The following is a 57,012-nucleotide window of genomic DNA, read 5'->3' as shown; positions in this document are numbered from 1 at the left end:
GGTTATCTGCGGCCAAAACAACAACCGGAATCAGCAGTAGGACGTGCGTCTATGCTCCATACCTTTCTGATCATATTGGCGATATTGGCACTGCTCAGTATCATCTTTGAAGAAGTTACTCACCTCAATAAAGCCAAAACCACCCTGTTTTTAGGCTGTATCTCCTGGGTCGTGCTGTTTATTGCCGCCGGCACCGGCGAGCATCGGGAACTGGTTTCCCATCAGCTCAATGAAAACCTGCTGGAAATTGCGACCCTGTGGCTGTTTTTGATGTCGACCATGACCTTTGTGGCCTACCTCAACGCCAAAGGGATGATCCAGATTATGGTGCAGAAGATCTTCCCACAACGGGTCTCTGTGCGCTTACTGATGATCCAGGTTGCCCTGTTTGCCCTGCTGCTGTCGGCCTTCTGTGATAACGTGACCGCGACTCTGGTGTCCCTCGGGCTGCTGACCACCTTCAAGCTGGACAAAAACCTGCGTCGTCGCATGGCAGTATTGATCATTTTCGCGGTGAACTCCGGCGGTGTGGCCCTTATCACAGGTGACGTAACCACCCTGATGATCTTCCTCTCCGGCCATGTGCATATTTCTGAGCTGCTGCTGCTGTTTATCCCTGCGGCCTCCAGCGTGCTCTTGCTTGCCATGCTGTTCTCGATGAACGCCAAGGGTATAGTGAGCACCACCCCAATCAACCGCGCCTATCAGCCGATTGATATCGCCATTGCACTGATTTTCTTCGCTACCATCATCATGACCATGGTGCTGAACGTGATGTTCGGTATTCCGCCGGTGCTGACCTTCCTTACAGGTTTGTCGGTGATGTTCCTGGTCGGTCACACCATTCGTAACGACAAAGAAGAAATCCGTATCCTCGAGTACATACGTCAGGTGGAATACGACACCCTGCTGTTCTTCCTCGGGATCCTGCTGCTTGTTGGTATGCTTAAAGAAATCGGCACCCTGGAGCTGCTGACCCAGGTGTACGCCATGCACGACCCCAATATCTCCAACTTCTTCACCGGTATGGGCTCGGCGCTGATTGATAACGTGCCGCTGACTGCCGCGCTGCTGAAAGCAGAGCCTGTGCTGACCACCCCTGAGTGGCTCGGTCTGACCTACGCCGTGGGTGTGGGTGGTTCGCTGCTGGTGATTGGTTCTGCCGCCGGTATCGTGGCCATGAGCAAGGTAAAGGAGCTGACCTTCGTGTCTTATCTTAAGTACCTGCCATCACTGTTCCTGTCCTACGCAGTGGGCTACGGCCTGACCGTGTTTTTGGCCGGCTACTTCTATCCGGCTGCGGGCTAAGTTAGGCTACTGTAGCAGAATGAAAAAAGGCGCTTGATGCGCCTTTTTTGTTGCTGATGGGAAGCCTGACTGCGTTAACGTCGCCCCTTAAAAACTGCCGTTTAAACTTAAAAACGGCCTTTAAATGGAGGGCACCTTGAAGGTGGTGCCGTCTATGGCGAGCAGTACGTCACGGGGGCGGATTTCAACGACTTTAAGCTTGCCCTTGATGCTGTCGCCTTCCTGAAGCTCGGCGCCATCCACATTCAGCCAGCGCTGGCTTGGGTCGTTGGAATAAACGTGGGCAACGATATTAAATTCCGGCACCTGCAGCTGCAGCGCCGCCGGTAAGTCGCCATAACGCGGAAAATCGCTGGTTTTGGGAATAGTTGCCAGTGGCTCGGGCGACACTTCACGCTTGGTGGCGTTATCAAACTCCACCTCTTTGAGTGCATCTTCAAACGCCTTTACCAGCGCATCGCCAGACAGGGGCGCTGCGCTTTTCTCGCGGCTCTCTACGGGCTTTGGCTCACGGCGATGCAGCCCCACATCGGCAGCCGCCTTATCCACCTCGGCCTGCAGCGCATCGAGCCCGGCCGAAGGCTCAGGCACGCGGCTTTGGGGCGCGGTGGGGGTCAGGGTTCGAAGCGGCCGGCTTTCTTCAACCGCCATCACCTCGTTGAACACCTGTTGCTGCTCCTCGGTGATATTTGCCGCCATCACCTCGTTATACGCCTGCTGCTCTTCGCTGACGCTCGCCGCCATCAGGGCTTGCATCCGCGCAGCCTGCGCCTCGGGTGTCTCCTCAGCGCTGTCAAAACTCAGATCAGCAGCGACAGTAGCCATAACAGGTGCCGGTTCAAGGCTGGTAACAGCCGTCGGCAGCGCCGCCTTGCCGGCTAGACGCACGCCATCGGCAAGCTCGCCGCTGTGGGCAGCTTGAGCTTGAACCTGAGAATTAGAGGCCGAGCCACCTGCCGCGGCCACAGTGCTGACTGAAGCCGCACCGGTGCTTGAACTGACATTTGAACTGACGTTTGCGCTGGCAGCAGCATGTGACTCAATCGCATTGGGATTGATTGCCGCGGCCAGTGACGATGGAGCACTCAACCAGGAGTTAACGCCCCAGGCAGCCGCCACTGCAATCGACAGCGCCGCGGGTAAGAGCAGCGCCTTGGGCACGCCGCGCTTCTTTTCGTGGCGATATAAGGGGCGCGGCGCGGCAATGGGGTCAAAAACCTCATCCTGCTGCTTACTGCGGCTGACGGCATCGAGCAGAATCGACATCAGTACTGCCCTCCGCCAACCAGACGCGGCCCTTCCGCGCTGAGGTATAAATTAAGTTGCATCAATGTCTGACTGCCGGCGATGCCATCAGCCTTGAGGCCGTGCTGGCGCTGAAATTGTTTAAGGCGAATTTCAAGGTCGCTGTCAAACTGCGACACCAACCTCGGGGTCGCGTTTTCCACTTTGGCAAGGCCGTTTTCAAGCCACTGCACCTCGGGCTGCGGCGAGGTCACGCCAATCTCCCTCGGGCTGTAAGATGGTGCCTGCCACAGCAGCTCAAAAGTGCCGGTGAAATGGCGATTGAACCAGTCGCGGTTAACCCACAATTGCTGCTCGGCCAGTTGCAAAAGCAGCTCGTCACCATCGCGCTCAAGCACGGTGGCAAAAAACTCCTGGCCGCCGTCATCCATCATGTAGGCCACCGCCGGAAAGTTAAGTTTGACCAGATTGAACCAGGTGCCCTGCTGCTGAAAACAGGATAAGCCTTGCTCCCTTGCCGACTCGCATGGGCTTAAGCTCATCACAGGTGACAGCCCCCAGGCACCGAACAGCGCAGCAAAAGCGGTATCAAGCTTACGGCTTTGGGACACAGCATCCTGCAGCACCCGCTCGCGCACCTTGGCCTGGCGTGCGGCAAGCTCGGCCTGTTCATCTTTTGCGTTGGTGACCCGCTCTATTGGACGGCTTTCATTCTTGCTGGAGACAGGCTGAGCGTCGGCAGCGGGCGAGGACGCTGCCACTGCTGCGTTATCGGATTTTTCCGAAGCAACAGCAACTTGGGCAGGTGATGGCTGCTTTGCTGCTGACGTGTCAGCAGCAATGGTCGCCTTTACAGGTGCCAACGCGCCAAACTGATTAAAGCCGTACAGGGCTGCGGCAAACGTCAGCACAGTCAGCGCGGCTATCACGCTTTTGCGCTCGAACCAGGCAGGAGCGTGCTCTTCAAGACCAAGCACTTCGACAGCGGCCTGACGCACCATCTCTTTACTGATAGGCACCTGGCTGCGGGCAAACCCGGCCATCAGGGCACGTTCACACAATAAATTGATAATACGGGGGATACCGCCGCTCGCCTGATGCAGCGCCTTAATAGCCGGCGCGCTGAAAAGCGGCTCAAACCGGCCGGCGACCTGCAGGCGATGCTGCACATACAGCCCCACTTCTTCGGCAGTAAGCGGCAGCAGGTGATAGCGGGCGGTAATGCGCTGGGCAAGCTGTCTCAGCTCCTGACGCTTAAGCAGTTGCTGCAGCTCAGGCTGGCCAATCAAAATCACCTGCAGCAGCTTTTTGGTGTCGGTTTCAAGGTTGGTCAGCAGCCGTAACTGCTCCAGCACCTCGGCTTTAAGATGCTGCGCTTCATCGATAATCAGCACAGTATCGCGGCCGGCTTCATGATTTTTCAGCAAAAAGCCACTGATAAGGTCGGTTAACTGCTTCAGTGTCGGCGACTCGCTGTAGCTGATTTTCAGCTCATCACAGAGCGTTGCCAGCAATTCGTGTTCGGTCAGAGCGGGATTCAGAATAAAGGCGGTGTCGGTGGTTTCAGGCAATTGCCGGAGCAGACAACGGGATACCGTGGTTTTGCCCGTGCCCACTTCACCGGTGAGCAGCACAAAACCGCCGGTTTCGCCCAAACCATAGGTCAGGTGCGCCAGGGCTTCCCGGTGCCGGTCGCTCAAAAACAGGTAACTGGGATTGGGAGCGATGGAAAATGGGTTATCCTTGAGCCCATAAAACGCCTTGTACATGCCTGCTTGTTCCTCTTTATTCACCGCATCTCGCCATACAAAGGTCAATGGGGACACGGCGAGTGGAGCCAAGGTAATGCGAGCGACCGACAAAGTCAAAATCTCTGCCGCTGCGCAGAGGCTGTGTCACGAAATGCTGCCAAGCCATGGTAAGCTAAGCACAGTGCTGATTAGAGGGATGTGCAGTGAAAAGGTATCTGGTGGGCGGCGCGGTCCGTGACAAACTCCTGGGGCTTGAAGTCAAGGACCGTGACTATATGGTCCAGGGCGCGACGGTCGAGCAAATGCTGGCGGCAGGCTTTACCCAGGTCGGCAAGGATTTTCCGGTATTTTTGCACCCGCAAACCCAGGAAGAATACGCGCTGGCCCGCACCGAGCGTAAGTCCGGCAACGGCTACGCTGGCTTTGTGTGTTTCTCCAGTCCCGAGGTCACACTGGAAGACGACCTTGCCCGGCGCGATCTGACCATTAATGCGATTGCCGAAGATGACAACGGTACCCTCTTCGATCCATACGGCGGCGTTGCCGACATTGAGGCCAGAGTGCTCAGGCACGTTTCAGATGCCTTTGTGGAAGATCCGCTGCGGGTATTGCGGGTTGCCCGCTTCGCCGCCCGCTTTGCTCCCCTGGGCTTTAGTGTGGCGCCAGAAACCTTACGCCTGATGCAGGACATCAGCGCCAGCGGAGAGCTTTCGCATCTCACGCCGGAGCGGGTGTGGCAGGAGCTCGACAAGGCGCTTGGTACCGCGCATCCCCAGGTGTTCTTTGAGGTGCTCAGAGCCTGCAATGCCCTTGAGGTACTCTTTCCTGAAATTCACGCTCTCTTCGGGGTTCCGCAGCCCGAAAAATGGCATCCGGAAATCGATACCGGCGTTCATACCCTGATGGTGTTGCAGCAGGCCGCGCTTATCACAAGCAGTAAACCGGTGCGCTTTGCCGCGCTGGTGCACGACCTTGGCAAGGCGCTGACGCCAAAAGAGCACTGGCCCAAACATCACGGCCACGGCCAGAAAGGGCTTAAGCCTATCCGCGCCCTGTGTGAGCGCCTAAGAGTCCCCAATGAGCATCGGGATCTGGCGCTGCTGGTCAGTGATGAGCACCAGAATGTTCATAACGCAAAGGAACTCAGGCCCGAAACCTTACTCAAATTACTGGACAAGATGGACGTGTGGCGCAAACCCGACAGGCTGGTACAGCTACTCGATGCCTGTGAAGCCGATATGAAGGGGCGAACCGGGTTTGAACATCATCCATACCCGCAGCGACAATATTTAATGAATTGTTATGCTTCGGCACAAAAAGTGAGTGTGCAGGACATAATAAGTCGTGGCTTCAGCGGCGCGGAAATCCGCACCGAGTTAGGTAGACAACGTACATCGGCAATAAGTTTGATAAAAAATTTTGTTCAAACTTCTTCAAATTCTTCACCCGTGAAAAATTTTGACTGATTTTGCTAAAATTTCTGCGCAAGATTCGTGGTTTGAGGGGTTGAAACTTGCAATTCGCTGTATTTTAGATAAGGTTATCGTGCGAATTGATGGATATTCGTAGCAAAAAAAATTGGCTATGACATAATTAGCCCGCTTCGGTTGCTCTGCAGCCGAAAAGTCAAATCCAACCTATGTTAAGGGATGTTTTCCATGAAAAAAGTACTGCTGATCGCCGGTGTTGCTATGACTACTCTGCTGGGTGGCTGTGCCAACACTGCTCTGGAAGAAAGCGTTGCTAACCTGAGCAACAAAGTAGACCAGCTGTCTGCTGATGTGAGCGCCATCAAAGCCGAACAAGGCCAGATCGCTGCTGACGCCAAAGCTGCCAAGTCTGCTGCTCTGGACGCTCAAGCTGAAGCCAAGCGCGCTAACGACCGTCTGGACAACGTAGCTTCTTCTTACAAGAAGTAATGTTATGTTGGTACCGGCAATGCCCTTCCGGGTGTTGCCGGTATTTTTTTGCCTGTAATTTACCTAAATCGCTTTCAAAACCGGTCTGCTGATCGGAACAACTTCTTCGCTCAGCGCTTCTGCGTTTAGCTCTTCTGAGTTTAGCCGTTCAGCGTTTAAGACCTTTTCGCTTAGCCCTTCCTGGCGACAATGACCCGATAGTCCATTTCCAGCGCACTGAAATCCCCTCTGGCAATTGCCTTACGCTGCGCCTCTTTCACCCGCCAGCCCCAGGGCGCCATATCCAGCAGCACCAGCGCGTCTTCTGCGCTCACAGAGACAGTCCAGGCCACAGTCTCGCTTCTGACCACCTCAAAGGATTTGGGCAGCTCAAAAGAAAACGGCTTTTCGCTAAGGTCGCTGTAGACAAACTCTTTCAGTTGCCACAGGTGGCGGGGGCCTGCAGCAAGAAGCAGCGCATAACCGCCCTGTTTAAGCACCCGCTGCCACTCCAGCCCTTTAGGCAGAGTATCCAAAAGCCATACCATGTCAGCCGCCTCGGTTGCAAACGGCAAGGATTTAAGCCCGGTCAGGCACACCCCGGGTAAACCCGCCTTGGCGGCGGCAAAAGCCTCATTCTCACTCTCAAGCGGACTGACACTGGCAATGCTGTGACCACGGCATTGCAGCACATCGATAAGCGCCTTGCCAAGCCAGGCATTGCCCTGCCCCAGATTAACGCACTCGGGGCTATCCAGATTAAGCCCTTCAAGCTCAGTCGCCAGTGCTTCAATGGCGGGCGCAAAATGGCCGCCAAGCAGCATAAACTGCCTCGCGCGCAGCGCCTGACGGCTGTCGGCATTTTGCGGCTTTTTGGCGCCGAAAAAATTCCAGTACCCCTTTTCATGGCGATCGAAATGGTGTTTTGCATCGCAGTACCAGCCCTGTGATTCCTGATGCTGGTGCAGCGCAGCGCGGCAGATGGGACATTGAAATTTCATAGCAACTCCTTAAACAAAGAGGCGGCCTAAGCCGCCTCCGCAATACCCTGCCTGTGGTTTACAGGAAAATAAATCCACACAAAAACACGCCAAGCGCAACACGATAAATCACGAACGGGGTCATCCCCATGCGGCTGATGATTTTCAAAAAGTAGTAAATACAGGCGTAAGCGGCAATAAACGACAGTACAACACCAAGACCGAGTGCCTGCCAGTCTACCGCATGGCCTTCACTTACGATGTCTTTGGTCATCAGCAGCGCCGCGCCCAAAATAACCGGAATGGACATCAGGAACGAAAAACGGGCCGCCGCCTCGCGCTTAAGGCCAAGCATCAGCGCTGCTGTCATAGTAATACCACTGCGGGACGTGCCGGGAATTAGCGCCAGAGCCTGGGCAATACCAATCAGCAGCGCCTTGCGCCAGCCGGTTTGATACTCAGTCAGTTCGTCTTTGGCCATGCGGTCAGCAACCCACAGCAACAGACCAAAAATCACCGTGGTGATGGCAATCACACCGGGGCCACGCAAATGGGTTTCGACCAAATCCTTGGTGATAAAGCCCATCACCACCGCAGGAATAGTCGCAAGGATAATCCACCAGGCGAGCTTGCTGTCGTCTGAGTGGCGACCTTTGAAGATACTGGCAAGCCAGGCCGTCAGCATGGCCGCGATTTCTTTACGGAAATAAATCACCACCGCCAGCAGCGAGCCAATGTGCACCGCCACATCGAATGACAACCCCTGATCTTCCCAGCCAAACAACTGCGCCGGCAAGATAAGGTGGGCAGAGCTGGAAATTGGCAAAAACTCGGTCAGACCCTGGATAAGGGCAAGAATAATGACCTGTAACGTATCCATAGTATTCCTTTATTGGGTTTGGGACTCGCTGTCCCAGACGAAATCCACCGGCCACAGCCGCTGGGAGGGTTTGTCGAATTGGCTCCACAGTGCATTAAAACGCGTGCCGTTAAGCGGGTGGCACCTGGTTGGCGCGACATCCGCAAGCGGCCAGAGCACAAATGCATTGTGCAGGATTTCTGCCCGAGGCAATTCGATGGGAGAGGAGCAAACCACATCGTCGTAAAGCAGTAAATCCAAATCCAGGGTTCTGGCTGAAAATTTTTTCGCGCCGGGTTTACGGCCATTATCGAGCTCGATTTGCTTAAGGAGGCTCACCAGCTCCTCTATCGCCAAATCGGTGTCGGCGCCAATCACCATATTGAGAAAGTGCTCGCCTTCAAACCCGACCGCTTCCGATTGGTAAACCGGTGACAAGGTCAGCTCACCCAATGCCCGGGTAAGCGCGACGTTTGCCTGTCGCAGATAATGCGCAGGGTCGATATTGCTGCCAACACTGATGTAAATGCGGGCCATGGCGTTACACACCCGACGCGCTCTTGGCGCTGCGCTCAATTTCAACGCCGACGGCTTCTGCGGTTTTTACCGCGCCGGGCTTCATCACCCGCACCTTTACAGCGCTCACGCCAAACTCCTGCATCACGCAGTTGGCAGCCATTTCGGCAACGGTTTCAATGAGTTCAATCGGCTTTTCGGTAATAAGCGCCGTCAACCGGTTGGACACAGTCTCGTAGCACAGGGCATGGCGATAGTCGTCAGAGGCCGCTGCAGCACGGTTGTCCCACGCCATATCCAAATCAAGGAACAGCGATTGGGTAATAGTCTTTTCCCAGTCGTAGACACCAATCACGGTATCAATACGCAGGGCACGGATCAGAACTTTGTCCATGATGATTCCTGAGGTCTGACAAGCTTTGGCCGCTATTACCGGTATAATCCGTCGCCGATAGCCACAATCGAAGGATTGCGCTTTGACTACGGCAGCAAGGGCGTTAGGATAACGCTTTGAGAATCAATATTTACCGGCATGCGTGCCCAATCATTCGGTTAGCCGCCCTGAGGGCAGGCACCGCTGCACAGCAGGCGGCGATAATACCGCAAGACGCGTAAGGAAACCAATTTGAGCAGTGAATTTGCACTGACAGCCCTGATGATCGTGAGCGCCTATCTGGCAGGCTCCGTTTCCAGTGCTGTTCTGGTTTGCAAGCTTCGTGGTCTGCCAGATCCCCGCACCCAAGGCTCGGGTAACCCGGGGGCAACCAATGTGCTCAGAATCGGCGGCGCCAGTGCCGCGGCCATGGTGCTCTTGTTTGATATGCTAAAGGGCGCAATACCCGCCTATATCGCCTATAAACTCGGTATCGATGCGGTGTGGCTTGGCGTAATTGCCATTGCCGCCTGCCTTGGTCACATCTTCCCGATATTCTTTGGCTTTAAAGGCGGTAAAGGCGTAGCAACCGCTTACGGTGCGATTGCGCCTATTGATGGCTACCTCACGGCGCTGCTGATAGCCACCTGGATGACAACCATACTCGTCACCCGCTACTCATCGGTGGCGGCACTCGCAACTGCCATTCTGGCGCCGGTTTATACCTGGTGGCTGGATGACAGGTTCACCATTCCGGTGACCATGCTCTCAACCCTTATACTCATTCGCCACAAAGACAACATCAGACGACTGCTCAAAGGTGAAGAGTCCAAGGTGTCCCGCAAAAAACGGCCCAAGGAATGAGTCTCTGGTTCACTCCAGAAAGAAAAAGTGCGATAGAAAAAAGTGCTGATAGAACAAAGGCGCCTAAGGGCGCCTTTGTGTTGCTGGGCAAGCGGACTCAGACCGGCGGCAGGGTATCAAGCGGCCAGCGCGGCTGACCTTTTACCGCCAAATCTTCAATCTGACCTGCTTTAAGGCGCTGTAAACCGGCATAGGCAATCATGGCGCCGTTATCGGTACAAAACTCACCGCGGGGGTAATACACCTTGCCACCGAGCTTTTGCATCAGCTCACCCAGCCCGGCGCGCAGACGCAGGTTGGCACTCACACCACCGGCAATCACCAGGCGCTTATAGCCGGTTTGTTCCAGCGCACGGCGACACTTAATCGAGAGGGTATCCACCACCGCTTCTTCAAAGGCGCGGGCGATATTGGCACGGGTCTGCTCATCGTCAGGCTCGGCAGCGATGGTGTTGGCGACAAAAGTTTTCAAACCTGAAAAGCTGAAATCCAGACCGGGTCTGTCGGTCATGGGCCGTGGAAATTTATAGTTAGCAGGCAAACCGGAAGCGGCGAGCTTGGCAAGGCGAGGCCCACCGGGGTAATCAAGCCCCATCAGCTTGGCGGTTTTATCAAAGGCTTCACCGGCGGCATCGTCGATGGACTCACCGAGCACTTCATAGCGGCCAATGCCATCGACTTTTACCAGCATGGAGTGACCGCCCGAGACCAGCAGCGCCACAAAGGGAAACTCAGGCGCATCGTCTTCGAGCATGGGCGCAAGCAGATGCCCTTCCATATGGTGCACACCAACGGCAGGCAAGTTCCAGGCATAAGCGAGGGAGCGACCGACACAGGCACCTACCAACAGCGCGCCAATCAGCCCCGGGCCCTTGGTGTAGCAGATCCCATCCAGATCCTCCAGACGAGTATCGGCACTGGCCAGCGCTTCACGGATGAGCGGCACTATCTTGCGGACATGGTCGCGGGAGGCAAGCTCAGGCACCACACCGCCGTAATCGGCGTGCAGCTTAACCTGACTGTAGAGCGTATGGCCAAGCAGACCCTTCTCATCGTCATAGATGGCAATACCTGTCTCATCACAGGATGTTTCTATCCCCAAAACCCGCATTTTTCCAGAATTCCTCCGCTTTCAAGGGCGACTGATTCTACCTGTTAAGCTAGTATTACACCAGTAAAGCGAGGGGTCAGATCCTTTGGCGATCCTTTTTGACTTCCGCAGGGCTTTACTTTAAAGGCCGAGTCGGTTTAAAATTCCGCACCATTTTAATCCTTACTTGGAGAAGTTGTGGCCAAATGGGCATGACCAATCCAATGCAACTTACACCTAAGGGGTGATGGCGTATGCCAATCGTTAAAGTACGTGAAAATGAACCATTCGACGTAGCTCTGCGTCGTTTCAAGCGCTCTTGTGAAAAAGCAGGTATCCTGGCCGATGTGCGTGCTCGTGAATTCTACGAGAAGCCAACCACTGCCCGTAAGCGCGCTAAAGCCGCTGCGGTTAAGCGTCTGGCCAAGAAGCTTTCTCGCGAAAACGCACGTCGCGTACGTTTATACTAATCCCTTATGAACCTGACAGAGCAGCTTAAAGACGAAATGAAAAAGGCCCTTGTCGCCAAAGACAAGGTTCGCCTCGGTACTATTCGTCTGGCACTGGCCGCCATCAAGCAGATCGAAGTGGATACACGCGAGACGCTCAATGACGATCAGGTGCTTGCTGTCCTGACCAAGATGGTCAAGCAGCGCCGTGACTCCATTGCCCAATATCAGGCAGCGGGTCGCAGCGAACTGGCTGACGTAGAGGCGGCGGAGATTTCGGTTATCGAAACCTTCCTGCCCCAGCCGCTCAGCGAGGCTGAAATTGCAGCACTGATTGAGGCAAGCATTGCTGAAGTCGGTGCCTGCACCATCGCGGACATGGGTAAAGTAATGGGAGCACTGAAGCCGAAAGTTCAGGGACGTGCCGATCTGGGGGCCATAGGCCAGCAAATCCGCGCCAAACTGCAATAATCGACTCTGGTGTATGAACAAGCCGTGCATTTGCGCGGCTTGTTTGTTTAACTGGGCTTTTAGGGAATTGAAGCAAGCAACGTGGCGATACCTCGTGATTTCATCAATGATCTGATAGCTAGAACGGACATAGTCGAGCTTATCGACCGTAAAGTGCCGCTCAAAAAGGCAGGCAAAAACTATTCAGCCTGCTGTCCATTCCACAGCGAAAAATCACCCTCATTCACCGTCAGCAGAGACAAACAGTTTTATCACTGTTTCGGTTGTGGCGCCCACGGCAATGCCATTGACTTTGTCATGGAATACGACCGGCTTAACTTTGTTGATGCCATTGAGGAACTTGCCGGCCAACTGGGATTGGAAGTGCCACGGGAACAGGGCACAGGCCCCCGCCGTGATGAAGGTCTGGCTCGTGACTTGTACCAGCTGATGGAAGAAGCCGCGCGCTTTTACCAGACCCAACTTCGCCAACATGCCGACAAGCAGAAGGTGGAAGATTATCTGGCATTCCGTGGTCTCAGTAATGAGGTGATTGAAAGTTTCGGCATCGGCTTTGCGCCCGATGGTTGGGACGGCCTCCTTGGCCGCTACCGTCAAAGCCAGGATGCGCAGGATAAACTGCTCACCGCCGGAATGCTGATTGAGAACGATGGCGGCAAACGCTATGACCGTTTTCGCGACCGATTAATGTTCCCCATTCGCGACAGACGCGGGCGGGTAATAGGTTTCGGCGGCCGGGTGCTCGGTGACGGTACCCCAAAATATTTGAATTCGCCGGAAACGCCCATATTTCATAAAGGTCAGGAGCTTTACGGCCTGTATGAACTGAAGCAAAAACATCGCGATCCCGAGCGGGTCATGATAGTGGAAGGCTATATGGATGTGGTGGCGCTGGCGCAATACGGCATCGACTTTGCCGTGGCCTCGCTTGGCACCTCCACCACAGCCGAGCAGTTTCAGCTGCTGCTTCGCAGCGCCAAAGAAGTCATTTGCTGTTACGACGGTGACAGAGCCGGCTACGAAGCCGCCTGGCGGGCGATGGAAACTGCCCTGCCGCTGCTCAAGCCCGGCGACAGCGTAAAATTTATGTTCCTCCCCCAGGGAGAAGATCCGGACTCGCAAGTCCGCAAAGAAGGCAAAGAGGCCTTCCTCGAGCGCCTCAGCGAGGCGCAGCCACTGGCCGACTATCTGTTTGACACCCTGTCACTCAAATACGGCACAGACAAAGGCACCTTGGCTAAACAAGCCATTGCATTGATTGAAAAAATTAAGGATCCGGTGCTGACCAGCCTGCTGCTTGAAAGCCTTGCCCATAAACTGGGCATGAACAGCAGCGAAGATCTGAAAAAGAAGCTCGGCATTGGTCTGCAACCTGCGGCCAGCCAGGCGCTGACCCAAAAGGGACTCAAGGGGCGCGGCACGCCGCTCAGGCTTGCGATAGCCCTCTTGGTGCAGCGGCCAGAGCTGGGATTTGGATTGGCAGCACAGCCTGCCCTCGCCCATATCCGGATGCCGGGGCTTGGGCTGCTGATTGAACTTTTGCAGCTGACCCGCGAGGCCAGCCTGAGTACCGCGCAGCTTTTAGAGCATTACCGCGAAACCGAGCACTGGAGCCCCCTGACCAAACTGGCACAGTGGGAGCACCAGATAGCCGATGACAATGCGGCACAGGAATTTCGCAAAGCGCTGATATGGCTCAATAATCAATATATCGAGCAGCGCTACCAGGAGCTCAGCATCAAACCCGACTTAACCCGGGAAGAAAAGCTGCAACTCCAAAAGCTTATCGTCGTGATGAAGGGCATAAAGTAGGGCAAAAAACCGCCCGCCCCTCTGGTGCTGACATAAGCAGATGGTTATAATTGACGGTTTGTGTGGTTTTGTGGCCGGTCCACGATCACCATCGTTGTAACACTTACCCAAATTGGATGATATCTATGGATCATACTCCGCAGTCGCAACTCAAATTGTTGCTCGCCAAAGGTAAAGAGCAAGGTTACTTAACCTATGCAGAAGTGAATGACCACTTACCTGCCGATATGGTCGACTCCGACCAGATCGAAGATATTATCCAAATGATCAATGACATGGGTATCCGCGTATTCGAAGAAGCGCCGGATGCCGATGACATGATGATGTCCGAGGACAACACCGACGAAGATGCCGCCGAAGAAGCTGCTGCTGCGCTTGCCACAGTAGAAAGCGAACTTGGCCGCACAACCGACCCGGTACGCATGTACATGCGTGAAATGGGCACAGTTGAGCTGCTCACCCGCGAAGGCGAAATCGTTATCGCCAAACGGATTGAGGAAGGTATCAACACAGTTCAGAGCTCTGTGGCCGAATACCCACAGGCTATTTCGATTATTCTTGACCAATACGACCAGTATGAAGCCGACAGCATTCGTCTGTCTGACATCATTTCCGGCTTTGTCGATCCTAACCAGGAAGACGTTGGTCCAACCGCTACCCATATCGGCTCAGAGCTTTCAGAAGAAGAACTGGAAGACGAAGATGATATGGACGAAGACGAAGAAGAAGATGAAGAAGGCAGCGGCGACGATGACGACGGCTCAAAAGGCCCGGATCCTGAAGTTGCCCGCGAGCGCTTTACCGCACTTCGCACCGCCTACGCCTTTGCCCTGAAAGTTATCGAAGACAAAGGCCGTTCACACCCAGATTCCACCAAGGCCCTGTATGACCTCGGTGAAATCTTCAAAGAATTCCGTCTGGTGCCCAAGCAGTTTGACCGTCTGGTCAAGAGCATGCGCGAAATGATGGAAAAGGTTCGTGTTCAGGAGCGCCTGATCATGAAGCTGTGTGTTGAACAAGCCGGCATGCCGAAGAAAAACTTCGTTAAGCTGTTCACCGGTCATGAAACCGATCTGACCTGGTTCAACAAAGAAGTTGAAGCCGGTCGCAGCTACTCTGCACCGCTCAAGCTGGTTGAAGAAGACGTACTGCGTTGCCATGCCAAACTGGAAGCCATTGAAGTGGAAACCGGTTTGTCGATTGAGTCCATCAAGGACATCAACCGCCGCATGAGCATCGGTGAAGCCAAGGCTCGCCGCGCCAAGAAAGAAATGGTTGAGGCCAACCTGCGTCTGGTAATTTCTATCGCCAAGAAATACACCAACCGCGGTCTGCAGTTCCTTGACCTCATTCAGGAAGGCAATATCGGCCTGATGAAGGCGGTGGACAAGTTTGAATACCGCCGTGGTTACAAGTTTTCGACCTACGCCACCTGGTGGATCCGTCAGGCCATCACCCGCTCTATCGCGGATCAGGCCCGCACCATCCGTATTCCGGTGCACATGATTGAGACAATCAACAAGCTGAACCGTATCAGCCGTCAGATGCTGCAGGAAATGGGCCGCGAGCCATCCCCTGAAGAGCTGGCCGAGCGTATGGGCATGCCTGAGGACAAGATCCGTAAGGTACTGAAAATCGCCAAAGAGCCTATCTCCATGGAAACCCCAATCGGTGACGATGAAGATTCGCATCTGGGTGACTTTATCGAGGACACCACCCTCGAGCTGCCACTGGACAGCGCCACTGCAGAGAGCCTCAAGCAGGCGACTCACGAAGTGCTGGCCGGCCTCACCGCCCGCGAAGCCAAGGTACTGCGGATGCGTTTTGGTATCGACATGAACACCGACCACACCCTCGAGGAAGTGGGCAAACAGTTCGACGTAACCCGTGAGCGTATCCGTCAGATTGAAGCCAAGGCACTGCGTAAGCTGCGCCACCCAAGCCGCTCTGAAATCCTCAAGTCATTCCTTGATGATTAATCCGGATTGAGCGGCCACGGCCGATCGCCTCTGCGGCAAAGCCAGCGCCGGTTTGCTGATTGACGCCAAAGCCACCTCAGGGTGGCTTTGTTGTTTCAGCGCCTCACGCGGCATCTGCAGTTACAGCCACTCTCGCGCAGCCATACAATCGCTCCAGTACTTAACCAGCACAGCACTACTGGCACCGCCTCCGCACAGCACCAGTACACATCAGTACAGGACAGGCAAAGCACAGGCGCAGCACTTATCGAGTCCCTGCGCTTCGCACGCCTGCGTACAGGAATTTGGACACTGATTATCCATTAACCAATTGAACCACAAGCTGGAATTTTCACCCATTTGCCCCGTGACAAGCCAAGGCAAAGTTCGTATACTGCAAGCCGCTCAGGGCTTCGCCCGGCGATATATCAAGGCCCCTTAGCTCAGTTGGTTAGAGCACACGACTCATAATCGTTAGGTCCACGGTTCAAGTCCGTGAGGGGCCACCAAATTCAAACAAAAAAGCCCATGTCATCATGGGCTTTTTTGTTTTTTACCTTTTATGTTTTGGCTCAGATTACCGCTATTCGACTTATTTCGGCGCAGGCGCCGCCAGCATAAATCAAGCAGGCTCACCGGCGGTGAGCCTTGCCGTTTGTCAGGTTAGTCTCAGGGATTCATTGCCAGTTTATGGCTCTCGTGCAGTTTATGGCTCTCGTGCAGCTGATGCACTATCTCGGCCGCTGGGCGAGGCCTTGGCTTGGGCGGCTGGCTAATCCGCGCATCAATTTCATCACCGCTGATAATGCCGCACAGCCTGTCATCGGCATCCACCACCAAAAGAAGCTTATCGCCCGACTGGCTCAAAGTTCGGCGCACATCCTGCACAGTCGCATACTGCAGCTCGTTTAAGGTCACAGCCTGCAATTGCTCACGGGGCAACATCACATCGGCGAGGGTCAGGGAAAACGGCGTTACCGTCTTGCTCACCATAGACAAAATACGGTCCGCGGCCAGCTCATTGGCACCGACAAGCCCGACCCAGCGGCCAGACACACCTGTCACCAAAAAGATGATCCCGGGAGCAGAGAGCAGCCGTTTACGACCGTCGGCCACCGACATCTCGGCCGGCAAAGCACATAAATGATGATCGGCAACAGCCTGCATGGCAGCGACAGCGCTGCTTTGCTCGGTCAAAGTCTCATGGGCGGCATAGAGCGGCAGTGAGCCCAGCGAAAAAGGATGCAGAGTTTTCATAGAATTATTCCTTTGATAATGGATTGATTTGTACTTAAAAAATCAACCAAACAAAGGTGGAGATTGACCGGACGGAAAATCACGGCAAAGACTCAACGGCGCACGGGGAATGGCATCGCCAAACTGAAGCGTGGTTACCGAGTAAAGGGCTGTGAGCTTGGGCGCCTTGGGCGGCGGTAAAACATCATTATCGGGCTGCGGACGCAGCGAGTGGAGTGACGGCTCAGAGAATGGCAGCAGGCTGACGCTGTGATGGCTGTCCAGCAGCGCCGGACCATGGGCAAAGTCGGCACGCGCGCCTGCAGCGGGGATCCCGAGCAAGATGGCCAGCGCAAACAACCAAACAACACATTGCCTCATCAACATTCTGTGATCCTGATCAATTCTGAGTCACATCTGTCATGCTAGAGGAAGTGCTTCGTACCTTGCAATGCTTAGCGCAATGATGAAAGAAGTTTAATCTTTGACCGGCGGACCCGCTGCCTCAGCTTATGCTGCCGCCAGAGTAGAAGCGGCTAGTCGTCGCGTGTCAGCACTTCCAGCAGTTCAATTTCAAACAACAGATCAGAATTGGGCGGGATCATATTGCCAATCTGGCGCTCACCGTAGCCAAGATGAGCTGGCACCTGCAAGCGGCGTTTTCCGCCGACTTTCATACCGACAATGCCCTGATCCCAACCCTTGATCACCCGACCTGTGCCAATCACACATTGAAACGCGCGCCCCTTGACGTAGGACGAATCAAACTCAGTGCCATCGGCAAGCCAGCCGCGGTATTGAGTGGTAATAAGTGCGCCTTTGACCGCCTCTTTACCATCGCCGATGATAAGGTCGTCAATTTTGAGTTCAGACATAATGGATTTCCTGTTTTAAATCATTCCGCCACCAGCAGCGCCAGCGAGGTGCCACGGTTTAGCCCGTAAAGGCACTGGTTAAGCCCTTACAAGGCTCTGCTTAAGCACTCGCCTAGCTCTAGTTGCAAAGCCAAGCTGTTGCAAAGGCAAGCTGTGGCGACGCCAGGCTATAAAGACACCAAGGGTTGGTACAGCTAAAGTGTATGTAACCAATGGCGGCGGATAATAGCACAATCACACACGGTGCTCATCCAGCTGTGCTCATCCAGCTGTGTTCACTCCGGTGCGCGCATTCCGGTAAGCTCATGCAGTAATAACAGCAAGCTCAAAGCAACTAAGCGTGCTCAGCATGCTCGCAGTTAAGTGCTTCGCCGCTGAATGCCCACTTTGAATATCTACCTGCCCATCGGCTTAAAGGCCTCACCAAGGACAAGCGGACACTTTGCCAGAGCTCCGACAATTTCGTGAATAAGCCGGACAGTTTCAATGAATAAAACGGACAGTTTCGATAAATAAGCGCGGACAGTCTTGGATGGCTGAGTGTCCGGTTTTGAAACACAAAACGGTCAATTTCGCCACTTTGTGTTTCAAAAGCGGACACAAGCAAAATCACTAAAACACATTAACCAACATTTTCAATATGTTAAATCTTGGCACGCAAGCTGCAAACAAGCTTCTAATACAGTTACAAACCAGATCAGTTAAGTAAGCCAACAAAAGGAATTCATCATGAAGCTTGCCTCATCCCTGCTCTCTATCTCACTGGCCCTGTCATCAAACCTCGCCAACGCCCTGGAAAACAAGCAGGAATTGTCGCTGCCGGTAAGCGGGATCAGCAGTCTGAATGCCACTGTCGGCGCCGGTGAATTTACCTTGGTAGCAAGCGATAACCTGAGTGAAATCAAAGTTGAAGCAGAGCTTGTTAACGCTGAAAATCACAAACCTGAACTCAGCCTCGAGCGTCAGGGCGACAGCGCTGTGCTTATCGCCCGCTTTGAAGACACGGCATCAAGCTTTGGCAAATCACCGATGATCCATGTAACCCTGACAATGCCCACCACCCTGGCACTGGAGCTGGTCGATGGCTCAGGCAATATCGATATTCGCGGTCTGAAAAGCGATGTTCTGATCAAGGATGGTTCAGGAAATCTGAGCCTCGATGGCGGCATGAAGGTCAGTATCGATGATGGTTCGGGTAATCTGAGCGTTGCCAACATCGAAGGAAAACTGAATATCACCGACGGCTCGGGGGATCTGGAAGTGAGCGATGCCAAAGGCGATATGCAAATTCAGGATGGCTCCGGCAACATCCGCATTACCAACGCCGGCGGTAAAGTTGAACTGACCGACGGCTCAGGCAATATCGAAGTAAATGGTGCCGCAGAGCTCGTTATCCACGATGCAGGCTCAGGCAACGTCCGCACCAGCAATATTCTCAGCAGCACTGACCGTAAGCAAAACCTGCAGTAACCGCCTTCCCGGCGCTGAAACGGCTCGGGGCTTGCCCTGACCGTTTCAGCCCACCCACTTAACAATCAACTATCACCTATCAACAATCACCTAACAACAATGAACAGCAACGCCTGTGATGCCGGAAAAACTGAACAACAAATTACCTGATAAGCCTTAATCTCTGAGCCTGCGGATAACCAGAGTCACCTGACCAACGGTGATGCCAAACTTATTGATATCACTCTTGTTAAGCAGGGTGTTTTCATCAATCAGATAAAGCCAGTCGTCAAAGGCTACATCGACCTCGCTGCCATCGACCTTAAGACGCATATCGTAGCGCCAGCGCAGGGCAAAGCCTTCGAGCTGCCCCTCGGCGACACCTAAAATATCGTCGGCGCGGCCAAGCCAGCGGCCATTTTCTTTAGGCTCCAGCTGCCATACCCGACGTTGCTTTTCGCCGTCATCAAATACAAAGTCTTCTTCAAGAATAATGGTTTGCCCTTCAAGCCGCCCTTGCATAGTCACCACAAAGCGGCGGGTGACCTTACCGCTCATGTCCTGCACCATGCCATGGGCATCAAGCTTGCCGACAAAAAACTGCTCGAGCTTAAAGCCGCCGGCTGTAGCGCGGTAATCCTCGATATCTGTGCTGCAGCCCCAAAGCAGCGCAGCCGTAAACAGCAGCATTAACAATCGCATGATGCTTCTCCCAAAAGCTGCGCCCTCAGTGTGGGCTCGCTGGTATCACTTCTCAGCCAAATGCCCAAAAAGGCCTGCATGATGTCTGCCTGCTCAACCACACCAAGTGATTGGCCGTTATGGAAAAACTCGCCCTGATTGCTGTTAGTTGCCACCAGCAGCAGGGTGTCTCCGGTTTTTACGTTAACCCACACTGACTTAAGCAGCGCCAGATGCCGCTTGATGTCGGCCTGCGCCAGCCCCTGCTTTTGCCACTCGCCCTCGGTGGCATCAAGGAGATCCGACGCCTTGATATCCCGCGAGTAACGGATTTCGAGCGCGAGTGGAAAGCGTCCGGCCTCATAGCGGCCATCGGCGGAATACAGGCTCGCCTGATACAGCTCAAGCCAGAGCCAGTCCATCTTGCCCTTGCCAATCCGGCTCAGGCCATCAAGCGGCGCGGCAAAGGCTCGCGGCGTAATCAGGCACGCTGACAGTAAAAGCGCCAAAGCAATAGTAAGCGAAGACAAGATTGAACCTGTGCGCGCCGCAATCAGTTTTTTGGCCATGGAAGCTCCTCGTTGCCAGCGATGCGCCGGCGAAGCAAAAAGTAACCCGGAATCAGGGCCCCCCAGAGGCAAGACAGCAGCAAGAAGCTCATTAGATTGCCAAGTGGCAGGCTCACCGCGCCAAGCTCAGCGCCCGCAAGGTAACTGCCTGCGCCGCCAGATACCCCGGCAAACACCTGCGCCCACAGCGGCAATCGCCCAAGCCAGGCAAGGCTGTGCTCGAGTGCGAGCACAAAATGCAGCCACAGCAACATCAGCCACACAGGGGTAGCGGCGAAGTGCAGCACACCGGCATACATCAGCAAGGTGTCCATGGTCATGCCGACAAGCGCGAGCGGCATAAGCTGGAAATCCCTTAATCGACTCGGACTTAACACAAAGTGCGCCACCAGCAGCAGCGACAGCCACAGCAAGCTTTGTTTGCCATAGAGCACGGCAAGCCACCATGCGGCGGTATAAATCACCGCGCTGGCAAGCAAAAAGCTGGTTTTGCCCATCATGCTCTATGCCCTCCTTCAGACTTTGCTTTGCGCCCTATGATTTCAGCGCCTTACTTTTAACCCTTTACTTTTACTGCTTGCACAAGCCGTTACATTTGCCTTTGGGCAGGCTTTGAATATATGACCCAACCCTCAGCTGCGCGCCGTTTGCGAGCGCCAACCGGGGCGGGCCGCCACCAAATGCACAGCACTGGTGGCGCGCTCCCAGAAACCGCCTTCACAGTAACTGAGATAAAACTTCCACAGCCTGATAAAGCGCTCGTCGTAGCCAAGTGCGCGAATTTGCGGCAGCTCGCGGTCGACATTTTCATGCCAGTGGCGCAGGGTGCGGGCATAGTCTTCGCCTATGTCATCCAGGGAGCTGATAACTAAGTCGGTGCGCTCGCTAATCAGGTTTGCCATGCGGCTGACCGACGGCAGACAGCCACCGGGGAAGATGTATTTCTGAATAAAATCACAGCCTTTTCGGTAGCTCTCGTACCTTTGGTCGGCAATGGTGATGGCCTGAATAAGCAGCAGCCCGTCGTCTTTAAGTAAACTTTGCAGCTTACTGAAGAAGCCCGGCAGATACTCATGACCCACGGCTTCAATCATCTCGATGGACACCAGACGATCGAACTTGCCTTCAAGCAGGCGGTAATCCTTTTTAAGCAAAGTGATGCTGCCAGAAAGCCCGGCATCCTCAATGCGCTTTTTGGCATAATCGTGCTGCGCATCCGAAATAGTGGTGGTTGTCACTGTCACCCCATAATGACGCGCCGCATGGATGGCAAGCGCACCCCAACCGGTACCAATTTCCAGCAGTGTCATACCGGGCTGTAAATCGAGCCGCTGACAGATGGTATCAAGCTTATGCAGCTGCGCGGCTTCAAGGCTGGCGTTAACATCCGGATAGATGGCCGATGAGTACAGCATCGACTTATCCAGAAAACATTCGTACAGCGCGTTGCCCAAATCGTAATGGGCGAGGATATTGCGCTTTGAACCCTCAAGGCTGTTGCGGCTCAGCAAATGCTTGATACGGTTACTGATGGCCGAGGCGAAGGCAAAGCGCTTTTCGAGCCGCTCAAGCAGCGGCAGGTTGGCCGCAAAAAGCCGCACCACTTCAGTAAGATCCGGGCTGTCCCAATGGCCATCGATGTAAGATTCGCCCGCACCAATGGAGCCAGAGAGCAAGACCTCACGGAAAAATCGCGCTGATTTCACCTGGATCACAGCCTGCGGCCCCTGATGACTGCCAAACACCCGGGTTTCGCCGTCATAGATTAATCTAAGCCCGCCCACTGACAGCCCATCCAGTGCTTTCAACAGCACCTTTTGCGCCAAAGATTCCAGTGTCGATGAAGTGGCCTTGCCGGCAACTGCGGTATTGTCCATGTTATCTCTCCACCGGCCCGGGATGGGCCACAAAAGTTACACCTTTGCGATACAGGCTCAGTGCCTGTCGATAAATGCCGTACAGAATATAAAGGGTCAGCAGCGGAAATTGCTTCATCAGCCGCTTAAGCCCCGCCTTGTCAAACGCTTCGCCGCGAAGATTCAGGGAGGCCCTGAAAAGCTGCTCGGCGCCTTGCTGATTCGCAATCACCAGCTTTAAGCGCTCGTCGCTCGCCTCGACCTGCCAGCGGTATTTCATATCCAGCGTCATAAAAGGCGATACATGAAAAACCTTGTCATTGCTCACCTGCCCCTGCTCACGTACCGCTTCCAAATCAACCAGATAGCAATGACGCTCATTCCAGGGAGTATTGCTGACTTCGGCAAGCAAATAGCGCAGCTGGCCGCCTTCACCCAAAAAGAAAAAATTTACCGGGCTGAAGTAAAAGCCAAAGTGGCGGATTTGGCCGGCAAACAGCACCTTGTCAAACTCGCCCTTGGCACCGAGTGCTGCCGCTTTGTCGAGTACCCGCTGCTTAAGCGCAGCAACCGCTTCATCGCATCTTAGGTTGGCGCTATCCTGCGATTTAAGGTAATCGGCGGGATTGAAGCTGAGCGGCCTGAACGCTTTGACGCCAAACAGACGACTTACGCGACCAAGAGCCGGCAGCTGGTCCAAATCAAGCATCATCATCGCCATCGGATAACTGAAGCTGTGGCGAATATCGCCAAAGCGCTGATGACTGACGTAACCGAAAAAAATGCCGCTTTTCATAGGTTATCCAGCGATAAACCAAAACGCTGACACACATCGAGCGCGCTTCTTACCCCATCTTCATGAAAGCCGTTGTACCAATAGGCCCCGGAAAAATGGGTATGCGACTTACCGCAAATGTCGGCGCGGCGCGCCTGGGCAGCCATGGCCGCTTCGGAAAACACCGGATGGGCGTAACGGAACTGGCGCAGGATTTTGTCTTTGGCGATGGCCTCGGTTTGATTGAGGGTCACCATAAAGTCCGGCGCAGCCGGCGAGAGCCGCTGCAGGGTGTTCATATGGTAAGTGACGGCTGCGGGGCGCTGATTATCTTCATCAAGGCGGTAGTTCCAGCTCGCCCAGGCCGCACGGCGCTTTGGCAGCAAGCGGGTGTCGGTGTGCAGCACCACATCGTTCATCCGGTATGGCAGCGCGCCAAGTACCTCACGCTCGGCATCTGTTGCATCGGCAAGCAGTGAAAGCGCCTGATCTGAGTGACAGGCGAGCACCACGTCATCAAAGTCATGCCAGTCCTCGCCATTAACTTCGATGGCGACACCGTTTGCATGGCGTTTGATGGCTGTGACCGGTGTTGACAGCCTGAGGCGCGGCGCGAAAGGGGCAATCAGCGCCGGGATGTAGCTGCGCGAGCCGCCTTTAAGCACATACCACTGCGGTCTGTCGCTGACATTCAAAAGGCCGTGGTTATGGAAAAAGCGCAGGAAGAACTTAAGCTCAAATGCCGCCATGTCATTAAGGCTTGATGACCAGATAGCAGCGCCCATCGGCAGGATATAGTGCCTTGCAAAGAATGCCGAAAAGCCCTCTTTATCAAGAAATTCACCAAGGGTCTGGCAAGGGTAATTGCCTGACTCGATGCAGGCTTTGCCAAGCTTGTTAAACCGGACAATTTCACCCAAAAAACGCCAGAACGCCGGGCGCAGCAGATTGCGTCTCTGGGCGAACAACGTGGCGAGCGTGTGGCCATTGTACTCAAGGCCGCTGTCCTGATTATGTACCGAAAAACTCATCTCAGTAGGCATAGGCTTCACATTGAGCCTGGACAACAGCTTCAAAAAATTAGGATAAGTGCGGTCGTTGAACACGATAAAGCCGGTGTCTATGGCATAGCTTTTACCACCCAGCTCAACATCCACGGTGGCGGTGTGGCCGCCTATGTAGTCATTTGCCTCAAATACAGTCACCTCATGGCGACTTGACAGCAAATGCGCTGCGGTGAGGCCGGAAATCCCTGAGCCAATGACGGCGATTTTTTTCATTTTTTGTCCCGTATTCTCGGTTGACTCTCAGTGAGTAACAGCGCGGCCTCTAACGACTCACGCTGTGTTTGGCAAGTGTCGCCCACAAGGGCTTTGGCAGCAGCGCCATCAGTTTCATCGGCCACAGCAGCCGCCTGGGGAATTGAATTCGGTTTTTCCCCGCATCCAGCGCCGACGCAATGCGCCGGGCTGCATCATCAACTTCGATTCGGCCCGGCATCGGAAAATCGTTTTTATCGGTTAATGGAGTACGCACAAACCCGGGTTCAATCAAACTCACGCTTATGGCCGCCCCCACGCTTGCCAGATGTATCCGCAGGGTGTCAGCCAGGTAAGCGAGTGCCGCCTTTGACGCGCCGTAGGCTTCGGCCCGAGGCAGCGGCAACAGAGCTGCACTCGAACCCATCAATGCCACCCGGCCATCGGCTGCAAGCTTGGGCAAAAAAGCCTCCAGACAATAACCAATTGAAATCAGATTTGTTTCAATCACTCTGGCAAACAACTCGCCATCAAAGCCAAGCGGCGAGTCAAGGTATTCGCAGGTGCCAGCGTTAAAGATTGCAAGGTCAATCGGCGTACTAAGACTGCCAGCAGCCCTAAGGCACGCATCGCGGCTATTCACATCAAACCCAATGCGGCAAAGCTTTGCGCTATGCTCACTGAAATCCACCGCCAGCGAATCCAACCGACCCTCATCACGACCGCAGGCATACACCTGCCACCCGTTTGCCAAATACTGCCCAACCAGCGCACGGCCTATCCCTGAGCTTGCGCCTGTGATAAGCACAGCAGGTGGGCTGGTCATGTCCTTATCAGCGTTCATTGACTCTCTCCGGGCACATGATTAAACGGCTTCATCGCATTCTGGCTAAATACAGTCCGGCTCATTACAGACAGGCTAATGACATTCCGGCTAATGACAGTCCGGATCATCACTAACCGCCTCATTACAGTCCGGCTCTGCGTTTCACGAGGCGCACCAGCGCACCAAGACCGGGCAGGTGCTCGTACAGCATGGCGCCCGCATCGAAAAAGTCGCGGTGATACATAACCTTGTCGCCATAACGGATCTGACTCACACCATCGACGACAATGGCCTTGCCGCCCGCAAGCCGCGGATGGGTAAAGGTCATGGTCCAAACCAGCAGCGCATCCGTGCCGCTATCTGAAACCTGCTTAAACTCAAACCCTATGCTACCTATATTTTGGTACATATTGGCGAAATAGCGTTTTAAATCAGAAAGTCCTTCGATGCGATGCAAAGGGTCGATAAACACGACCTCGTTGCCGTATACCTCATCGAGCAAATCAAGGTTGTCAGCCCCGAGGTGCTGATAGAGCTGCATCAGCCGCGCAATCGGTGCCGATATGCCATCAGATAACGCCTTTACAGCCAGGTTAGAACTCATCTGTCAGCCCTTTTTCATCACTGTCATTACTTCAAGTGCTCTGAGTCTGGCACGGCTGTGCTCGACTATCGGACTTGGGTAACTGTCATTCTTAGAAAGCCCATTATCAAAAAGCCCGTTCGCAACCTGCCCTGTGCCTGAAGCCTGATGCAGAGCCTTGGTTGGCCAATGGGCTATTTCTGGCAAGTACTTACGAATAAAGCGGCCATCGGGATCAAACTTTTCCGACTGACTCATGGGGTTAAAAATCCGAAAGTAAGGCTGGGCATCGCAGCCGGTGCCTGCGGCCCACTGCCAACCGCCATTGTTGGCGGCAAGGCAGCCATCGATAAGCTGCTCGCGAAAATAACGCTCGCCCCAACGCCAATCGATTAGCAAATGTTTGGTTAAGAAGCTCGCTACGACCATTCGCAGCCGGTTATGCATCCAGCCCGTTTGCTGCAACTGGCGCATGGCCGCATCCACCAGCGGATAACCGGTACGGCCCGCCTTCCAGGCTTCAAATTCGCGTTCGTCGTTGCGCCAGACAATGGCATCGGCAAGCGGGTTAAAGTTTTTCGCCATCGACAAAGACGGAAAGGCCACCAGCAAATGGCGATAAAACTCACGCCAAACCAGTTCGTTAAGCCAGGTGCGCGCAGGAGATGATTCGCTGACAAACACCTCCGGAAAGGCTTCAAGCAAGGATGCCAGACACTGGCGCGGCGATATCACCCCAAGTGCCAGATAAGGCGAGAGACTGCTGGTGCCGTCGATGGCAGGAAAATCCCGCCGCTCGGCGTATCGGGCAAGTGACCTTTGCTGAAAGCCCCTGAGCTTTTCAAGGGCTGCGTCCTCACCCGCTGGCCACAGGGCAAGCGCGCCGTCTTCACTGGGGTTAGCACAAGCCGTATCACTCTCACTTACGGCAGCGCCAGGGCTTTTTGAAGCAGCGCCAGGGCTGTTTGCGACAGAGTCGCCCCAGAATGGGAAAGGCTCAAAGCTTAGAGCCGGCGCAACGGCCGCCGGGCTCGGGATGGGCCACAGCGGTCTTGCAGCAGCAATCTCGCGCCAGCGTCTGGCAAAGGGAGTAAATACGCGGTACATGGCGCCGCCCTGACCGGCGCGCTGCCCCTGAGTCACAACACTGCCAGGCGGCAAAATGCAATGCTCATCGGTCAAATGCAGTGGAAAGCCCTTTTCAATCAGGGATGCATCGCGGCGCCGCTCATCAATTTCCACCTGAGCGCCGGCAAATATCCGCGAAATACCGCGCGCCTTACAAAATCCCTTGAGCGCAGCCGCCGTGCCGTTAAACCAAGGCACCACCATCAGCTCAAGCGGGATCCCAAGCGCAGCAAGCCGCTCCCCGAGGGCATTGAGATTGGCGAGTAAAAAACGCTGCTGTCGTTGCCCCATATCATGGGTTTGCCACTGAGCGGGGCTTGCGATAAAAACCCCGTACAGCTTAGCGCCACGCGCCTTCGCATCTTCGCAGGCCAACGTCAGTGCCTGGTTATCCAGGGTGCGCAAATCCTGTCTGAACCAGACAAGTGTGTTCATATTTTTCTTCCAACAATCAGAATCTTGTTAATCAGTAAGCATATCTTAGACGCAGCGCCTGCGGGTGCGGTTCCAGATAAACCTGCATGGCGATGTAGGGGTTGGGATGCTCGCGCAGGTAGTGCCGGATCAGGGTGATGGGCACGAGCAGCGGAGTCAGCCCCTGACGGTAGGCAAGAATAGCGTCGGTGAGCTCAGCCTTCTGACTGCCGGAGAGGAACTTTTTAAAATAGCCCTGAATATGTTGCAGGGTACTGGTGTGGTTACGACGACTGGCCTTTTGCTCCAGTGCCGTCATAAAGCCGTCAAAATAAGCATCCGCCACCGCCTCGAGTTCGCCTTCACCGGCGAGCAGCGGCCCGAGCTTACGATAAATGGCCGGGCTGTGTGACATCAGCAAATACTTGTAGCGGGCGTGAAAATCAGTCAATCGTTTACGTGTAAGGCCTTCAAGACGCATGCAGTGCCAGTCATGGTAGGCATAAATCCGGGTGAAAAAGTTTTCCCGGATCACCATGTCATGCAACCGGCCTTCTTCCTCCACCGGCAGGTGTGGGAATCGCTCCATCAGCGCCCTGGCAAACACGCCTATACCTTCTTTGGAACCGCCGCTGCCGTCTGCTTTGTAAACAGTTACCCGCTCCATGCCACAGGAAGGCGACTTGGCGCACAAAAGATAACCGCCCAAAAAACCAAGCTCGGCGGTCTTTTTCTCGCTGAAGGCTTTGAGCGCATCGGTGACATCCACACTGCCATCGCCGCTGCGAATTCGAATTTCGCCGTCAATCCGGACCTGACGGATACTTTTTCTTGGCGCGCCAAGCCCAATGGCCATTTCAGGGCACACAGGCACAAAATCGAAATGGGGTGCCAACTCCTGCTGGCAATAGGCTGAGTTTTTGTGGCCGCCATCAAAGCGCACCTGCTGCCCGAGCAGGCAGGAACTGATACCTATTTGAATTCGCTGAGGATTGAATGAATGCATGTAAACTCTCCCGGGTGCGTTTTTAGTTAATACGCAGCGAAAGAGCAATGGATCAGCCCAGAGCACAAAATTCCGGGCCGAGTCGATAACAGCTATTGGGGTTTGCCCGCTGCGTTCAGCTGCACCACCCGATTGTCGCGGCACACCTTGCTGCGGGCATTGAGCCAGCGCATTAACTCGCCAAATGGCTTGGGACGACAGACCAGATAACCTTGCACTATCAGGTCGGGCATATTTTCAAGGAACGTAAAATCTTTTGGATCTTCAACGCCCTCGGCAACAACCGACACCCCAAGGTGCCTGCCTATGTCCAGCAGTGATTTAAGGATGGTTTGCGCCAGCGGGTCAAAATGGATACCCCGCACCAGGCTGATATCAAGCTTAAGCTCACTAATCGGCAACCGGCACAGGCTCGCCAGATTGGTGTAACCTGTGCCAAAGTCATCGATGGCTACACCGAAGCGGTGCAACCTGAGCCGGGAGATGCTCGAATGCTGCGACTGCTTATCAAGCGCCTGATTCTCGGTAATTTCCACCGTAAGCCGCTGCATATCTATATCCATCTCCTGACAGAAATCCAGCAGTCTGGTTGGCCAGTAGCTCTGGCCCAGTTGCCTTGGCGACAGGTTGATAGACATACGGGCACCGTCGCAGTCGGGGTGCGATGCGATATTGCCCCACTCACGCAGCGCCGTACCAAGGAGCTGCTCCGACACTGCATTGAGCAAATTGTTTTTTTCGGCAAGCTCAATAAAGGTGTCCGGCGTCATCAATTGCAGCTGCTCGCCCTGCTGCAAACGGCAAAGCACTTCGAATCCTTCTATTTTGCCGGTCTTCACTTCGATTTGAGGCTGGTAATAGGGGACGACCTTGCGATGCATGATTGAGTGACGCAGCGCCTGCAGACTCATGGAGGAACGACTGGCATTAAGCTCCGGCGCCATCATAAGCAGCCGCTCGATACAGATTTGCAGCTGGGTGCGACACACGGGTTTCATCAAGGCCCCTAAAAGCCGCAATCGTGCGTTAATCACCACCTGGGACGCCGCATCGATGATCCGGCTCTCCATGCCAGAGGCGATAATCACCCCGCCACGAAAGCCCTGGCGGGCCAGACGGGCCAAAAACTCAATACCGTCCATCTCCGGCATGTGTAAATCCACCACCAGGATCTGGTACAGATCGCGCTGCTCCTGCAGCTTTTTCAGCGCCTGTACCCCGTTGTGGCAATAGTCCACCTGGTCCACGTCCAGCTCGGCAAAATAGCGGGCCAACAATTGGCAATAACTGAGAGAATCGTCGATGATAAGCACATTGATAGACATGGTTACAGCTCCAGCCAGGGCTTGCCGTTACAACCCGGCAAAGGTTTCGTCCCTGAAATCCGAGTCAGTGCGCGCCGCGGCGGCGCGCACTCCACTTCAAGCCTAGCCCAGCCGCCCAGCCTGTCAAACCAGCAGGCAGCACAGACCGGCCGCAGGCATTAACAAACATAAGGCGACGCGCAAAAAATCTGCTATACTTCGCGCCCCTTTGTGAAAAGGCATATTCCGACCAAGGCAATTGCCTTCGAAAATCGCCTTGATAATCGTCTGTTTACGCCCAGGAAAGATCCATGAAATTCGAATCCTACAGTTTTGCTCCTGAAATTTTGCGCGCCATTGCCGAATGCGGTTATGAAACCATGACCCCGGTTCAGCGACTGGCCATACCTCCCGTGCGTCGCGGTCAGGATGTGCTGGCATCCGCCCAGACAGGCACAGGCAAGACTGCGGCCTTCGCTCTGCCCATGTTGCAAAAGTTGTGTGATACGCCAAAGCCACGGGAAGCCACCAAGGCCCGCGCCCTAGTTCTCGCACCCACCCGCGAACTGACCGAGCAGATTTCCAAGAATATTCAGGCCTATGGCAAATATCTGGAACTGAATGTGGTCACAGTATTCGGCGGTGGCAAAACCGACACCCAGGCCCAGAAGCTGCGTAAAGGCACCGACATCATAGTCGCCACGCCCGGCCGTTTGCTTGAGCACCTGATGGCGGGCAACCTGTCGCTGTCCGCGGTTGAGTTTTTGGTACTCGATGAAGCCGACCGTATGCTCGACATGGGCTTTATTGCCGATATTCAAAAGCTTATCCAGGCCGCCAACAAAGAACGTCAGACACTGATGTTCTCGGCGACCTTCTCCGGCGGTGTGCGTAAGCTTGCCGACGAGATCATGAAAAAGCACACAGTGCTGACCGCCGATCGCCACAACACCGCTGCCAGCACGGTGAGCCAGGTTGTGTATCCGGTCGAGCAGCGCCGCAAACGCGAGCTGCTGTCTGAGCTGATTGGCCGCAAAAACTGGCAGCGGGTTCTGGTGTTTTCAGCCACCCGTGAAGACTGCGAAAAGCTCACCGAAGAGCTGAATCTCGATGGCATTCCGTCGGCGGTGATCCACAGCGAAAAGACTCAGGGCACCCGTCGCCGCGCGCTGCAGGAATTTAAAGAAGGCAAGCTGCGGGTACTGGTGTCTACCGAAGTCGCCGCCCGGGGTCTGGATATTCCTGATCTCGAGTACGTGGTTAACTACGACCTGCCCTTCCTACCGGAAGACTACGTTCATCGTGTAGGCCGCACCGGCCGTGCCGGTAAAAGTGGCGTCGCCATCAGCTTTGTCAGCCGCGAAGAAGAGCGCACCCTGGCCGATATCGAAAAACTGATTGGCCAGCGCCTCAAGCGCATCGTGATGCCGGGCTACGAGATTTCGAGCCGCGATTTGCTGCTGAAAAAACTGCAGCAGCGCCGCAGCTTTGCCAAGAAGACCCGGGTTGAGAGCGATGCCATCGCCCAGGTTGCCGCCGAAAAGAGCATGGCCGGCCGCCGGGTGAAGGTAAAAGTGGGCTCAAAAGGCAACACCAAAAAGATTAAATAAGGGCGAATCTACACCACCGCCCTTCAGTGAAAAGACGGCCCTGCGCCGTCTTTTTTTATCGCTGTTTGCGCGCTTTTTATCGCGCTGACACATTTTTTAAAGACAAGGCTGAAAGCATATGGCCGGGTTCACGGTCTTATGGGGACACAATCGAACTCTGGAGATCCCATGAAATTCAGCCATCTAATGCTTCCTCTGCTGGCCTTGCTATTGTCCGCCAAGCTTTTTGCCAATCCCATCGCTGCCGACGCCGAGTCGGTATCACCGCTCCTTAATGGCGAGCAGATCCCTGCCGTCATGCTCAAAGACAGCAGCGGCAAAGTCGTTGACCTTAAAAACCTGATAGCCCAAAAGCCAACTGTACTGTTTTTCTACCGCGGCGGATGGTGCCCGTACTGCAACAACCAGCTGGGGCAACTGAAAGAAATCGAACCCAAGCTGATTGAACTTGGGTATCAACTGGTGGGAATAAGCCCCGATAGTCCGGAGAAACTCGCCGCTTCCGCCGGTGAGCGCAAACTTGATTACCTGCTGCTGTCAGATGCCAACATGGACGCCGCCCGCGCCTTTGGTCTGGCGTTTTTCACCAGCAAGCAAACCAGCGATGCCTACCTTGCCCGAATGAAGCTTGAAAACCCGTTGTTTACTACTCCGGAAGGCGAGCCGCGTCTGGTACTGCCGGTGCCGGCGGTTTACATCGCCGATAAGGAAGGACTGGTGCATTTTCAGTATGTGAACCCCAACTTCAAAGTCCGCCCCGCGCCTGAGCTTATCCTGACCGCCGCGAAACTCGCCGCCACCAAGGCATAAGCCGCTTTACAGCAAAGAGAGGGTGTTCCTACAATAGGCGCCCTTTCTTTGACGGATTTTTGTATGTCCACGCCTGATTACAACCACACTTTGCTTGCCATGGCCAACGATGGCATTGCGGCCCTCGCCGCCTCAAGCGCCGGCAGCAGCCACGCCACCAAAGCGCAGCAAAGCCACTTTCTGTGCAGCTGGATGGCACAGGCACTCAAAGACAGACGCTACGCCAAATGCATCGCCGACGATTTAACCCAGTGGGTACGCCTTGGCCGCAGTGTGGGTGCAGGCGCCGAGCTTAAATCCCTGCTCGAGCGTATTTCGCATCAATACAGCGCCGCAATGCAAGCCCCTACCGGCTTGGGAAAGCGCCTCAATGCCCTGCTGTCTGCGGCGCGGGAAGCAGACTTTATCATCTATACCGATACGCCCATCAAATCCAAACTGAAACTCGATGCCGATGGCCAGTCATCTGTAATCATCTGCGCCGACGAATTCACCGCCAACATTAACGGCGATGAGCTCGTTAAACCTCTGACCCTGTACGTTCGCGCTGACGAACAAACCCTGGCCAAACTTGCGTATGAGCACACACTGCTGCTGACTCTTGGCGATAAAAAGGCTTCGCTTATCAAGCATCACAAGGCATACCGCCTGTATCCGCACAATCTGTTACCATCGCTTGCCTTGCTGACAAGCAATTAACAAGATTGTAATATCTTCAAAACAGTAATGATTTGGAGAGCAAAATATGGGGCGCTTTTTACTGTTGGCAGTAGCCTTATTAAGTACGTGTGTGCTGGCAAATAACAGCAACATGCCAATCCTTAAATACAGCGTCTCAGGTTCCAGCAGCTGGTATCCCTATTACATTCCCAATAATCCCGAGTCACCGGGGCTGATTTCAGAGCTGCTGCCGCAATTGCTCTCAAGGGCAAAAATTCAGGGCCAAAACATCCCCCTGCCCCCCAACCGCACCAATCAGGCGCTGGATAAAGGCACGCTGGACTTCGACATCGTCAGCCCCAGCTGGTTTGAGCATGGTGATTTCGGGCCGCTGTTTGTCCAGTCAGAGCCCATAATGGCCATCAAGGAACACCTGATTACCCTGGTGCAAAATCAATCGCAATGGGCGGATATGAGCAGTGTCAAGGGGAAGGAAATCGGCACCGTGATGGGCTACCTCTACCACAATGATAAAGATTTCATCCGGGTAGATTTCAAATCAGAGCAGGAGCTTATCAAGGCGCTGCACCGGGGTCGCATTCAGGCCGCCATCAGTGGCGACGACACAGCCCTCTATTGGTCAAATCAGCTGAAACTGCCGATAGCCTTTGGCGCAGAGCACTCATCGGGATTTTTGGTGTTTCGCCTGCGAAAGGAGCGCGCCGACCTGTTAGCGCGGATAAATGATGCCATCGCAGAGCTTAAGGCCGATGGCACCATAGACCAGCTGATAGCCAAGTACACTCAGTCAAACAGTAACGAGTGATCCTCTGCCTGGCGCAGCACCAGCCGTTTTCCCTGATTTAGCCAGGTAGTGCAGGCGACACGCAGTAAAGAGGCAAAGTTACTCACTTTGCCATGGCGGGCAATCACTTCATGGTAAATACGGGTTAAAAACACCGCGACACTGATGCCGGCATCCTCGGCAATTTCTTCAATCAGCTGCCAGAAGATGGCCTCCAGCCGAATACTGGTGACCACGCCATCAATCCGAATAGAGCGGGTTTTAAGCTCAAACAGCTCAGGCTCTGCGCCCGAATAGATTTCACACATCACCATCCTCCCTGTGCTTTGCCCACCTTAGCACAGCTTGGCGGCTCAGTTCAGCAGCGCATTGAACTGCTTAAGCCAGGCGGGATGCGCAGGCCAGGCTGGTGCTGTCACCAGCTTGCCGTCGGTAATGGCATCGGTAACGCTGATATCGCAGTATTCACCACCCGCAAGTCGCACCTCAGGCGCACAGGCAGGATAAGCCGAAACCCGTTTATTGCGGATAACATCGGCAGCTGCAAGCAGCTGGGCGCCATGGCAGATGGCCGCGATGGGCTTTTTGCTGGCATCAAAATGGCGCACCAGCTCAATCACCTCCGCATTAAGGCGCAAATACTCGGGCGCACGGCCGCCCGGAATAAGCAGCGCATCAAATTCTGCGGTCTTTACGGCTGCAAAATCACCATTAAGGGCAAACAGGTGGCCCGGCTTTTCGGTGTAGGTCTGGTCGCCTTCAAAGTCATGAATGGCGGTCTTGATGGTTTCGCCCGGCTTTTTGCCGGGACACACGGCAATCACTTCATGTCCCATCGCCTGCAGCGCCTGAAATGGCACCATAAGTTCATAATCTTCAACAAAATCACCTGCAATAATCAGTACCTTGGCCATAGTGTGCTCCTTGATTGGTTGCATGTTTCAAGCAGGCTGCACCACTTGCCGCGCCCGCATTCAACCTTTGACTGTACGCCGCTAAAAAAGCTTGGGGTAACAGCCCACTACTACCATGGGCACTAGCCGCTAAATGGAAGCACAGCTAAATGGAAGGGCAGCTAAACGGAAGGGCTGCTAGCTGGACCGGGTAATGCAGGCAGCTTTACTCTCTGTGCCTTATCGCAAGCGGCATAAAAAAAGCGCCCGCAGGCGCTTTTTCTACTTCAACTTTCTATAAGCTAACTTTCCCTAAGCCAACTTTCTCTAAGCCGACTTTCTCCAAGCCGCCTTCCCTAATGAAAGGCTTACTGGCTAAAGAATGCGGATAATCAGGCTCAGTCGGCTGAAATACTGTGGCCATTCAGGCGCACATTGGCCTGCTCGACCACCTTCATCGCCTGTTCGGTCAGGCCGTTGTTGCCGGTGAGCAGGTCGTTAAGGCCGCCTTTGTCTTTATCCACCAGTCCAAGCTCACGCAGCATGGCATCCACCACAGGGGCATTGGCGCGGTAGTTGAGCGCGGCCTGAGTCACCTGCTCGGCAATGCCGCCGGAGCTGGCGCCATCACCGTTTGCCAGCGTCGCGCCGCCTGTGCCATAGCCCTGCAAAATCTTGATGCCTTCAATGTTTTCCAGCGGTTTAACCGCCTGAGCAACAATCTCAGGCAGCGCGCGCAGAATGGCGAGCGACTTTTGCAGCTCAATCTGCTCATCGCGCAGCACGTTTTCGGCCTCGTACAGCGCCTGCTTACCGGCCGCTTCAACCGCGTACACCTTCTCATCGGCTTCGGCCTGCAGCTTTTTGGCATCGGCATTGGCGCGAGCCTCGGTCAGAATGGCGGATGAGCGGTCTTCGGCGGCACGTTTTTCGGCCTCGGCCTGCACTGTCACGCCCACCGCTTCACGCTCGGCTTCCTTGCGGGCATCAATTACTTCGATTTCTTTACGGCGGTTAGCCTCAGCCACCTGGCGCACTGTGATAACCGCTTCTTCTTTCTCAACTTTCAGCTTTTCAGCCTCGGCGGCGCGGGCTCGGGCGGCGGACTCTTCTTCCGACTTGGCGGCTACTGCAATTTGCTTCTCCTGCTCGGAAACTTCGATATCGCGCTGCTGCTGAATGCGCGCCTGCTCGATTGTCTTGCGCTTCTCAATTTCGCGGGTCTCGATTTCGCGGGTCTTTTCGATTTCGGCGGCCTCGATGGCGCGTTCTTTGGCAATTTCGGCCTCGCGTTCTTCACGGGCTTTTTGCTCGCGCTGCTTGACGATTTCCGCCTTTTGCTCGGCACGCTTGAATTCCAGCGCCTGCTGCTGGGCAAGCTTGGCTTCTTCTTCCGATTTCTTGATTTCGAGCGACTCTTTTTCAGCCTCAAGGTTACGCATTTCTATCTTGATGCGGTTTTCCTGCTGAATGTCGTTGGTCTCTTTACGCTTTTCTTCGATGATTTTAGCCAGACGCGCCCGACCTTCGGCGTCGAACGCGTTATTTTCGTTAAAGAAATCAAGCTCAGTCTGGTCAAAGCCGGTCAGCGACACCGACTCCAGCTCCAAGCCGTTTTTCTCAAGGTCATTGGCCACGTTGTTTTGCACCCGCTGCACAAAATCGGCGCGCTGCTCGTGCATTTCGGTCATGGTCATCTCGGCGGCCACGGCGCGCAGCACGTCTACAAACTTGGATTCCATCAGCTTTTTCAGCTCTTCCACCCGGGTGGTGCGGGTGCCGAGGGTCTGCGCCGCCATGGAAATGCCCTCAGCATGGGGCGCAACCCGCAGGTAAAAGTCGGCTTTTACATCCACCCGCATCCGGTCTTTGGTGATAAGCGCATCTTTCTGTGTCTTTTCCACTTCGATACGCAGGGTATTCATGTTCACATGGATGGTTTCATGCAGCACAGGCAGCACGATGGCGCCGCCATCCTTAACGACCTTTTCGCCGCCAAAGCCGGTGCGCACAAAGGCCATTTCCTTGGTGGCGCGGCGATAAAGCTTGGCGAAAATAAGGCCGATGACCAAAAGACCCAGCACGGCCACACCGGCCATGACAAAAACGAAAGTGCCACTATCGGCGAAGATCTGTGTGTTTTCCATAAAGCTTCCTTGTCAGTTCCACAGTTTTTATTTAAAGCGGCTGGCGGCCCAAACCCGCCCCTGGCGGCGCAGCAGCACCACCTCAGTGCCTTGAGGAAATTCGCTGCCAGCGTCCTCAGGCTCTACCAGCACATAGTGTTTTTGTTGATATTGGTCGCGAAGCAGTGCTTCGGATGGATTGCCCTTGACCGCCCGGCCAAGGGTGACAGTGGCGATACAGCCGCTGAAATCATCCACCGACACGGCGCTGCTTTCATTTTTAGGCAGTAAGGTGGCAAGTGGCGCGCCAAGGTAACGACAGCCAAGCGCAGCAAACACCAGCGCCAGCAAAATCGCCAACCAGCCCGGCAGCAGGGTGCCAAGCAGCATAGCGCCGAGGTAATTCACAGCGTAACCGGCAATCACAAAGCAGGTCATGGCCAGCACCAGCCAAATCAGCAGCGGCAAACGGTTAAGGCACAGCCAACCGATAAGGCCGGTAAAACCGCCGCCGGCGACATCGGCATCAAAGTCCACATCAGCAAGATCCCAGTCTTTCAAAAGGCCCATCAGGCTTAAACCGGTCACCAGTGACAGCGCTTCGATGATCCCAAGCAGCAAGATAACGGCCAGCACCACAGTAAAGGGGAAATTGGCGTCAGAGAGTAAAAAGGCAATCATTTTCAGATCCTTGAACAGAATGCCATTCTGTGTTTTGTTGTCCCTTGTTGAAAAACCGAGCATACCAAAGCCTGAGTCTTTGCCAAGTGTTTTTACCCACACGGCGGATTTGGATTAGAATTCGGGTAACCCTTTGCTTGGAATGGCCTAATGAGCAATCACTACCTCGCACTTAAGCAGCACTTTACCCAGATTTCCCACTTTGAACATTTCAGCGCCCTAGGCGACTGGGATCAGGCAACCATGATGCCCATGGGCGGCAGCGAAGGCCGCAGCGATGCTATGGCCACCCTCGCGGGCCACATTCACGGCATGAAAACCGCCTCCTGGCTTGCCGACTTTATTGACGCCGCCGCGACCGAATCGTTAACCGCACTCGAGCAGGCCAATCTTCGGGAGATGAAACGGGCCGTAATGCAGGCAAATGCGCTGCCCACCGAGCTGGTTGAAGCCAAAACCAAGGCGGCCTACCGCTGTGAAAACGCCTGGCGTGAGCAGCGAAAACACAATGACTGGCAAGGCTTTAAGCCCAATCTGGAAGCCGTGATGGCGCTGGTGCGCGAAGAAGCGGCCCACCGCGCGGCCGCAACCGGCCTTAGTCCCTACGACACACTCTTGGATAAGTTTGAGCCCGGCATAACAAGCGCCAGACTCGATGACATCTTCAGGCCGCTTCGAGGTGAGCTGCCAGACCTCATTCGCCGGGTGCGTGACCGTCAGGCAAGCGAGCAGATGGCGCCCCTCGAAGGCCCATTTCCGATAGCGGCGCAGGAAGCCATCGGCCGAGAGCTGATGCAACTTTTGGGCTTTGACTTCAATCAGGGGCGGCTCGATGTATCGAGCCATCCGTTTTGCGGCGGCGTGCCGGGCGATGTGCGCCTCACAACCCGCTACAGCGAGCAGGAATTTGCCGGAGCGCTGCTTGGCGTTATCCATGAAACCGGCCACGCCCGCTACGAGCAGGGCTTGCCGCTTGCGCTTCGCGGTCAGCCGGCGGGCGCGGCGCGCTCCATGGGCATACACGAAAGCCAGAGCCTGTTTTTTGAAATGCAGTTGGGCGAAAGTCCTGCTTTTATTGACAAAATCACGCCCATCATCAACCGCCATCTGCATAAATCGTTCAGCGCCGCCGAGCTCACCTATCACTACAGCCGGGTCAAGCCGGGGCTCATCCGGGTGGATGCCGACGAAGTCACTTACCCTTGCCATATTCTGCTGCGTTTTGAAGCCGAAAAGGCGCTGCTCGATGGCAGTCTCAGTGTGGCCGACCTGCCGGATTTCTGGTCGTCGCAAATGAGCTCGCTGCTTGGCATCAATACCGATGGCGACTACCGCAATGGCTGTATGCAGGACATTCACTGGACGCTCGGCGAGCTTGGCTACTTCCCAAGTTATACCCTCGGCGCCATGTATGCGGCGCAGCTGCGCGCCGCCATGGAGCAGCAGCTTGGGCCGCTTGAAGAGCTTATCCGCCAAAACCGGCTTGCCGAGGTCTTTGGCTGGCTTGAGACTCATATCTGGTCGCAGGGCTCAATCAAGGGCACAGACCAGCTTATCCAGGCCGCCACCGGCGAGAGCCTCAGCGGTCAATACCTGCTGTCTCACCTTAAGCGCCGCTATCTGGGCGAATAGCATACAGTCAGGTATAATTCCGCCCTTTGTAAACAGCAGCTGCGATGCAAAGGGCGGATAATGCACCTCAGAGCAATTAAAACCGAAGACTGGCAGGCCATTCTCGAAATTCAGGCCGAATGTTATCAGGCGCTTGAGCCTGAGCCTCTGCATGTGCTGCAAAGCAAATGGCAGGTGTCGCCCGACTCCTGTTTTGTGATGGAAAAAGACGGCGCCGTGCTGGGTTACTGTTTGGCGCACCCCTGGGTGGAAGCCACACCGCCGCCGCTGTATCAGCCACTGACCGAGCTGCCCGATGCCAACACACTGTATTTGCACGATATGGCGATTTCGGCGCGGGCTCAGGGCTTGGGTGCCGGTACCAAGGCAATGAGCAAACTTAAACAGCTGGCAAGCCACTGGTCGCTGCCATCGCTGTCCTTGGTGGCGGTTCAGGGCGCTGACAGTTTCTGGCGCCGCCAGGGCTTTGAAGAAAGCAAAAGTCTGAAGTGCCTTGGCAGTTACACCGACGATGCCAGTTACATGATTTGCTCACTCTGAGGCCGCCATGCACCCCACGCTGACCACCATAGGCTTGTTGTGTTTATCGAATATTTTCATGACCTTTGCCTGGTACGGCCATCTTAAGGCATTGAATCACAAGCCGTGGATTGTGGCGGCACTGGTCAGTTGGGGCATAGCGCTGTTTGAATATCTGCTGCAGGTGCCCGCCAATCGAATCGGCTACACGGTGATGAATGTCGGTCAGCTTAAAATTCTGCAGGAAGTCATCACCCTGAGCCTCTTTGTGCCCTTCGCGGTGTTTTACCTCAAAGAGCCGCTCAAACTCGATTATCTCTGGGCCGGGCTCTGTATTCTCGGTGCCGTGTATTTTATTTTCCGCAGCGAGCTTTAACCCTTGGTGCGGATTCAGCTTTAAACAACGAAAGGACAGTAACATGGCGCGTCAGGTTGCCTACACCTACAAGGGCCAGGCCAAGGTTATCAACTTTGCCTATGACAAATTCCACGATATGTACGAAGCGGCTGCGGCGGCCGAAGGCGTGGACTTGACCCGCTTTCTGGCGATGGAACAACAGGTTGCCATGACGGCCAAAGGCAAGGGCGCGCTCAAGAGCTATCGCCTGAATGAATTTGCACGCATGGGCTTTAAAGACATCCGCATGCTGCGTGACGAAGAACAGGGTTAAACAATGATAAATCATGAACATGCCAACTTCCCCCGCGCCGGATTCTTCCGTCGGCTCGGGGCTATGGTGTACGACATTATGCTGGCCGCAGCGGTGTGGATCCTTGCCGGTATCGTCAGCTTTGTGGTGTTTGCCGTGCTGGTTAACAGCGGCATTATCGATCGCGGCGGCCATGAGCATGTGATTGATGTACTGAACAGTAACGAGCTGTACCGCAACCTTAACTTCGCCTGGATTTTATTCTGTGTGGCCAGTTTTTATGTGCTGTTCTGGAGTCGCGGCGGCCAAACCCTGGGTATGCGTGCCTGGCGCCTTAAGGTGCAGCACCCCAACGGCCAGAACCTGAGCCTGCTCGCCGCCTCGGCGCGGCTGGTATGGTCGCTGTTTGGTCTTGGCAATCTGTTTATCCTGATAAACCCCGACAAGCTGGCGCTGCAGGATAAAATGACCCGCTCCGAAGTGGTGGTGCTGTCGGTTGAAGCCAACCAGATGCGCAGCTGGCACGGCCTGAACTGATAACCGCTATCCGGCGCGCCCCATCAGGCGCGCCGCATCGCCGTGGTTTTAACGCTCTTTGCTTTGCCTTGAAGTCCCTTTTTTACCGCTTTGTTTATCGCAGTGTTTGTTGCTGTGTTTCTTGCTGTGTTCTGCCGCGTGTTTTGCCGCGTTTTGCCAGCCTCATCCTGCGTCCGCAGGGTAAAGACCGACATCAGCTGAGCCAGCCGCTCAACCTGCGCCTGCATACTCGCAGCGGCCGCCGAGGCTTCTTCCACCAGCGCCGCATTGTGCTGGGTTACCCCGTCAATCTGATCCACCGCCTTTTGAACCTGCACCATGCCCTGCCCCTGGGTCTGGGTTGCACTGGCTATCTGCTCAAGCAGCCCCGCCACCGATTGCACGCTGCCATCGATTTGCTGCATGGCGCGCCCGGCTTTGGCGGCCTGCTGATTACCGGCGCTGATCCGCACCGCGGCGGCGCCGATGACGTCGCGAATTTCCCGCGCGGCATCGGCCGAGCGGCTGGCAAGGCTTCTAACCTCGGCAGCCACAACCCCAAAGCCCCGACCCGAATCGCCGGCGCGGGCAGCTTCCACCGCCGCGTTAAGCGCCAGAATATTGGTTTGAAAGGCGATGGAATCTATCATGCCGGTGATGCTGGCGATTTGCTCCGATGTCTCTTCGATGCCGTTCATGGTTTGCTCGACATCGGCAACGATAAGGGCGCCGTGGCTCGCGTGGGCGGCTGACTCCCGCGCCAGTGCAGCCGCATCCACCGCATGCCGACTGTTTTGATTGATACTGTCGCCAAGGCTTCGAAAGTTCGCCACCGTCTCTTCCACCGAATGGGCCTGGGCTTCGGTGCGATTGGACAAGTCCATGTTGCCGCTGGCAATTTCACGGGCCGATAACTGCAGCGTGGCGGTGGCATCCTGAATTTCGGCAACCATGCTGCAAAGCCGCTCCACTGTGCCATCGAGCGCCGACAGGGTTTCGCCGAAAAGCCCGGGATAATGGCCGCTGACTTTTTGGGTCAGATCGCCGCTGGCGATAGCACCGGCTATGTGTTTTACCTGGGTCAGCCCGTCGCGGGTGACCATGGCAAGCTCATTTAGCCGTGATGCCAGAGTGAGCAAAAAGCCGCTGCGTCCGTCAGTGGGTACGGTTTGACTGAAATCTCCCTCCCTTGCAGCGGCATTGACCATGGCATCGATATCCGCAACAAACTGTGCCAGCGCGTCGGCGGTGTTGTTCACCCCCTGCTGGGTTTGACCAAAGAGCCCCGGATACTCGCCCGCCACTCTGCAGTCAAGCTCGCCCCGCGACAGCGCCCCGACCACGGCGCTGATTTCCTTAAGCCCCGACTCGGTAACCTGAGATAAATTATTGAGTGAATTTGCCAATCGCAGCCGGTAACCACTGCGCTCATCACAGGCCATGCGGGTCGCAAAGTCGCCATTGCAGGCGCCGGCCACCAAAGTTTCAACCTCCCCCAGCGTCTGGCGCAAACTGAGCACGGTTTGATTGACAGACCGCGCTGTCTCACCAAATACACCGGGATAGTAAGCATCGATTTGCTGACTCAGATCGCCGCAGGATAAAGCGAGCGTGACCCGGCGGATATCGCCAAAACCCTGCTCGCAGGTGGCGAGCAAACGGTTAAGGTCGTCTGCGGTTTCACGAAACAGATACTCAAGGCCATTAATGTCGACCCGACGGGAGAAATCGCCGTCGGCGCCACTGGATGCCATCGCCTTGATGTTATTGCTTATCCCCAGTAGTGCCTGACGCACTTCGGCAAAGGCATCGCTGATGGCGGCTTGCTCGCCGGGGAGCCTGGCCATCTCGACGCTGAAATTACCGCGCGCATATTCGCGGCTGACCGACACCAGATTGGCTGCCACCTCGATGTGGGTTTGGGCAAGGGTGTTCACCTGGGCCGCAATGTCGGCATAGGCGCCATCGAATTCATCGGGTCTGAGCATATGACTTACCATGCCCTGACGGTGGGCAGATGCCATCTCGGTTTGCCGGGCAATGATACCGGCCACCGCATCCTGCACCCGGCCAAGGGCGCTTAAAAGTCGGCCGGTTTCATCTTTGCCATCGCGGGCAATGTCGTTGTCCAGCTTGCCAACTGCCACTGCGTTGGCAAGATTGAGCGCCTTTTCAAGCGGGCGGATGACGAAGCGCAGCAAAATCCACACGGCAGCCCCGCCAAGCAGCACGCCAAGTCCAATAAGCACCAGACTGAGGTAGCGCACCTTGATATACACGGCTTCGGATGCATCAAATTCGGCACGTGCCACATCCAGTTGCAGCTCGATAAGCTCGCCGATTTTGTTACTGATGGGGTCGATGGTGCGGTACAGCTCGCCATCAAAGGCATTGAGGTTGCCGCGAAGGTCGCCATCGACTCCGGCAAGATAGGTTGAAAGCGTCGCCATGGCGGCGTTGGCATCGGCAAACAGCGCCTCAGCTTCGGTTGCCAGTTTTTGCTCGTCGCTGGTCAGTTTGGTTGAGATATAAGCGCGCCACTCGGTATCAATACGCCCGGACGCACCCGACAGCTCGGCCCTGAGCTCGGCCGGGCTCAGCAGACCGGCGTTGGCCTTATTCACCGCATCAATCACGCTCACCGCATAGGCATCAGCGATAACCTTGAGCTGTTTGAGCGGCACCACTCTGTCCTGATACACGGTGCCAAGGGACTGATGCATGCTGTCGGTACCGCGCATGCCCATCACCCCGGTAAACAGCAAAAATACGGCCATCAACAACACAATCGACAACAGCTTGTATTTGATACTCATAGCCCCACATCCTTGTCAGTATCAGCGACATCCAAACGGAAACGCACAGCAAAAGCCTAGTACAGCAGGGGATGGTTTGCGTATTTCAAACGCAAGCTTCATGCAGAAGAACGAAGGCGCCAACAGGCGCCTTCGAGAAAAGTCGTAAATCTAAAACAAATGTCAGCGGCGGATGTAATACACGGCAACAGCGGTAAAAAGGAGCGCGGGCGCGCCGGCACCTATGTAAGGCGGCAGCTGATACACCAGTGTCATGGGGCCAAAGATTTCGTTGCAGATATAAAAGCTGAACCCGGCCACCACACCAAGCAACACGCGGGCGCCCATGGTTACGGTGCGCAGTGGCCCGAACACAAATGACAATGCCACCAACATCATTACCGCCACTGTGATGGGCTGAAGTAACTTACGCCAAAGGGCCAGCTCGTAGCGGCTCGGGTCCTGACTGTTAACCTTAAGATAATCAAGGTAGCCAAGCAGCCCCTGCACCGACAGCGACTCGGGTTTGACCGACACCACGCTGAGCTTGTCCGGCGTCAGGCTCGATTGCCAAGGCAGGGTGTCGAGCTGCTCTTTGCTGATTTTATCGTCTTCGATGTGGGTTTTGCTCACCTCAATGAGCTGCCACTCTTTGCCATTGAACTCGGCGCTTTTGGCATGGAGCACATGTGTCAGGCGCTCGTTGTCATCAAACTCATACAGAGTGATGTTGCCGAGGGTGTCGAGATCTTCCACTTCACCTATGTTAACGAAATGGTCGCCGTCTTTGGCCCAAATGCCGCGGTGCGACTTAATCAGACTGCCGCCGGAAATCATGGTGGCTTTAAGCTCATTGGCGCGCTGTTCGGCAACCGGCGCAACCCACTCGCCAAGGGCCATAACCAGCAGCATCAAGGGCACTGCGGTTTTCATCGCCGACATGGCAATCTGCAGCCGCGACTGTCCCGAGGCCTGCATCACCACCAGCTCTGAGTTGGCCGCCATCATGCCAAGACCAATCAGGGCGCCAAGCAGCACCGCCATCGGGAAAAACATTTCAATATCACGGGGAATAAGAAACAGCACATACACACCGGCATCCATCATGGTGTAGCTGCCGCGGCCAACCAGACGTAGCTGATCTACCCATTTGATAATGCCGGAAAGACCGGTAAGCACCAGCAAACACAGGGAGGAAGTGCTGATAAGCACCCGGGCTATGTACCAATCCAGAATGTTCATGCTTCGACCCTCCGCTTGAAACGGCCCGAGAGTCTGGCGCCGAGCGGCCGCTCCTTGCCAAGCAGCATGATGCCAAGTACCAGCGCCGACAAATGGATCCACCACATACCGAGCGCAGCCGGGATCACTTCATCTTCCAGCGCCTTGCGCCCGGCCACCATCAGCCCGAAATAGCCAAGGTAGAGCAAAATCGCCGGCAGCATTTTGGCAAACTTGCCCTGGCGCACATTCACCCGCGACATGGGCACGGCGATGAGGGTCATCAGCGGAATCGCCAACGGAATCGCCAGGCGCCAATGCAGCTCGGCAACGGCTTCCGGTGTTTTTTGCTCAAGCAGTTTAGGCAATGGCAAGGCTGACATCTTGCGTCTGCGCTCATCCACCTGCTGCTCTTTGATTTGCATGCCGTAACCGCCAAACTCGAGGATTTGATAGTTAAGACTGCCGGGAGCGCGCTGATAACGCGCGCCGTCATTGAGCCTTAAACGCTGGGCGCCCTGCTCATCCTCAACCACTTTGCCGCCCTTGGCAGACACAAGATTGATCTGGCCTTTGTCATCATCAGGATCGGGCAGCTGCGCCACGAATACCTTTTCGAGTTGATTGTCTTTGCCGATACGCTCGACAAAAAGCACCGCCCGGCCGTCGGGACTGGTTTGAAAACGGCCCTGCACCAGGGCAGCAAGCCCCGCTTCAGACTGGGCTTTCTCCAACACCTGATTTTGGCGCTCTTCGGCCCAGGGGGTAACAAACAGGGATAAATAGCCGGTAAACAGCATATTTGCGATGGCAAGCAGCAGGGTAACGCGGGTGACATACCACTCACTCACCCCGACGCCGTGAAACACCACCATTTCGTTTTCGGCATACATGCGCCCATGGGCGAGCAATATCCCCAAAAACAAACTGAGCGGCAGCACCAGCACAGCCAGGTACGGCAAATTGAGGCCAAGCAAGGTAAGCACGAGAGATGCGGGAAACTCACCGTCAGATGCATCGGCAAGAACGCGGACAAAATGCTGGCTGATAAAGATAGTCAACAGCACCAAAAGTACCGCGATTTGCGCCTTGAAAACTTCTCGCAGCAGATATCTAAATACAATCACAGGCAGGATCCGGTATCAAAACTTCTCATTTTGCTGGTATCAGCTTAACTTTCATGTAAACTGTTTACTTTTGATAGTTTTCTGACCGATACCGTTGCAAGGCGCCATCGAAAAAAGGCGCTGATAACAGGCCTTGGCGCGGAAACTTAGGCCCGATTTTGGGCACAAGCAGGCATTATCCAATAAATATAAAAATTTGTCTTTAAGAATCTAGGAGTGCTCATGGAGTTTAGCGTAAAGAGCGGCAGCCCGGAAAAACAACGCTCGGCGTGCATCGTGGTGGGTGTTTACGAACCCCGTCGTCTGTCAGGGATTGCTGAGCAACTGGACAAGATCAGCGAAGGCTATATCAGCAACCTGCTGCGCCGTGGCGACCTCGAAGGAAAACCAGGTCAAATGCTGCTGCTGCACCATGTGCCCAACGTGCTCAGTGAGCGCGTTTTGCTCGTTGGCTGCGGCAAAGAGCGTGAACTGGACGAACGTCAGTACAAGCAAATCATCGCCAAGACCATCAACACCCTCAACGAAACAGGTTCGATGGAAGCCGTTTGCTTCCTGACTGAGCTGCACGTGAAGGGTCGCGACACTTACTGGAAAGTACGTCAGGCGGTGGAAACCACCCAAAACAGCCTCTACAGCTTCGATGCGCTCAAGAGCCGCAAAGGCGAGACCCGCCGTCCGCTGCGCAAACTGGTATTCAATGTACCGACCCGCCGCGAACTGACCGTGGGCGAGCGCGCCATTGAGCACGGCGTTGCCGTGGCTGCCGGTATGCACCTGTGCCGGGACGTGGCCAACATGCCACCGAACATCTGTAATCCGGCTTACCTCGCCTCCCAGGCCCGCCAGCTGGCTGAAGTGTATGAAAACCTGACCGTCAGCACAGTCGGTGAAGAGCAAATGGCCAAGCTTGGCATGAACTCTTACCTCGCCGTTGGCCGTGGCAGCGCCAACGAATCCATCATGACAGTGATGGAGTACAAGGGCGCGGTAGACAGCACCGCCAAGCCAATCGTGCTTATCGGTAAAGGCCTGACCTTCGACTCGGGCGGTATTTCACTCAAGCCCGGCGAAGCCATGGATGAGATGAAGTACGACATGGGCGGCGCCGCCGGTGTTATCGGCACCATGAAAGCCATCTGTGAAATGAAGCTGCCGCTGAACGTGGTGGGCATTCTGGCCGGCTGTGAAAACATGCCTGCCGGCAACGCTTATCGCCCCGGCGACATCCTCACCACCATGAGCGGCCAGACCGTTGAAGTGCTGAACACCGACGCCGAAGGCCGTCTGGTACTGTGTGACGTGCTGACCTACGTTGAGCGCTTCGAGCCTGAGCTGGTGGTCGATGCCGCCACCCTGACCGGCGCCTGTGTGATTGCCCTTGGCAAACATGCATCCGGCCTGTTCTCTTCTCACAATCCGCTGGCACATGAGCTTTTGAGTGCCGGTGAACAGAGTGGCGATCGCGCCTGGCGCATGCCGCTGTGGGATGAGTATCAGGAAATGCTCGACAGCCCGTTTGCCGACATGACCAACCTCGGTGGCCGTCCGGCCGGTTCCATTACCGCCGCCTGCTTCCTGTCGCGCTTCGCCAAGAAGTACAACTGGGCACACCTTGATGTGGCCGGTACTGCCTGGAACAGCGGCGCCAACAAGGGCTCAACCGGCCGTCCGGTTCCGCTCTTGTCTCAGTTCCTGATTAACCGCGCAGGACTCGAGCAGGGCGAATAATTCGCGCCCCGAAGCGGCAACCTTTTACCGCACCAAACCCCATAAAAGAGCGAAGCAGCAGCTTCGCTCTTTTTTATTTATTACATCCAAACCCTTGACCAATAACCACTTTCCTTAAATCCCCAGCTCACCCAGGTTACAACCACGTCATTTTTGTTTGACATTTGTTATTTATCCGATAAGTTTTGGAACGTTCCAAAACCTCGATTCAACAAGACACAGCGAAGCAGCTGTTTTGCCGGTCAGGCAGGATAGATCTGCACGCTAAACGGAACACCCAGGCTCCATCTGCGCTGCGTGTGGTAATGGGAAGGCATTTTGCCCTCTGTGCTGGCGCTTTTTTTAACACTGGAAATTGGAACGTTCCAAATCATAAGAAAACAGGGAGATAACTCATGCCAGACCACAGTCTTTTTAAACTATCGCCACTGGCACTGGCGCTGCTGCTGCCGCTTGGTGGCGCGCAGGCAAATGAAGGCACAAACAAGGCCGAGGCCGATAAACCGCTGGAGCGGATTTCAGTCACCGGTACCCGGATAAGCCGCGCCGATCTGGAAGGAGTCACCAATGTCGCCACCATTACCGCCGACGACATGGTCAAGTCAGGTTTCAATACCGTTTATGACGCGCTGTCCAACTTAAGCTCCGCCAACGGCGCCATCATAGGCGAGGTGGAAACCGGCTCCTACACCCCAGGCGCCAAAGAGCTTAATCTGCGCGGCATTGGCCCCGAATACACACTGATTCTGGTCAACGGCAAACGCCTGGCCTATTACCCCATGCCCTACGGCGGCCAAACCAACTTTGTAAACCTCGACATGATCCCGACCGCCATGGTCGAGCGCATTGATATCCAGACCGGCGGCGCCTCGGCGGTTTATGGATCAGAGGCCATGGCCGGCGTTATCAACATCATCACCAAGAAAGGCATTGAAGGACACTATATCGATGCCGAAGCCGGTATTGATACCTACAACAGCAACCCACGGCAGATGCTGAGCTTTGTCGGCGGCTTTGCAAACGAGGGCTGGACCCTGGATTACGCGCTCGAATACAAGGGCAACGAAGGCTTGTACGCCAGCGATCGCCCCTACCACGACAGCGTATGGGACAACCCGAACCCCAAGGCCAATCGCGAGCTCAACCGCTCCATCACCGTGTACTCAAGCGATACCCCCTACATCAACAACTACGCCGACAAATACTGCAACACCGCCGATAACCCGCACCCCAGAGCCGTCGCCCATTACATCAGCCGCAACAATTACGGCATGAGCTGCGGTTGGGATGAAACCGGCGATAACCATCTGATTAACCAGAATGAAAGCTTCAGCGGCTACCTCAATACCGAGTATGAGCTGAGTGAAAATGCCCAGCTGTTTGCCAACGGCTTTTTTATCACCCAGGAAAAGAAAGGTGCCCGCGGGGTGCTGCTCTTCAACGACACCCAGTTTGTCGACCCGGATCTGATTGATAAAGACGGCAACCAAGGGGCCGTGGTCAAGTACATGTGGCGTAAAGTGCTGGATTCGGAATACACCAGCGACGGCCTTGGCCGCACCTATGACGACCAGTCCTATTCGGTAAACGCCGGTTTGAAGGGCCTGGTTGGGGATTTTGACTACTCGTTAACCCTGTCCCGCTCCGAGTACGATTTCTCAGACGAATACATGCACGCCACCAAAGCGGGCTTTGCCGACTTGCTCGGGCCACAGCTTGGCACCCACGAAGGTCTGCCGGTTCATCGCCCCGATTACAAATATTGGTTCGGCGCCTTTGATGCCGCCAAAATGTCCCGGGTCGCGGATTGGGTGACCTACACAGGCAACTCCTTCAACAACACCTTCACCGCCGATATCGCAGGCGATCTGTTTGAACTGCCCGCAGGCCCGCTCTCCTTTGCCGCCTATATCGAAGTGATGGAAGAAGGCACCTCCAGCATTCCCGACGAGCGGGTGCTGAACAAGGGTTTCTCCGGCCTCACCGGCGTTATCACCGAAGGCTCGCGCAATCGCTACGCCGCCGCCACAGAGGTGCTGGTGCCAGTGCTGGATAACCTCGAAGTTCAGGGCGCGCTGCGCTACGACTTCTACGACGATGACTCCAACGTCGGCGGCGCCTTTTCATCACAACTTGGCTTTACCTATCGTCCGGTCGAATCACTGGTGCTGCGAAGCGCCGCCGGTACCACCTTCCGGGGTCCGGACATGGCCGCGATTTACAAAGGTTTCAGTGGCAACTTTGGCATGGCCAACGACCGCCTGACGGCAGACGCCTGTAAGACGCTGGCCCAAACCGGCGCCGCGCCGGGCTACGATGTGGACGCACTGACACTGAGCTGCGCCGATGCCGATCTCACTTCAGATCCATCCAAACCGTCACTGAGTGCCAATTACGAGTCCATCTCCAGCGGTGACAAGACCCTCAAAGAAGAAACCGGCACCACTTTTACCACCGGTCTGGTGTACGAATTCAGCGAAGCCCTGTCGTTTAACCTCGATTACTACGACATCACCATCAAAGACAAAATCCAGGCCCTCGACCCGGGCTACATAGTCAACACCGACTATGAATGCCGCACCGGCGTGTACGACAGCAACTCAGAGCTGTGCCAGAACATGGCGTCGCGCATCGTCCGTTACGATGCCAACGGCAAAGGCGTTGATTACCTTGGCAACAGCATCAGCGGCAATCCATATCTTATCCATACCGTGACCGGCGGCTATATCAACGCGGCCGAACGTCAGGATGCGGGCATCGACTTTGGCTTTGAAGGCTACATTCCATCGACCTTCGGCGACTGGCGCTACGATGTGAGCCTGACTCAGGTACTGAAAAAGAAAGAACGCCTGCGTGAAGGCGATGAGCTGCTGGATTTACTCGACTCGCAAAACAACTTTGACTTCAAAACCATGGCAAGCGCCCAACTGGGCTGGACCAAGGACAACACCGCCGTGTCGCTGCTCGCCTCCTATAAAGGCGAAATGTGGAACAACGCCAACTACGGCGAGCGTGAACGCCTGCCGGGCTGGACCCGTTTCAACCTGACCATAGGCCAGCGCCTTGGCGAAGACACCCGGCTGCTGTTTAGCGTAACCAACCTGTTCAACGCCATGCCGCCGCAGGATGAAACCTTCTCGTCCTTCCCCTTCTACCGTACCGGCTCGTACGACACCCTTGGCCGTCAGTTCTCACTGCGGGTAACTCACCAGTTTTGATGTGAATAATATTTAAGGAAAACAACAATGAAAACCTTAACTCTGTCACTGCTTGCCCTCACTGTTGGCGCAGCCCTGGTTGGCTGCAACGATGGCTCAGGCTTCCATTCAACCCAGGACCCATCGCCGGTTGCCGGTAATGCGCCCGGCAATGGTGCGGGCAACACTCAGGGCACCAGCCGCAACATGTCATCCGACAAGGGCGCGCAGATTTCAGCCCCCGGTGCCAACTCACCAGCCGCCGAAGACATCAGCAAACTGATAGACGGCGACACCGGCAGCAAGTTTCTGACCTTCAGCCCCGAGGCGACTATCGTATTCAAGGGCGTAAAACCCTACGTGCTGACCTCCTACAATCTGGTGTCGGCCAACGATGCGCCGCCACGGGATCCGAAAACCTGGACCCTGGAAGGCTCAAACGATGGGGACAACTGGACCGAAATCGACTCCCGCAGCGACCAGACCTTCTCAGCCCGAGGCAAACGCAACAGCTACAGCCTGGATAAAGCACCGGCTGCCTATCAATATTTCCGCTTTAACATGGTCCATGGCGGAACCGACCAGTGGGGCGGCAATATACTGCAGCTGGCAGAGCTTGAGCTGATGGTCACCGCCGAAGAGCCGATTGTGTCTTTCAAGGCCACCAACACCACGCCGGCCATCGGCGAGTTTGTGATTTTCCACGACACCTCACTGGTAAACCCCAGCAAATGGCAGTGGCAGTTTGAAGGTGGCAACCCGGCCACCAGCACAGAGCAAAACCCGCTGGTGCGTTTTGACAGCCTCGGCGCCAAAACCGTGACCCTCAAGGCCAGTAACGATAAGGGTGAAAGTGAGCTGGTTCAGGAAGGTTTTATCCGGGTGTGGGACCCGAATGAGCCCTGGGCCGGATTCCACAATCCGTCCGTCAGCTTTATCAAGCACAAGCCGGAGCATCCGGGGCAAAAAGCGCTGGAGCGGGTCATGCCGGATCTTGAAGCCGTTATCCACGAGGTATCACTCGGGGTCGCCAAGGTGCTTTACCACAATGTCACCCAGAGTAAAGTATTCAATTCGGTGACCTTTGAAACCGATGAGTATGAGTTTCCGGCCGCCAAATCCGGCACCGATAAAGACATGGTGCTGATGTTCGACCTAAACCACATTGGAAACCTCGAAAGCCAGGGCGATGAAGCACTGCGCCGGGAGATCCTCGGCGTGCTGTGGCACGAGCTGACCCACGGCTACAACCATGCGCCGCAAAATGGCCAGTATCAGCCGGGCGATGAAAAACACACCTTCCTCGAAGCGCTTGCCAACTATGTGCGCATCCAGGCCGGATACCTCGAGCAGTACCGCGGCAAGGTTGCCTACATCGAAAACTGGAATGAAGACGCCTACAACCAGACGTCCTTTTTCCTCGAGTGGGTGGCCAACACCAACCGCAGCAGTGACTTTATCCGCCGCTTTAACCAAAGCGCCAAAGACATTGAAAAGTGGAGTTTTGATGCGGCCTTTAAGTCCATCTTCGGTGAGGATCGCGGCATCGACGTGGTGTTTAAAGAGTATCAGCAGTACCTGATAAAAGACCTGGGCCTGACGCCAAACTACCCGACGCCGGTGGCGGGTTACCGCAACTTTGCCATTGATGCGGGCGTGAGTGCCTCCACCACCGCAACCCATATCGGGATTTGGGGAGAAGGTCCGGATAAACTCATTGATAACAATATTAAAAACAAGTTCAACGCCGTCATTGAAACGCCCTGGTGGCTGACCCAATACGCGCCGGAGCTGACGCCAATTAACCAGGTCAGCAGTGTCGATGTACTGATAAGCACCCCATCCCCTGTGGTGCTTAACAAATACAGCCTGACCACAGGCAATGACAATGAACTGCGTGACCCGACCAGCTGGACCGTATCGGCCTCAAACGACGGTGAGCATTGGCAGGCGCTCGGCGAGGGCTACTATCCGCCAAATCCACCACGGCTGACCACCTTTCACTTTGATGTGGCCGGCAACACCACAGCCTACAAACACTACCGGTTTGAGTTCGACAATGCCCGCAGCGATGCCGGCGTCGGTGGCGACAATGGCCGCCTGGTTCAAATTGGGGAGCTGGCGCTGCTGACCCGCAACTGAGCTCAAAGCGCAGGCCTGATTTCCATGAGTGAATAGGCTGGATTGCTTAGGCTTGATTAAGTAGCAGCAAAAAAAGAGCGAAGCCCAGGCTTCGCTCTTTTTATTCATCAGAACCCGGTTCTCTGGTTCTAAGGGGTTTCAGATCCTCGGATTCTCGGATTCTCGGATTCTCGGATTCTCGGATTCTCGGATTCTCGGATTCTCGGAGTGTCAGGATGCCTTGCCCATGTGCAGGTCAAAGCCACCGCTGGCATGACGACGACATGCCTCGCCAAACACTTTGAAAATCTTGATAGAGTCAGGGTTCTCGGCGGCTTTCCACTCAGGGTGCCACTGCACACCCAGAGTAAACTGCGGCAACCCGGGAGCATGGATAGCTTCAATCAAACCATCTTCAGCATAGGCCAGCGGCTCCAGGCCCTTGCCCAAAGTACGGATCCCCTGCCCGTGCAGTGAGTTAACGCCAATTTCATCCCCCAGCAGCGTGTGCAGCCAACTGCCTTTTACCAATGCGATTTTATGGCTTTCACCGTATTGCTCCTCCGGAGAGCCGTCGGGATCTTCGCGGTGATCGTTGAGGTTATCCTCATCGTGCACCTTTTGGTACAGATCACCGCCAAAGGCAATGTTCATCTCCTGCATACCACGGCAAATGCCAAGGATGGGCAGGCCTCGGGCCACAGCACCTTTAATCAGTGCCAAATCAACCAGATCCCTGTCTTTATCCTGCTTTTTATCGGGGGTGAGGTTTTCCTGGCCATAGAGAGCTGGGTCGATGTTTGATGCCGCACCCGACAGGTATACCCCATCGGCCATGTCGAGGTACTGCTCAATATCTGCAACACCAAAACAGGTCGGGATCAAAAGCGGCACACAGTTGGAAAACTCCACCAGCGGCTGCATATATTTGTGGGTCATCACTTGATAAGAATGACCGTTACGGTCCTGATGCCCCATGGACATCAATATGACGGGCTTACTATTTTTTCTATTTACTTGTTGTTTTAAAGACATAGATCACCTGGTAGTCAAAACGCTAAAGTTCGCGCCTTGGGCATGCCCTGGTGTCGCCACTTCCGGCCACCCAGCCACACGTTATTGCGGCTGAAACTGCGGCCAAAACGGCCAGGACATGCCCAAACCCCGTACCTGCGACGCCCTCTTTGCGACGGCAATCACAAAATCAGCATGCCCAAAGGTGTTCAATATGTCAAACGTATAACAATATATTATTTACAATAGAAGACGGTAAAGTTTGTGGAATAAGCGCGGTCAAAGTGCCGGTGGCATCCTTATTCGCAGGCGCCATGCTCTGTTCCGGAAAGTCTTTTAACATTCAGGATGTTCGGCTTTGTATTCCTCCGCCGGCCGTAGCTAATGTCCACTGACAACCATCGGCACCAGCTGCAACCATCAGCACCAGCTGCAACAAGATGTTAAACGCCGTGCGTTACTCTCGCCCGCTAAGCGCCTGCATCGGGTTCTGAACTTGCGTTGGCATAAGCCTCTCTCCGTGTGGATTTGATATCGAGGTCATCCCGGCCGCCTTGGCAGATACGGACGCGGGCACTGGCAACGCGCGGCTTTATGTCGGGCGTCTATCTAAGTTAGAATGCGGCTTTCGTTTTCTTTAGCCGGAAACTCCATGACCCAGGCACTTTTTTACGTACTTCCGCCATCCCAAATGAGGGATGCTGCCGAGCTGCTGGCCTGCCGTCTGGCGGCGTTTCATTACCGCCGCGGCGCCTGGGTCTATATTCACTGCAACGATGAATCCCAAAGTTTTGCCATCGACGAGCAACTTTGGCAGTTTGACCCCAACGATTTTGTGCCCCACAACCTCAAGGGCGAAGGGCCGCAGGGCGGCGCACCGGTGGAAATCGGTCACGATCGGCTCGGACCATCAAAAAACCGCGGTATTCTGATTAATCTTGCAGAAAAAGTACCGCCTTTTGCGGTACACTTTGGCCACTTTATCGACTTTGTCGCCGGTGACGAGGCCACCAAGGCACTGGCACGGCTGCGTTTTCGCGAGCTTCGCGGCCTTGGCATCGAGCCATCCACTCAGGATTTGGCGACACAACCCCTTAATCTAGTTTGAGAAAATCTGATCCCCATGGAAAAGACATACAATCCACAGTCCATCGAACAGGCCCTCTACCGCGTTTGGGAAGAAAAGGGTTACTTCAAGCCACACGGTGATTCCAGCCAGGGCAACTATTGCATCATGATCCCGCCGCCGAACGTCACCGGCAGCCTGCACATGGGTCACGCCTTCCAGGACACCATCATGGATACCCTCATCCGCTATCAGCGCATGAAGGGCAAAAACACCCTGTGGCAAGTGGGTACCGACCACGCCGGTATCGCCACCCAGATGCTGGTTGAGCGCAAGCTTGAAGCCGAACAGGGCAAGAGCCGCCATGACCTTGGCCGCGACGCCTTTATGGAAAAGGTGTGGGAGTGGAAAGCCCAGTCCGGCGGCACCATCACCAGCCAGCTGCGCCGCATGGGCGCCTCTGTGGATTGGGACCGTGAGCGCTTCACCATGGATGAAGGTCTGTCCAACGCGGTGCAGGAAGTGTTCGTGCGCCTGTACGACGACAAACTGATTTACCGCGGCAAGCGCCTGGTGAACTGGGATCCCAAGCTGCACACCGCCATTTCCGATCTGGAAGTGGAAAACAAAGAAAAAGCGGGCCACATGTGGCACTTCCGCTATCCGCTGGCCGGCACCGAGCTGACCGCAGATGGCAAAGACTATCTGGTAGTAGCCACTACCCGTCCTGAAACCATGCTGGGCGACAGCGCGGTAGCGGTACACCCCGAAGATGAGCGTTACGCGTCACTGATTGGCAAAGAAATCATTCTGCCTATCGTGAACCGCCGCATCCCCATCATCGCCGATGAATACGTGGATAAAGACTTCGGTACCGGCTGCGTGAAAATCACCCCGGCCCACGACTTCAACGACTACGAAGTGGGCAAGCGCCACAGCCTGCCGATGTTCAACATCCTCACCCAGGATGCCACCATCCGCGCCCTTGCCGAGGTACTCAACACCGACGGCAGCCACAACAGCGAGCTGGATGCCAGCCTGCCCGAGCGCTATGCCGGCCTCGACCGCTTCAAGGCCCGCGACGCCATCGTGGCCGAATTTGAGACTCTGGGGCTCCTCGAAAAAATCGAGCCACACGCGCTCAAAGTGCCTTACGGCGATCGCTCCGGCGTAGTGATTGAGCCGCTGCTCACTGACCAGTGGTACGTTGCGGTACAAAAGCTTGCCCAGCCTGCCATCGAAGCGGTGGAAAACGGCGACATCAAGTTTGTGCCGCAGCAGTACGAAAACATGTACTTCTCCTGGATGCGCGACATTCAGGACTGGTGTATCTCCCGCCAGCTGTGGTGGGGTCACCGCATTCCTGCCTGGTACGACGAAGCCGGTAAGGTGTACGTTGGCCGCAGCGAAGAGGAAGTACGCCAGAACCACAACCTTGGCGCCGACGTAAAACTGCGTCAGGACGACGACGTGCTGGACACCTGGTTCTCCTCTGCCCTGTGGACCTTCTCTACCCTGGGCTGGCCGGAGCAAACCCCAGAGCTCAAGACCTTCCACCCCACCGACGTGCTGGTGACAGGTTTTGACATCATCTTCTTCTGGGTTGCCCGGATGATCATGATGACCATGTACTTCATCAAAGACGAAGACGGCAAGCCGCAGGTTCCGTTCAAGACGGTATACGTAACCGGTCTTATCCGCGACGAACAGGGCAACAAGATGTCCAAGTCCAAGGGTAACGTACTGGATCCATTGGATATGATTGACGGTATCGACCTTGAATCCCTGGTTCAGAAGCGTACCGGCAACATGATGCAGCCACAGCTTGCCGCCAAGATTGAAAAGAGCACCCGCAAGGAGTTCGAAAACGGCATCGAGCCACACGGCACAGACGCGCTGCGCTTTACCCTGGCGGCCATGGCCTCTACCGGCCGCGACATCAACTGGGACATGAAGCGCCTCGACGGCTACCGCAGCTTCTGTAATAAGCTGTGGAACGCCTCCCGCTACGTGCTGATGAACACCGAAGAGCAGGATTGCGGCCCCAACTCTCCAAACGGAAAGTCCGGTGGCGAAATGAAGCTGTCGCTGGCCGACCGCTGGGTCATCGGCAAGTTCCAGGAAACCGTCAAGACCTTCGACGAGCACATCAATGCCTATCGCTTTGACTTGGCCGCCAACACCCTGTACGAGTTCACCTGGAACCAGTTCTGTGACTGGTATCTGGAGCTGACCAAACCAGTACTGCAAAACGGCTCTGAAGCCGAGCAGCGCGGCACCCGTCATACTCTGGTGGCTGTACT

At 55.1% G+C, this 57,012-nt stretch carries 52 protein-coding genes and 1 tRNA gene (1 of these 53 running past the window's edge); 24 read left to right on the top strand and 29 right to left on the bottom strand.

The window, feature by feature from the left end:
- Positions 1 to 51 precede the first annotated feature (51 nt).
- Complete coding sequence (gene nhaD, locus KJI95_RS07970) at positions 52 to 1,308, top strand: sodium:proton antiporter NhaD (RefSeq protein ID WP_214506644.1); 1,257 nt, start codon at positions 52 to 54, stop codon at positions 1,306 to 1,308.
- Between the two features lie 120 nt (positions 1,309 to 1,428).
- Here the strand turns inward: nhaD and KJI95_RS07965 are convergent, their stop codons facing one another.
- Both KJI95_RS07965 and KJI95_RS07960 read right to left on the bottom strand, forming a co-directional pair.
- Positions 1,429 to 2,574: a general secretion pathway protein GspB gene (locus KJI95_RS07965; protein WP_214506643.1), complete on the bottom strand. Its 1,146-nt coding sequence runs from the start codon at positions 2,572 to 2,574 to the stop codon at positions 1,429 to 1,431.
- Entirely contained in the window at positions 2,574 to 4,322 is a 1,749-nt protein-coding gene (locus KJI95_RS07960) for an ExeA family protein (RefSeq protein ID WP_214506825.1), read from the bottom strand. The genes KJI95_RS07965 and KJI95_RS07960 overlap by 1 nt, the downstream gene beginning before the upstream one ends.
- Before the next feature lie 185 nt (positions 4,323 to 4,507).
- Here KJI95_RS07960 and KJI95_RS07955 point away from each other — a divergent pair, with 185 nt between their 5' ends.
- Together KJI95_RS07955 and KJI95_RS07950 are read left to right on the top strand one after the other, a co-directional pair.
- The gene (locus KJI95_RS07955) at positions 4,508 to 5,770 is read left to right on the top strand and encodes a multifunctional CCA addition/repair protein (protein ID WP_214506642.1); all 1,263 of its coding nucleotides are present in this window, start codon (positions 4,508 to 4,510) and stop codon (positions 5,768 to 5,770) included.
- 192 nt (positions 5,771 to 5,962) lie between these two features.
- Positions 5,963 to 6,223 (top strand): Lpp/OprI family alanine-zipper lipoprotein, encoded by a 261-nt coding sequence (locus tag KJI95_RS07950; RefSeq protein WP_214506641.1) that lies wholly within the window; start codon positions 5,963 to 5,965, stop codon positions 6,221 to 6,223.
- 170 nt (positions 6,224 to 6,393) lie between these two features.
- On the opposite strand, the gene KJI95_RS07945 is transcribed toward KJI95_RS07950, so the two are convergent.
- From KJI95_RS07945 to folB, 4 genes are read right to left on the bottom strand one after another with little or no spacing between them, the layout of a single operon-like run.
- A complete protein-coding gene (locus tag KJI95_RS07945) occupies positions 6,394 to 7,203 on the bottom strand; it encodes a putative RNA methyltransferase (protein ID WP_214506640.1) in 810 nt (269 codons plus the stop codon).
- Between the two features lie 58 nt (positions 7,204 to 7,261).
- Complete coding sequence (locus KJI95_RS07940) at positions 7,262 to 8,062, bottom strand: undecaprenyl-diphosphate phosphatase (protein ID WP_214506639.1); 801 nt, start codon at positions 8,060 to 8,062, stop codon at positions 7,262 to 7,264.
- A 9-nt stretch (positions 8,063 to 8,071) separates the two neighbouring features.
- A complete protein-coding gene (folK, locus tag KJI95_RS07935) occupies positions 8,072 to 8,578 on the bottom strand; it encodes a 2-amino-4-hydroxy-6-hydroxymethyldihydropteridine diphosphokinase (protein WP_214506824.1) in 507 nt (168 codons plus the stop codon).
- Positions 8,579 to 8,582: 4 nt separating this feature from the next.
- Positions 8,583 to 8,951: a dihydroneopterin aldolase gene (folB, locus tag KJI95_RS07930; protein ID WP_214506638.1), complete on the bottom strand. Its 369-nt coding sequence runs from the start codon at positions 8,949 to 8,951 to the stop codon at positions 8,583 to 8,585.
- 261 nt (positions 8,952 to 9,212) lie between these two features.
- Here folB and plsY point away from each other — a divergent pair, with 261 nt between their 5' ends.
- On the top strand, positions 9,213 to 9,794 hold the full coding sequence (gene plsY / locus KJI95_RS07925; RefSeq protein WP_214506823.1) for a glycerol-3-phosphate 1-O-acyltransferase PlsY: 582 nt from the start codon (positions 9,213 to 9,215) through the stop codon (positions 9,792 to 9,794).
- Between the two features lie 97 nt (positions 9,795 to 9,891).
- On the opposite strand, the gene tsaD is transcribed toward plsY, so the two are convergent.
- Positions 9,892 to 10,905, bottom strand: coding sequence for a tRNA (adenosine(37)-N6)-threonylcarbamoyltransferase complex transferase subunit TsaD (gene tsaD, locus KJI95_RS07920; RefSeq protein WP_214506637.1), 1,014 nt, complete (start codon positions 10,903 to 10,905; stop codon positions 9,892 to 9,894).
- Positions 10,906 to 11,138: 233 nt separating this feature from the next.
- Between tsaD and rpsU the strand changes: the two genes are divergently transcribed.
- From rpsU to KJI95_RS07895, 5 genes are all read left to right on the top strand, one after another.
- Positions 11,139 to 11,354 (top strand): 30S ribosomal protein S21, encoded by a 216-nt coding sequence (gene rpsU, locus KJI95_RS07915; RefSeq protein WP_011758943.1) that lies wholly within the window; start codon positions 11,139 to 11,141, stop codon positions 11,352 to 11,354.
- Between the two features lie 6 nt (positions 11,355 to 11,360).
- The gene (locus KJI95_RS07910; RefSeq protein WP_214506636.1) at positions 11,361 to 11,804 is read left to right on the top strand and encodes a GatB/YqeY domain-containing protein; all 444 of its coding nucleotides are present in this window, start codon (positions 11,361 to 11,363) and stop codon (positions 11,802 to 11,804) included.
- An 81-nt stretch (positions 11,805 to 11,885) separates the two neighbouring features.
- Positions 11,886 to 13,616 carry a DNA primase gene (gene dnaG / locus KJI95_RS07905; RefSeq protein ID WP_214506635.1) on the top strand — a complete coding sequence of 577 codons (1,731 nt, stop codon included), beginning with the start codon at positions 11,886 to 11,888 and terminating at the stop codon, positions 13,614 to 13,616.
- 125 nt (positions 13,617 to 13,741) lie between these two features.
- Complete coding sequence (gene rpoD, locus KJI95_RS07900) at positions 13,742 to 15,595, top strand: RNA polymerase sigma factor RpoD (RefSeq protein WP_214506634.1); 1,854 nt, start codon at positions 13,742 to 13,744, stop codon at positions 15,593 to 15,595.
- Between the two features lie 411 nt (positions 15,596 to 16,006).
- Positions 16,007 to 16,083: transfer RNA gene (locus tag KJI95_RS07895), tRNA-Ile, on the top strand.
- A gap of 160 nt (positions 16,084 to 16,243) precedes the next feature.
- Here the strand turns inward: KJI95_RS07895 and KJI95_RS07890 are convergent.
- The 3 genes from KJI95_RS07890 to KJI95_RS07880 form a co-directional block, all read right to left on the bottom strand.
- On the bottom strand, positions 16,244 to 16,831 hold the full coding sequence (locus KJI95_RS07890; RefSeq protein ID WP_214506633.1) for a CBS domain-containing protein: 588 nt from the start codon (positions 16,829 to 16,831) through the stop codon (positions 16,244 to 16,246).
- A gap of 42 nt (positions 16,832 to 16,873) precedes the next feature.
- On the bottom strand, positions 16,874 to 17,197 hold the full coding sequence (locus KJI95_RS07885; protein ID WP_214506632.1) for a hypothetical protein: 324 nt from the start codon (positions 17,195 to 17,197) through the stop codon (positions 16,874 to 16,876).
- Between the two features lie 149 nt (positions 17,198 to 17,346).
- Entirely contained in the window at positions 17,347 to 17,685 is a 339-nt protein-coding gene (locus KJI95_RS07880) for an FKBP-type peptidyl-prolyl cis-trans isomerase (RefSeq protein WP_214506631.1), read from the bottom strand.
- A gap of 729 nt (positions 17,686 to 18,414) precedes the next feature.
- On the opposite strand from KJI95_RS07880, the gene KJI95_RS07875 reads away from it, so the two are divergent.
- Complete coding sequence (locus KJI95_RS07875) at positions 18,415 to 19,155, top strand: DUF4097 family beta strand repeat-containing protein (protein WP_214506630.1); 741 nt, start codon at positions 18,415 to 18,417, stop codon at positions 19,153 to 19,155.
- Between the two features lie 156 nt (positions 19,156 to 19,311).
- On the opposite strand, the gene KJI95_RS07870 is transcribed toward KJI95_RS07875, so the two are convergent.
- The 11 genes from KJI95_RS07870 to KJI95_RS07820 form a co-directional block, all read right to left on the bottom strand.
- Positions 19,312 to 19,836 carry a DUF3833 domain-containing protein gene (locus KJI95_RS07870; protein WP_214506629.1) on the bottom strand — a complete coding sequence of 175 codons (525 nt, stop codon included), beginning with the start codon at positions 19,834 to 19,836 and terminating at the stop codon, positions 19,312 to 19,314.
- Positions 19,824 to 20,384 carry a chalcone isomerase family protein gene (locus KJI95_RS07865; protein WP_214506628.1) on the bottom strand — a complete coding sequence of 187 codons (561 nt, stop codon included), beginning with the start codon at positions 20,382 to 20,384 and terminating at the stop codon, positions 19,824 to 19,826. The genes KJI95_RS07870 and KJI95_RS07865 overlap by 13 nt, the downstream gene beginning before the upstream one ends.
- Positions 20,369 to 20,884 carry a DUF2878 domain-containing protein gene (locus tag KJI95_RS07860; protein WP_214506627.1) on the bottom strand — a complete coding sequence of 172 codons (516 nt, stop codon included), beginning with the start codon at positions 20,882 to 20,884 and terminating at the stop codon, positions 20,369 to 20,371. Before KJI95_RS07860 ends, KJI95_RS07865 begins: the two co-directional genes overlap by 16 nt.
- A gap of 132 nt (positions 20,885 to 21,016) precedes the next feature.
- A complete protein-coding gene (locus KJI95_RS07855) occupies positions 21,017 to 22,261 on the bottom strand; it encodes an SAM-dependent methyltransferase (protein WP_214506626.1) in 1,245 nt (414 codons plus the stop codon).
- Between the two features lies 1 nt (position 22,262).
- The gene (locus KJI95_RS07850) at positions 22,263 to 23,036 is read right to left on the bottom strand and encodes a DUF1365 domain-containing protein (protein ID WP_214506625.1); all 774 of its coding nucleotides are present in this window, start codon (positions 23,034 to 23,036) and stop codon (positions 22,263 to 22,265) included.
- Positions 23,033 to 24,295, bottom strand: coding sequence for an NAD(P)/FAD-dependent oxidoreductase (locus KJI95_RS07845; protein ID WP_214506624.1), 1,263 nt, complete (start codon positions 24,293 to 24,295; stop codon positions 23,033 to 23,035). The genes KJI95_RS07850 and KJI95_RS07845 overlap by 4 nt, the downstream gene beginning before the upstream one ends.
- Before the next feature lie 49 nt (positions 24,296 to 24,344).
- On the bottom strand, positions 24,345 to 25,118 hold the full coding sequence (locus KJI95_RS07840; RefSeq protein ID WP_214506623.1) for an SDR family NAD(P)-dependent oxidoreductase: 774 nt from the start codon (positions 25,116 to 25,118) through the stop codon (positions 24,345 to 24,347).
- A 124-nt stretch (positions 25,119 to 25,242) separates the two neighbouring features.
- Complete coding sequence (locus KJI95_RS07835) at positions 25,243 to 25,704, bottom strand: nuclear transport factor 2 family protein (RefSeq protein ID WP_214506622.1); 462 nt, start codon at positions 25,702 to 25,704, stop codon at positions 25,243 to 25,245.
- 3 nt (positions 25,705 to 25,707) lie between these two features.
- Complete coding sequence (locus tag KJI95_RS07830) at positions 25,708 to 27,246, bottom strand: cryptochrome/photolyase family protein (protein WP_214506621.1); 1,539 nt, start codon at positions 27,244 to 27,246, stop codon at positions 25,708 to 25,710.
- A 31-nt stretch (positions 27,247 to 27,277) separates the two neighbouring features.
- Positions 27,278 to 28,231, bottom strand: coding sequence for a YbgA family protein (locus KJI95_RS07825; RefSeq protein WP_214506620.1), 954 nt, complete (start codon positions 28,229 to 28,231; stop codon positions 27,278 to 27,280).
- Between the two features lie 92 nt (positions 28,232 to 28,323).
- The gene (locus tag KJI95_RS07820; protein WP_214506619.1) at positions 28,324 to 29,556 is read right to left on the bottom strand and encodes an EAL domain-containing response regulator; all 1,233 of its coding nucleotides are present in this window, start codon (positions 29,554 to 29,556) and stop codon (positions 28,324 to 28,326) included.
- Between the two features lie 290 nt (positions 29,557 to 29,846).
- On the opposite strand from KJI95_RS07820, the gene KJI95_RS07815 reads away from it, so the two are divergent.
- The 4 genes from KJI95_RS07815 (at position 29,847) to KJI95_RS07800 (ending at position 33,441) form a co-directional block, all read left to right on the top strand.
- Positions 29,847 to 31,145 (top strand): DEAD/DEAH box helicase, encoded by a 1,299-nt coding sequence (locus KJI95_RS07815; protein WP_214506618.1) that lies wholly within the window; start codon positions 29,847 to 29,849, stop codon positions 31,143 to 31,145.
- A gap of 168 nt (positions 31,146 to 31,313) precedes the next feature.
- Positions 31,314 to 31,955, top strand: a complete 642-nt coding sequence (locus KJI95_RS07810) for a peroxiredoxin-like family protein (protein WP_214506617.1) — start codon at positions 31,314 to 31,316, stop codon at positions 31,953 to 31,955.
- 63 nt (positions 31,956 to 32,018) lie between these two features.
- On the top strand, positions 32,019 to 32,654 hold the full coding sequence (locus tag KJI95_RS07805) for a DUF2913 family protein (RefSeq protein ID WP_214506616.1): 636 nt from the start codon (positions 32,019 to 32,021) through the stop codon (positions 32,652 to 32,654).
- A 112-nt stretch (positions 32,655 to 32,766) separates the two neighbouring features.
- Positions 32,767 to 33,441 carry a substrate-binding periplasmic protein gene (locus KJI95_RS07800; protein WP_250885697.1) on the top strand — a complete coding sequence of 225 codons (675 nt, stop codon included), beginning with the start codon at positions 32,767 to 32,769 and terminating at the stop codon, positions 33,439 to 33,441.
- Here KJI95_RS07800 and KJI95_RS07795 read toward each other — a convergent pair.
- The 4 genes from KJI95_RS07795 to KJI95_RS07780 form a co-directional block, all read right to left on the bottom strand.
- A complete protein-coding gene (locus KJI95_RS07795) occupies positions 33,420 to 33,728 on the bottom strand; it encodes a ribbon-helix-helix domain-containing protein (protein WP_214506614.1) in 309 nt (102 codons plus the stop codon). The two genes, KJI95_RS07800 and KJI95_RS07795, sit on opposite strands and share 22 nt — an antisense overlap.
- A gap of 45 nt (positions 33,729 to 33,773) precedes the next feature.
- On the bottom strand, positions 33,774 to 34,334 hold the full coding sequence (locus KJI95_RS07790) for a DJ-1/PfpI family protein (protein ID WP_214506613.1): 561 nt from the start codon (positions 34,332 to 34,334) through the stop codon (positions 33,774 to 33,776).
- A gap of 377 nt (positions 34,335 to 34,711) precedes the next feature.
- Entirely contained in the window at positions 34,712 to 36,412 is a 1,701-nt protein-coding gene (locus KJI95_RS07785; protein WP_432653791.1) for a flotillin family protein, read from the bottom strand.
- A gap of 75 nt (positions 36,413 to 36,487) precedes the next feature.
- Positions 36,488 to 37,120 carry a YqiJ family protein gene (locus KJI95_RS07780; RefSeq protein WP_214506611.1) on the bottom strand — a complete coding sequence of 211 codons (633 nt, stop codon included), beginning with the start codon at positions 37,118 to 37,120 and terminating at the stop codon, positions 36,488 to 36,490.
- A 150-nt stretch (positions 37,121 to 37,270) separates the two neighbouring features.
- Between KJI95_RS07780 and KJI95_RS07775 the strand changes: the two genes are divergently transcribed.
- Genes KJI95_RS07775 through KJI95_RS07755 form a run of 5 tightly spaced genes read left to right on the top strand, consistent with a single transcriptional unit; the run spans position 37,271 to position 40,458 of the window.
- Positions 37,271 to 38,752 carry a carboxypeptidase M32 gene (locus tag KJI95_RS07775; RefSeq protein ID WP_214506610.1) on the top strand — a complete coding sequence of 494 codons (1,482 nt, stop codon included), beginning with the start codon at positions 37,271 to 37,273 and terminating at the stop codon, positions 38,750 to 38,752.
- A 60-nt stretch (positions 38,753 to 38,812) separates the two neighbouring features.
- Positions 38,813 to 39,292 carry a GNAT family N-acetyltransferase gene (locus KJI95_RS07770; RefSeq protein ID WP_214506609.1) on the top strand — a complete coding sequence of 160 codons (480 nt, stop codon included), beginning with the start codon at positions 38,813 to 38,815 and terminating at the stop codon, positions 39,290 to 39,292.
- A gap of 7 nt (positions 39,293 to 39,299) precedes the next feature.
- Positions 39,300 to 39,647 carry a DMT family protein gene (locus tag KJI95_RS07765; RefSeq protein ID WP_214506608.1) on the top strand — a complete coding sequence of 116 codons (348 nt, stop codon included), beginning with the start codon at positions 39,300 to 39,302 and terminating at the stop codon, positions 39,645 to 39,647.
- A gap of 43 nt (positions 39,648 to 39,690) precedes the next feature.
- Positions 39,691 to 39,942 carry a DUF2960 domain-containing protein gene (locus tag KJI95_RS07760; protein ID WP_214506607.1) on the top strand — a complete coding sequence of 84 codons (252 nt, stop codon included), beginning with the start codon at positions 39,691 to 39,693 and terminating at the stop codon, positions 39,940 to 39,942.
- A gap of 3 nt (positions 39,943 to 39,945) precedes the next feature.
- Positions 39,946 to 40,458 (top strand): RDD family protein, encoded by a 513-nt coding sequence (locus KJI95_RS07755; protein WP_214506606.1) that lies wholly within the window; start codon positions 39,946 to 39,948, stop codon positions 40,456 to 40,458.
- Between the two features lie 23 nt (positions 40,459 to 40,481).
- On the opposite strand, the gene KJI95_RS07750 is transcribed toward KJI95_RS07755, so the two are convergent.
- From KJI95_RS07750 to lptF, 3 genes are all read right to left on the bottom strand, one after another.
- On the bottom strand, positions 40,482 to 43,253 hold the full coding sequence (locus KJI95_RS07750) for a methyl-accepting chemotaxis protein (protein ID WP_214506605.1): 2,772 nt from the start codon (positions 43,251 to 43,253) through the stop codon (positions 40,482 to 40,484).
- 162 nt (positions 43,254 to 43,415) lie between these two features.
- Entirely contained in the window at positions 43,416 to 44,474 is a 1,059-nt protein-coding gene (gene lptG / locus KJI95_RS07745; RefSeq protein WP_214506604.1) for an LPS export ABC transporter permease LptG, read from the bottom strand.
- Positions 44,471 to 45,580: an LPS export ABC transporter permease LptF gene (gene lptF, locus KJI95_RS07740; RefSeq protein ID WP_214506603.1), complete on the bottom strand. Its 1,110-nt coding sequence runs from the start codon at positions 45,578 to 45,580 to the stop codon at positions 44,471 to 44,473. Before lptF ends, lptG begins: the two co-directional genes overlap by 4 nt.
- A gap of 222 nt (positions 45,581 to 45,802) precedes the next feature.
- Between lptF and pepA the strand changes: the two genes are divergently transcribed.
- The 3 genes from pepA to KJI95_RS07725 all read left to right on the top strand — a co-directional run bounded on the left by pepA (position 45,803) and on the right by KJI95_RS07725 (position 52,650).
- Positions 45,803 to 47,311, top strand: coding sequence for a leucyl aminopeptidase (gene pepA / locus KJI95_RS07735; protein WP_214506602.1), 1,509 nt, complete (start codon positions 45,803 to 45,805; stop codon positions 47,309 to 47,311).
- Between the two features lie 395 nt (positions 47,312 to 47,706).
- A complete protein-coding gene (locus KJI95_RS07730; RefSeq protein WP_214506601.1) occupies positions 47,707 to 50,529 on the top strand; it encodes a TonB-dependent receptor domain-containing protein in 2,823 nt (940 codons plus the stop codon).
- Between the two features lie 27 nt (positions 50,530 to 50,556).
- Positions 50,557 to 52,650: a basic secretory protein-like protein gene (locus tag KJI95_RS07725; protein WP_214506600.1), complete on the top strand. Its 2,094-nt coding sequence runs from the start codon at positions 50,557 to 50,559 to the stop codon at positions 52,648 to 52,650.
- Positions 52,651 to 52,860: 210 nt separating this feature from the next.
- Here the strand turns inward: KJI95_RS07725 and KJI95_RS07720 are convergent, their stop codons facing one another.
- On the bottom strand, positions 52,861 to 53,607 hold the full coding sequence (locus tag KJI95_RS07720; protein ID WP_284730691.1) for a gamma-glutamyl-gamma-aminobutyrate hydrolase family protein: 747 nt from the start codon (positions 53,605 to 53,607) through the stop codon (positions 52,861 to 52,863).
- 688 nt (positions 53,608 to 54,295) lie between these two features.
- Between KJI95_RS07720 and KJI95_RS07715 the strand changes: the two genes are divergently transcribed.
- On the top strand, positions 54,296 to 54,751 hold the full coding sequence (locus tag KJI95_RS07715) for a DNA polymerase III subunit chi (RefSeq protein WP_126165928.1): 456 nt from the start codon (positions 54,296 to 54,298) through the stop codon (positions 54,749 to 54,751).
- A gap of 15 nt (positions 54,752 to 54,766) precedes the next feature.
- Positions 54,767 to 57,012, top strand: partial view of a valine--tRNA ligase gene (locus KJI95_RS07710; RefSeq protein ID WP_214506598.1) — the 5' portion only. 634 nt of this gene lie beyond the right edge of the window; only the first 2,246 of its 2,880 coding nucleotides appear in the window; its start codon is at positions 54,767 to 54,769; the stop codon falls past the right edge of the window.

Origin of the sequence: Shewanella jiangmenensis, assembly GCF_018596335.1 — a bacterium.
In the GTDB taxonomy this organism is placed as follows: Bacteria; Pseudomonadota; Gammaproteobacteria; order Enterobacterales; family Shewanellaceae; genus Shewanella; species Shewanella jiangmenensis.
This window is presented reverse-complemented; position numbering and strand designations above follow the sequence as displayed.

Excerpts from the sequence above, each read along its gene's own strand:
- KJI95_RS07880 (WP_214506631.1), bottom strand. The coding sequence starts at position 17,685 with ATGTCTGAACTCAAAATTGACGACCTTATCATCGGCGATGGTAAAGAG.
- KJI95_RS07765 (WP_214506608.1), top strand. The coding sequence starts at position 39,300 with ATGCACCCCACGCTGACCACCATAGGCTTGTTGTGTTTATCGAATATT.
- plsY (WP_214506823.1), top strand. The coding sequence starts at position 9,213 with ATGATCGTGAGCGCCTATCTGGCAGGCTCCGTTTCCAGTGCTGTTCTG.
- KJI95_RS07720 (WP_284730691.1), bottom strand. The coding sequence starts at position 53,607 with ATGGGGCATCAGGACCGTAACGGTCATTCTTATCAAGTGATGACCCAC.
- KJI95_RS07795 (WP_214506614.1), bottom strand. The coding sequence starts at position 33,728 with ATGTGTGAAATCTATTCGGGCGCAGAGCCTGAGCTGTTTGAGCTTAAA.
- KJI95_RS07790 (WP_214506613.1), bottom strand. The coding sequence starts at position 34,334 with ATGGCCAAGGTACTGATTATTGCAGGTGATTTTGTTGAAGATTATGAA.
- KJI95_RS07820 (WP_214506619.1), bottom strand. The coding sequence starts at position 29,556 with ATGTCTATCAATGTGCTTATCATCGACGATTCTCTCAGTTATTGCCAA.
- KJI95_RS07715 (WP_126165928.1), top strand. The coding sequence starts at position 54,296 with ATGACCCAGGCACTTTTTTACGTACTTCCGCCATCCCAAATGAGGGAT.
- KJI95_RS07805 (WP_214506616.1), top strand. The coding sequence starts at position 32,019 with ATGTCCACGCCTGATTACAACCACACTTTGCTTGCCATGGCCAACGAT.
- folK (WP_214506824.1), bottom strand. The coding sequence starts at position 8,578 with ATGGCCCGCATTTACATCAGTGTTGGCAGCAATATCGACCCTGCGCAT.
- KJI95_RS07780 (WP_214506611.1), bottom strand. The coding sequence starts at position 37,120 with ATGATTGCCTTTTTACTCTCTGACGCCAATTTCCCCTTTACTGTGGTG.
- KJI95_RS07875 (WP_214506630.1), top strand. The coding sequence starts at position 18,415 with ATGAAGCTTGCCTCATCCCTGCTCTCTATCTCACTGGCCCTGTCATCA.
- KJI95_RS07840 (WP_214506623.1), bottom strand. The coding sequence starts at position 25,118 with ATGAACGCTGATAAGGACATGACCAGCCCACCTGCTGTGCTTATCACA.
- KJI95_RS07855 (WP_214506626.1), bottom strand. The coding sequence starts at position 22,261 with ATGGACAATACCGCAGTTGCCGGCAAGGCCACTTCATCGACACTGGAA.
- tsaD (WP_214506637.1), bottom strand. The coding sequence starts at position 10,905 with ATGCGGGTTTTGGGGATAGAAACATCCTGTGATGAGACAGGTATTGCC.
- rpsU (WP_011758943.1), top strand. The coding sequence starts at position 11,139 with ATGCCAATCGTTAAAGTACGTGAAAATGAACCATTCGACGTAGCTCTG.
- KJI95_RS07830 (WP_214506621.1), bottom strand. The coding sequence starts at position 27,246 with ATGAACACACTTGTCTGGTTCAGACAGGATTTGCGCACCCTGGATAAC.
- KJI95_RS07815 (WP_214506618.1), top strand. The coding sequence starts at position 29,847 with ATGAAATTCGAATCCTACAGTTTTGCTCCTGAAATTTTGCGCGCCATT.
- KJI95_RS07825 (WP_214506620.1), bottom strand. The coding sequence starts at position 28,231 with ATGCATTCATTCAATCCTCAGCGAATTCAAATAGGTATCAGTTCCTGC.
- KJI95_RS07835 (WP_214506622.1), bottom strand. The coding sequence starts at position 25,704 with ATGAGTTCTAACCTGGCTGTAAAGGCGTTATCTGATGGCATATCGGCA.
- KJI95_RS07750 (WP_214506605.1), bottom strand. The coding sequence starts at position 43,253 with ATGAGTATCAAATACAAGCTGTTGTCGATTGTGTTGTTGATGGCCGTA.
- KJI95_RS07865 (WP_214506628.1), bottom strand. The coding sequence starts at position 20,384 with ATGGCCAAAAAACTGATTGCGGCGCGCACAGGTTCAATCTTGTCTTCG.
- KJI95_RS07965 (WP_214506643.1), bottom strand. The coding sequence starts at position 2,574 with ATGTCGATTCTGCTCGATGCCGTCAGCCGCAGTAAGCAGCAGGATGAG.
- KJI95_RS07725 (WP_214506600.1), top strand. The coding sequence starts at position 50,557 with ATGAAAACCTTAACTCTGTCACTGCTTGCCCTCACTGTTGGCGCAGCC.
- KJI95_RS07860 (WP_214506627.1), bottom strand. The coding sequence starts at position 20,884 with ATGATGGGCAAAACCAGCTTTTTGCTTGCCAGCGCGGTGATTTATACC.
- KJI95_RS07870 (WP_214506629.1), bottom strand. The coding sequence starts at position 19,836 with ATGCGATTGTTAATGCTGCTGTTTACGGCTGCGCTGCTTTGGGGCTGC.
- KJI95_RS07960 (WP_214506825.1), bottom strand. The coding sequence starts at position 4,322 with ATGTACAAGGCGTTTTATGGGCTCAAGGATAACCCATTTTCCATCGCT.
- nhaD (WP_214506644.1), top strand. The coding sequence starts at position 52 with ATGCTCCATACCTTTCTGATCATATTGGCGATATTGGCACTGCTCAGT.
- KJI95_RS07845 (WP_214506624.1), bottom strand. The coding sequence starts at position 24,295 with ATGAAAAAAATCGCCGTCATTGGCTCAGGGATTTCCGGCCTCACCGCA.
- KJI95_RS07760 (WP_214506607.1), top strand. The coding sequence starts at position 39,691 with ATGGCGCGTCAGGTTGCCTACACCTACAAGGGCCAGGCCAAGGTTATC.
- KJI95_RS07770 (WP_214506609.1), top strand. The coding sequence starts at position 38,813 with ATGCACCTCAGAGCAATTAAAACCGAAGACTGGCAGGCCATTCTCGAA.
- KJI95_RS07945 (WP_214506640.1), bottom strand. The coding sequence starts at position 7,203 with ATGAAATTTCAATGTCCCATCTGCCGCGCTGCGCTGCACCAGCATCAG.
- folB (WP_214506638.1), bottom strand. The coding sequence starts at position 8,951 with ATGGACAAAGTTCTGATCCGTGCCCTGCGTATTGATACCGTGATTGGT.
- KJI95_RS07910 (WP_214506636.1), top strand. The coding sequence starts at position 11,361 with ATGAACCTGACAGAGCAGCTTAAAGACGAAATGAAAAAGGCCCTTGTC.
- KJI95_RS07810 (WP_214506617.1), top strand. The coding sequence starts at position 31,314 with ATGAAATTCAGCCATCTAATGCTTCCTCTGCTGGCCTTGCTATTGTCC.
- KJI95_RS07775 (WP_214506610.1), top strand. The coding sequence starts at position 37,271 with ATGAGCAATCACTACCTCGCACTTAAGCAGCACTTTACCCAGATTTCC.
- KJI95_RS07785 (WP_432653791.1), bottom strand. The coding sequence starts at position 36,412 with ATGGCCGGTGTGGCCGTGCTGGGTCTTTTGGTCATCGGCCTTATTTTC.
- lptG (WP_214506604.1), bottom strand. The coding sequence starts at position 44,474 with ATGAACATTCTGGATTGGTACATAGCCCGGGTGCTTATCAGCACTTCC.
- KJI95_RS07890 (WP_214506633.1), bottom strand. The coding sequence starts at position 16,831 with ATGAAAACTCTGCATCCTTTTTCGCTGGGCTCACTGCCGCTCTATGCC.
- KJI95_RS07755 (WP_214506606.1), top strand. The coding sequence starts at position 39,946 with ATGATAAATCATGAACATGCCAACTTCCCCCGCGCCGGATTCTTCCGT.
- pepA (WP_214506602.1), top strand. The coding sequence starts at position 45,803 with ATGGAGTTTAGCGTAAAGAGCGGCAGCCCGGAAAAACAACGCTCGGCG.
- KJI95_RS07940 (WP_214506639.1), bottom strand. The coding sequence starts at position 8,062 with ATGGATACGTTACAGGTCATTATTCTTGCCCTTATCCAGGGTCTGACC.
- rpoD (WP_214506634.1), top strand. The coding sequence starts at position 13,742 with ATGGATCATACTCCGCAGTCGCAACTCAAATTGTTGCTCGCCAAAGGT.
- KJI95_RS07800 (WP_250885697.1), top strand. The coding sequence starts at position 32,767 with ATGCCAATCCTTAAATACAGCGTCTCAGGTTCCAGCAGCTGGTATCCC.
- KJI95_RS07850 (WP_214506625.1), bottom strand. The coding sequence starts at position 23,036 with ATGAAAAGCGGCATTTTTTTCGGTTACGTCAGTCATCAGCGCTTTGGC.
- KJI95_RS07950 (WP_214506641.1), top strand. The coding sequence starts at position 5,963 with ATGAAAAAAGTACTGCTGATCGCCGGTGTTGCTATGACTACTCTGCTG.
- KJI95_RS07730 (WP_214506601.1), top strand. The coding sequence starts at position 47,707 with ATGCCAGACCACAGTCTTTTTAAACTATCGCCACTGGCACTGGCGCTG.
- KJI95_RS07885 (WP_214506632.1), bottom strand. The coding sequence starts at position 17,197 with ATGTTGATGAGGCAATGTGTTGTTTGGTTGTTTGCGCTGGCCATCTTG.